Raw genomic sequence first — 57,671 nt, forward strand, 5'->3', positions numbered from 1 at the left:
ACAAACTTAAAGAGCCGGATGCGTAAATTGCGCACGTAAAGGTTCTGTAAGGAGCAGTGGTTGGAAACAACCACTGTTTACTTGATGGCTTCAAACGCATTTGTAAGAGCAAGAATTGACGAAAAACTTAAAAATCGAGCTGCTGCGGTTTTAGCAGAGATGGGTCTTACTGTTTCTGATTTGGTTCGTATTGTATTGACCAAAGTGGCAAATGAAAAAGCTTTACCATTTGAAATGCGACTGCCAAATAAACTAACCGCAGAAACTTTAGCTAAAAGCGAGTGTGGTGAAAATGTGCATAAGGCTAAAGATGCTGAAGATCTCTTCAATCAACTTGATATCTAATGCGCACGCCAAGCTATTCAGGTCACCCACTACTCTGCATTACCGCTATCAATATAATTTAAGATAATTTAGTAGAAACTGCATTAGGGTATTAATTATTAAGCATCCTAATTTTATCTCTAAGTTCACAGTATCTTAACCAAAGATCTTGAGCTTCAAGATTTATATCATCTCTATTTTTTGCTAGCTGCTCAATGTTATGCCTCTTTATTAATACTTTTGCAATGTTGCATCTTCTTATCGCAGTGTCATAGTTAAACATAGCGCAATCAGATAATCCATAATTAATTAGCCAAAGTTCCTTGGCAATGGTCGTCGTGCAGAAGTCTGACGGTGTAAAACCATGATCCGTCATTATCTCATTCTCATTGTTGCTTTTGGCTTGCGCCTGTTTGAGCCGGTATCGAGCCTGCGAAGCTGCGTGGTTGCGACGACCGATATGGGTATTTTGATAATCAGCGCGGTAACGCCGTTTAGCTTTAATCCTATGCTGCTTGCTGCACTCGTTGTCGGGACAGTAGTAATTGCCATGGTCGCAACACCGACAGATCACAACTCGTTTGCTACAGTGCGCGCAAAAGAAAACTCTATAGCTATCGCATGTTTTTGACAAACCACACCGCACAGGGACTGGACTAATACAGTGGTGAGTTACATCTGCCGAGGTCAACTTCTCGTGAATTAAGTATTGGTTAATTTCACCAAATACGACATTGACGCTGTATCAGTGCAACTAACGGAAGCGAAAAATTACCAGCAATTTCAAGCTATTGTACATTTTATTATAAATTCTCTTGTGTATTTGCAATTCATCTATTAATCTAGATGAATAGATGAATACAGTTACTCTATCTCAGTCTTTCGTAAATCGCATCGAGGCACTTGCTGATACGACGCGACTGCGTATTTTGCGCATTCTTGATAAACATGAGCTTGGGGTAACAGAACTTTGCGATATTTTACAAATAGCCCAATCGACCCTAAGCCATCATCTTAAACAGCTTGCTGAAAATGGTTTTGTGTTAAGTCGGCGTCAAGCAACCTCAAACCTCTATCGCCTAAATAATACTGGTCTTGATGAAACTGCGGCCAAGTTATGGGAGTTAGCCCGTTTAGAAGCTGTAAGTTGGCCAAGTGCCAATCAAGATGATTTACGTCTTAGGCATCATTTAGAAAAACAAAGTGATAGTCGTCGTTCATTTTTTGCAGAAACTGCACATCAATGGGATGCGCTACGTTCTGAACTTTTTGGCGATAGTTTTACCAATAATGCCATGCTCGCATTATTACCCCATGATTGGGTGATAGCTGATTTGGGCTGTGGTACTGGTCTTATTGCTTCGCTGCTTGCACCTAATGTTCGACAAGTTATCGGCATTGATGAATCGCCAGATATGTTAGCAGCAGCCCGACAACGTGTTGCTGCATTTGACAATGTTATACTTAAGCAAGGCGCACTTGAAGCATTGCCGCTGCAATTAGCAAGTTGTGACGCTGCGCTTTTGGTTTTAGCTTTGAGTTATGTGCCAGACACTCATGCTGTGCTAGGCGAATTAGCTCGCGTAGTGCGACCAGGTGGGCGAGTTGTTATTGTCGATTTAATAGAACACGAGCGCGAAGACTTTCGCCAAAAAATGGGGCAGCAATGTCTAGGATTTGCCATCAATGATATTAAAACAATGCTTAATAACGTTGGTTTTGCTAAAGTTGATGCACGCACATTAGCACCACAAGCAAATACTAAAGGACCAGCGCTATTTTTAGCTACCGCACAACGCACAACTAGTGGACAAAAAATTGCAAATAGCATCGTATCCGCCCCTACTTTCGTGAATACAGGTGCAGCTAAACTAGCAAACGAAATTAATAAACAAACAAATTTAGTTTCTCGCTTTCGCGTGAATGACGATGAGAGCAATGATTATCAAAACCAACAACGGAGTATTACACCAATGCCGCAAATAAAAAAATTCTCAGAATCACAAAAAGGTCTTGAATATAAAGTTGCTGATTTATCACTGGCATCTTGGGGTCGTAAAGAAATTAAGTTAGCTGAGCAAGAGATGCCTGGCCTTATGGCCATACGCGAGCGTTACGCAAAAGAGCAACCACTCAAAGGTCAACGCATTACTGGCTCGCTCCATATGACCATTCAAACTGCGGTGCTCATTGAAACATTAAAAGCATTGGGTGCTGATATACGCTGGGCTTCCTGTAACATTTTTTCAACTCAAGATCATGCCGCAGCCGCAGCGGTGGTGGGACCGCAAGGCACCATCGAAAAACCTTGCGGTGTACCAGTCTTCGCCTTCAAAGGTGAAACCCTCGAAGATTATTGGGAGTGCACCGAACGCGCTCTTAACTTTGGCAGCGGCCAAGGACCAACCCAAATTGTTGATGATGGTGGTGACGCCACTTTACTAATTCACAAAGGTTTAGCTTTTGAGAAAGCTGGTCGTGTACCTGAACCAACTGCAAATGATAGTGAAGAATTCTCGGTAGTATTGCGTTTGCTAGCAGGCTTGCTAAAGCAAGACTCTAAACGCTGGCAAAAAGTTGCGAGTGAATGCCATGGGGTTACCGAAGAAACTACTACCGGTGTGCATCGTCTTTATGAAATGCAAAATAATGGCACGCTGCTTTTTCCTGCGATCAATGTTAATGATAGCGTTACTAAAAGCAAATTCGATAATCTTTATGGCTGCCGCCATTCACTAGTTGATGGTATTATGCGCGCCAGCGACGTAATGCTTGCCGGTAAAATTGCGGTAGTTTGTGGCTACGGTGATGTGGGTAAAGGTTGTTGTCAATCTCTGCGTGGGCAAGGTGCTCGCGTTATTGTTACTGAGATTGACCCTATCTGTGCCTTACAAGCTGCAATGGAGGGTTACCAAGTGCAAACGCTTGATGATGTTGTAGCAATAGCTGATATATTCATTACCGCCACTGGCAATTGCGATGTAATTACTGCTGCTCACATGTCGTGTATGCGCGATGGCGCTATTGTTGGTAATATCGGCCACTTTGATAACGAAATTGATATGGCTGGGCTTAAAAAGGTGTCAGGTATAAAACACACCAACATTAAACCCCAGTATGATAAATGGACTTTTACTGATGGTCATAGTGTGCTGATTCTTGCCGAGGGGCGTTTGCTTAATCTTGGGTGCGCTACTGGTCATCCGTCATTTGTGATGTCGAATAGTTTTACTAACCAAGCCTTAGCGCAAATCGAACTTGCTACCAAAAGCAGTGCTTACGAAAATAAAGTTTATACCCTGCCAAAACATTTAGATGAAATGGTTGCGCGTTTTCACTTAGAAAAAATTGGCGTCAAATTAACAAAGCTCAATGAAAAGCAAGCTGCTTATATTGGCGTTAGTGTTACAGGGCCATTTAAGCCAGAGCATTATCGATATTAAATGCACCTACTTTGTCATATAAAGCATTTGCTTTAAAAAAATATAAAGATACTTTTTTACCCAGCAATTGCATTTTTATTAAAGTTCTGTCGACAACTCGCGATGATCTATATATATGATCGATTTCGTTATCTTGCTATCCCTTACAACTAGCGGATTAGTATCATGGGACATGGCTTAACTTGGTTAAAATTACTACCTGGTTATCAACAAATTGAAGCTTATCTTACTGCTCAAGCAAGCAAAGTGGGGCAAGGCCAGGGTTTCTTGTTTGGTAACGTCATTTCAATTCAACACGTTATAGCTGCATTACTTGTAGTAATAGTATTGCTTATTGTAGGCTTACGTGCCCGGGCTGACTTAGCTAGCCGAGAAGATCAAGGGCTGATCCCTAGTCCTCGTATTTCGGTGCTAAATTTTATCGAATATGCGCTTGAGTCTTTATACGGGCAAATGCGCCAAATCATGGGCGGTGATGCTAAACGCTATTTCCCGGTAGTGGCTGCATTTGCGTTATTCATCTTCTTTTCAAATCTATTAGGATTAGTGCCAGGATTTGAACCGCCAACCAACAATTGGAATACTACCTTTGCTTGTAGCTTTTTTGTATTTCTTTACTACAACTGGCATGGTCTGCGCGCTTATGGTCTTCATCATATTGCTCATATGGCAAACCCCATTGGCACATGGTGGGGTTGGTTTTTAATGCCGCTACTGTTCCCAATAGAAATTATTAGCCACATTGCTCGTCCTGGTTCATTAGCCATTCGTCTTTCTGCTAATATGGTTGGTGATCATGCGGTGATTACGGCATTTTTGGGGTTAGTGCCAATATTAATACCACTGCCCTTTATGGTCTTAGGTTTAATTGTTTGTACTGTACAAACTCTAGTGTTTGTTTTGTTAACCACTATTTATATTGCTTTAGCTACGGCTGACAGTCATGAGCATGAAAAGGCTTAAAGCTTAAAGCCGCAAAGTTAAACTTTATTATGTGTTTATTGGTTATAGTCGCCAAAAATTAATTGATGTTGCTAGGTGCAAAGGTGAGAAGGTTTTGAGAAGGAGAGAGGCGCACTAAAGTGGGATCAGGCAGCTATAACTCTTAATTAAAAAAGGAGTTAGTCGTGATAAAGAAACTTGTTAAACTTTTTGCAAGCATTAGTGCTTTTGTTGCAGTAGCCCTTGCTGCTGCCTCTACATTTGCACAAGAAGCTGCTGCTGCAAGCAGCAGTAATGTTGGCACTGGCACTGGTATGCTCGCCATCGCTGTAGCAGTTGGTATTGGAATTGCTGCTTTTGGTGGGGCTTTTGGCCAAGGTCGCACCGCTGCTGCTGCCTTAGAAGGCATCGCGCGCAATCCTAATGCCTCTGATAAAGTCTTCGTACCTATGATTCTAGCATTAGCCTTTATCGAATCCTTGGTACTGTTTACTTGGGTATTAATGCTGCTAATGCAATTAAAAATATAATTTTTCACGTTTGTGGCGTTGACATAAGCAGGCGAGCAGGCGTATCGCTCGCTATTTATAGCTTATAAGGTATAAATACTATGACGCCACGCCCACCATCGAATTTTGCTTCTTTATTTGAAACAATTATCGAAGATATACGCATCCACTTAGCTGCTTCGGTTGATAAAAGTTTGACAGATTTCTCACGACGCCTAACCCGTCTTGAACGACGATTTGCGCAATTAGATGTTTCTAAACCTTTAACAAACACACCTATTGCAAATACAACTCGTACCTGTTCTTTATGTGAACGCTCGTCAATGGCGCGTGGTTTATGTTCAGCGCACTATCAACAGTGGCGTTATCGGCAGCGTAAAAGTAAAAATATACAAAAAGAAAGCTTGGCTACTGCAAAACGTTATGTATTTACATCGCCATTAAAAACGAACAATAAGCAAACTCCTGCTAATGAATATGTAACGGCAGCATTTGAAAATAACGCTGTTCATGTTGATACGACTTTACCCACTAACGATTGTAAATAATGCCCGGTATAACTTGCAGTATTTTTTGCTACTGCTTCTGGTGTGCCAGTGGCCACAATAGTACCGCCGCCATTTCCTCCTTCAGGGCCAAGGTCAATAATATGATCTGCTGATTTAATAATATCTAAATTGTGCTCAATCACCAACACGGTATTGCCAAGATCAACTAAGGTGTTTAGTACATTTAGTAGATTTTCAACGTCGCCAAAATGTAACCCGGTAGTAGGTTCATCAAGAATATAAAATGTTCGTCCAGTTGCACGGCGCGATAACTCACGTGATAGTTTCACGCGCTGGGCTTCGCCACCTGATAATGTAGTCGCACTTTGACCAAGTTTAATGTACCCCAACCCAACATCTTTTAAAGTTTCGAGTTTGCGCTTAATTACAGGAATGGCTGCTAAAAAATCTAAGGCTTCATCAACAGTCATCTCCAGAATATCTGCGATGTTGGCCCCGCGATATTTAATTTCTAAGGTTTCACGATTATAACGTCGGCCATTACAATGCTCACAAGTGACATAGACATCTGCTAAAAAGTGCATTTCAATTTTTATAACGCCATCACCTTCGCAGGCTTCACAACGGCCGCCTTTAACATTAAATGAGTAACGGCCAGCACCATATCCACGTGCACGACTTTCGGGTAAATTGGCAAATAGATCGCGCAATAACGAAAAAAGGCCAGTATAAGTGGCCGGATTTGAACGTGGAGTACGACCGATTGCGCTCTGATCAATATCAATGATCTTATCAATATATTTTTGCCCTTCAATTTTATCAAAAGGAGCTGCGTCTAAACCAGCTCCTTCACCAAAAGCATGCATTAAGGCAACCGCAAGCGTGTCATTAATTAATGTACTTTTTCCGCTGCCAGAAACACCAGTAACACATACTAATTTACCTAATGGAATTTCAACATCAATACCTTGTAAGTTATTACCACGAGCGTTGCGCAACCCTAATGAAAGCCCATTACCTTCACGACGCTTTTGCGGAACATCAATTTGCCTCTGCCCTGAAAGAAATGCACCGGTTAGCGACTTGGGATTAGCACAAATTTCTTCGGGCCTACCTGCAGCAACTATTTCACCGCCATGCACTCCTGCGCCCGGTCCCATATCAATGAGATAATCGGCGGCGCGAATAGTATGTTCATCATGTTCAACTACAACCACGGTGTTACCAAGATCACGCAAATGTAATAAGCTTTGTAGCAAACGCGCGTTATCACGTTGATGTAAACCAATAGATGGTTCATCAAGCGCATAAATTACCCCACGTAAAGCACTACCAATTTGGGTTGCCAACCTTATGCGTTGTGCTTCACCGCCAGATAGGGTAGCTGCGCCGCGATCAAGTGATAAATATGCCAGCCCTACATTAATTAAAAAATTAAGACGTGAATCAATTTCGCGCAATATTGGCAAAGCAATTGTTTGTTCACGTTTTGTAAGTTTAAGTTCTGCAAAAAATACCCGAGTGGCATCAATACTTTTTGCACATACTTCATGTACTGATGCACCGCCGATGGTAATGGCTAAAGCCTCAGGTTTAAGGCGCATACCAGAACAAAGGCTGCATGGTTTTTGCGCCATAAAATCTTCTACTCGCTTGCGTATTTCTTCGCTTTTGGTCTCACGCATGCGCCGCGAAAGCTCAGGAATTATGCCAGAAAATTTACGCTTGGCAGTTACACGATGACGTTCGCTAATATATTTAAACTCAAACTCTTGTTCTCCACTACCATAAAGAATGACATCACGAAAACGCTTATTTAGTTTTTTCCATGGTGTATCAAGCGATTGTTTATATTCAGTTGCTATGGTTTTAAACATGTTAGAAAACCATGGCCCACCAAAACCAAGAGAAGCTTCAAATGGAGCGATGGCCCCCTGCTTAATAGACTTTTCAGGATCAGGAATTATACGTTCAAGATCAAAATCAAGGGCCCGCCCTAAACCATCACAATTTGGACATGCACCAAAGGGACTATTAAAAGAAAATAAACGTGGCTCAATATCAGGATAAGAAATACCGCAATCTTCACATGCAAAATGTTCTGAAAATAATAGTTCTTGTTGATTATTGTTGTTTACTTTTTTCTCGTCATTCCCGTATTTGTATTTTTCGTCACTCCCGCCTTTTGTTCCCCCGTCATTCCCGCGAACGCGAGAATCCATAGCATTTTGCACTAAAGCAATTGCATTACCATTAGCGCGCTTAAGGGCAAGTTCAATTGCATCAGTTAACCTAGTCTTAATTTCTGGCTTAACAATTAAACGGTCAATGACTAATTCAAGAGAATGCTTTTTATTTTTATCAAGAGTAATCTCTTCGGTGAGATCGATAATTTCTCCATCAAGACGCATCCGCACAAAACCATCTTTACGAAAACTATCTAGCTCACGTTTAAACTCGCCTTTTTTACCTTTAATAACCGGTGCTAAAATTTGTACGCGTGTCCCCAAAGGCAACGCTAATATTGCATCGGTAATTTGTTGTACGGTTTGTGCTTCAATAGTTTTACCACATTGATAACAATGCGGCTTACCAATACGAGCGAATAATAAACGCAAATAATCATATATTTCTGTAAGCGTGCCTACGGTTGAACGTGGATTACGACCAGTAGTTTTTTGCTCAATAGCAATAGCTGGTGACAGACCATCAATATGCTCAACATCAGGCTTTTTGTTTTGCTGTAAAAACTGGCGTGCATAAGTAGACAATGATTCAACATAACGACGTTGCCCTTCGGCGTATAGCGTATCAAAAGCTAAAGAGCTTTTACCACTTCCCGATAAACCGGTTATTACTACCAATTTATCTCGTGGAATAACTACATCAATATTTTTTAAATTATGCTCACGCGCACCACGAATCAGAATTTCGTTCATGCTAAATCATCCGAAGTTATACAAATGTTCAGTATGGGCAAACCAATAAAACTAATAAAAAAATTTTGCAAGGGGTAAAAGTAACTATTTTTGCTATATGAATAAGTCAGCTACTTTTGCGTTTTAATTGTCTTTATTATAATAGATAATCCAATGATACAAACACCATCATCAAATGATATTCGTCTGCCAGCAACGCTTTGATAGTTTTCGTAAAGCATTAGCTCACCTGCAAGAAGCATTGCAAAATGGTGCTGCTACACTTAATCAACTTGAAAAAGAAGGGGCAGCACAACGTTTTGAATTCACTTTTGAACTTGCGTGGAAAACCCTGAAAGATTTTTTAGAATTTAATGGGGTAAAATTGGCATCGGTAACACCAAAAAGTGTCATTAAGGCTGCTTTCGCCGCTAGGATTATTAAGGATGGTCAGATTTGGATAGATATGCTGCTACAAAGAAATGCTTTATCGCACAAAAATGATGGTAACGCATTAAGTAATGGTTTAGAAATAATTTCTACTCAATATCTTGGTGAACTTAGCAGATTTGCAGATGATTTACTAAAACAAGGTACTTAAATGACCAAACAGTGCCAGACACCACTAACCTACCAATATTATTAGCTATTTTATACTATTAAGACTACGCAGCATCATCTGCTCATGTTAATATTAATAATTACTGCTGCTTATTTTTATTATTTCTGGTATTATTCGCGGCTCTTCTTTGGAGGATTTATTCAAAATGAGTAGTAAGCTGCAAGTTGGAGTGCTGGGTGCGACCGGCATGGTTGGTCAACGTTTTATTTCATTATTAGCCGAGCATCCTTGGTTTAATATAAAAATCGTAGCCGCAAGCCCTCGTTCTGCTGGACGTATCTATAGTGAAGCAGTTGGTGAGCGCTGGGCGCAAAATTCACCGATTCCCGCTAACATTGCTTCACTTATTGTTTACGACGCTGCACAAGTTGCAGAAATTGCAAGCAACGTCGACTTGGTTTTTTGTGCGGTTGATATGCCCAAAGCCGATACCGCTCGTCTTGAAGAAGACTATGCTCGTCATGAAACTCCGGTGATTTCAAATAACTCCGCACATCGAAATGCCGCTGATGTACCAATGATGGTGCCAGAGGTTAATTGGCAACACGCTGAGGTTATTAATATTCAACGGCGTCGTCTTGGCGTAAAGCGCGGGTTTATTGCTGCTAAACCCAATTGTTCTATTCAAAGTTATGTTCCAGCACTGCATCCGCTAATGTCCTTTGGTATCGACAAAGTCGTAGTCAGCACTTATCAAGCCATAAGTGGTGCAGGCAAAACCTTTGCCGCTTGGCCAGAGATGGTTGACAACGTCATCCCCTTCATCAAGGGCGAAGAAGAAAAAAGTGAGCAAGAACCGCTTAAAATTTGGGGGCAAATTGGTGCAAGCGGTATTATCAATGCGACCCAACCTGTGATCTCAGCGCAATGTATTCGCGTACCAGTAAGTGATGGTCATATGGCCACGGTGTTTGTACAGTTTAAGCAAAAACCAAACAAAGAAGAAATTATTAAGTGTTGGCGAGAATTTGTCGGCAAACCACAGCAACTTCAATTGCCCTCAGCTCCAGTGCCATTTTTAACTTATTTTGAAGATAATGCACGACCACAAACCAAACTTGACCGTGACAACGGCAATGGTATGGGTGTCACCATTGGTCGCCTGCGTGATGATGCTATATTCACCTATCGCTTTGTTTGCTTGTCACACAATACTTTGCGTGGTGCGGCTGGTGGCGCGGTATTAACCGCTGAGTTGTTAAAGGCTCAAGGTTATTTAGAAGCAAAGTAACGGTGTCATACACCACTAATTAGCTATAATTATTAACTTTTATGGATTTACTGAGCTTTTTGCCGTAGCATCATGTGATATCTCCGCACCGTTTCCTATAAACCGGCATCTAAACAAGTAGATTGTTTTAAAATTTAAATATTAACGCTTGTAAGTGATGACGGAGATGACTTTGTTACAAAAAGCATACCCCACTAAAGCCAAAGTAAAACCAGCTTTAATAGCTTTCTTTGATACTAAACCATACGATGAAGTTGCCTTTAGTAAACATCTGCCTAAAAATTTTCAACTGCATTTTCTTGAATCTCGTCTCGGACCTAAGACCGCCAAGTTAGCTGATGGTCACTCTATAGTTTGTGCTTTTGTTAACGACGACTTATCAGCACCTGTATTAAAGCAGTTAAAAGAGCGTGGTGTTGAGCTCATTGCTTTACGCTGTGCAGGTTACAACAACATTGATATTAAAACCGCCGCCAAACTTGGTATCTCGGTAGTACGAGTTCCGGCTTATTCGCCTCATGCTGTTGCTGAACATGCCGTAGCTTTAATCTTGACGCTCAATCGCAAAACTCATCGAGCCTTTAATCGCGTGCGCGAAGGTAATTTTAGCTTAAGTGGTCTGGTGGGTTTTGATTTACATGGTCGTACGATTGGTATTGTCGGCCTTGGTAAAATTGGGCACAGTTTAGCAAAAATAATGCATGGCTTTGGCATGCAAATATTAGCATATGATACTTTCCATGATGAGGGTTTCGCTAATCAATATAATCTTAAATATGTAGAACTCGATGAATTATTACGTAAATCTGACATAATTAGTTTGCATACCCCGCTATTACCTGAAACCTATCATATGATTAATAACGAACGTATTAGCATAATGAAACGTGGTATTATTATTATTAATACTAGCCGCGGTGGCTTAGTTGATACTAGAGCTTTAATTAAAGGACTAAAAAGTGGGCAAATCGGTGCCGCGGGTTTAGATGTATATGAAGAAGAAAGCGCCTACTTTTTTGAAGATCGCTCTGCTGAACTCATTACTGATGATACGCTGGCACGTTTGATGACTTTTCATAATGTTCTAATAACCAGTCATCAAGCTTTTTTAACCGTTGAAGCCCTCGATAATATTGCGCAAACTACCTTAGCGAATATCGATGAATATTATCGTGGTCTTAGAGGTAAACAACTAACTAATGCTGTGTCTAATTAGGGGGTGTCTCTAACTATTCAGCACCGGTAATAGTCCTTCATTATTTGCTAATTGCTGTTGGTGATTGCTAATCATCTGATTTAGTTCTTCGCTAGGCAATGAATGGCGCTCACGAATTTCAATCGCCTGCACTCGTCCGGTATCGACATCTTTTGCAGATACACTGACTATACCATCATAAGAAATATTAAAGGTTACTTCTATTTGTACTTCACCACGCGGAGCCGGACGAATTTCGGTTAACATAAACTCACCTAAAACTTGGTTATCAGTCATACTGCGGCTATCGCCCTGAAAAACTACAATGCGAACTACCTCTTGATTATCGCTAACTGTGGTAAATAATTTTTGCGCTACTGTTGGTATCACCGTATCTTTGGGAATGATGGTTTCAGCAATGCCACTTAACGACATTATCCCAAGATTATGTGGGGTAACATCCCTTAATACTGTTTTTGGCGTATTTTGGGTCTTGGTAACTTCTTCAGATAACAAATCGCCTTGAATAGCGGCACCAACTGCTACAACTAAATCTGGATGCACGCCAAAAGACGGATCCTTGCTAAACACTTCACGTACCCGACGTGAAATAAGGGGCATCCGTGTCATACCGCCAACCAGTATAATCTCATCAATATCTGATGGACGTAAACGTGCAGCCCGCAACGTATCAAGAAAAAACATTATCGTTCGTTCTATTAAATCCGCCACCATTTTTTCGAGGAAGGAACGCTCAAGCAAATAATCGACATGAATTGGTAGTTCACCTTTTTGTGCTAAAAAAGGCAGGGTTACTTTGGTGCTGCCTCGCTCGCTTAATTCAAGTTTAGCTTGTTCGGCAGCTTCCCATAAGCGTTGCATAGCATTGCGGTCATCAGACAATGATATGCCATGCTCAGACTCGATACGAGACAACAACCAATCGACAATGCGTTTATCGAAATCACGTCCACCTAAAAATGGATCACCAGCAGTTGCACGAACATCAATATTAGGAGGAGCTAATTCAAGTACCGAAACGTCAAAAGTACCTCCTCCTAAATCATAGACTACAATTCGTCGCTTCTGCCCATGCTGCAGCGCACCATAGGCAAGCGCAGCCGCAGTTGGCTCATTAATAATTCGAATTACATCAAGGCCCGCAATGTAACCAGCATCGCGTGTTGCTTGACGTTGATAATCGTTAAAATACGCGGGTACTGTGATCACTGCTTTTTCGATTCTCGTATTAAAATGAGTTTCGGCAATACGTTTAAGCTCGGCTAAAATTAAAGCGCTTATTTCAGCGACAGCAATAACTTTGTCACGGATTAAAATGCGTACATCACCATTGGGCCCTTCAACGCAACGATAATTAGCAGCATTGATAGCTTGCTGCGTCTGAGGATCTTTAAACGAAAGCCCCATTAAACGCTTTACCGCTACAATAGTATTTTCTGCATTTAAAACCGACTGGCGTTTAGCATTACAGCCCACCAGATGCCGACCATCAGCAGTGAATGCCACCACCGATGGCATAACATAACGTTCGCCATCACAAGGCACTACTAATGGTGCTCCATTATCAATTACAGCGACACACGAATTGGTAGTACCCAAATCGATGCCAAGAACTCGAGTCATTAATATTTAAGCTACCATGTAGTAATACGAATGCGAAAAATTCTTGCAATTCCAAGAGAGCAAATCAATAACGCGGCTTGTCATCCTCAACAATTATTTTGTAAAAACCCCAAATATTTACAGTTGTAGCATTTATGATAAATTGCACCATTGATGCCATTCATTTAAACTCCTACTCACTATGACAAACGAACATCACACCGAACTTTCTTTAGAATCTCGTCATTGGTTGCTAGCTTGGGCGCGACAAAATATTAGCGCCTTGCTCAACAATAAAGCTCCACCAGATGTAAAACCGTTAAACGCCGAAGTTACGCAACCTCGCGCTTGTTTTGTAAGTTTACACACTAAAGCAGGGGCACTGCGCGGTTGCATTGGCACTTTTGATGATTCGCCTCCTTTGTTTAAAAACATTGCTGAAATGGCAATTGCGGCCGCGACCCATGATTATCGTTTTTTACCGCTAAAAGCTGATGAACTAGATGATTGCGTTATTGAAATTTCTGCCTTAACTCCGAGAGTGCCTATCGCCCCTGAAAATGTAATTATTGGCGAGCATGGTCTATGGATTCAACGGGGTTCACGCTCAGGGGTTCTTTTGCCCCAAGTGCCCGTTAGTCAAGGTTGGGATCGTGAGACTTTTTTAGCACATACTTGCATTAAAGCTGGTTTGCCACAATCAGCATGGCAGCAGCCAGATACTATTCTTCAATCTTTTCGTGCTGAGGTATTTAGTGAAGCATAATATTCGACGTCTATTTAAACTGCTGATTAAAGCAATTATTACAATCGGTGTATTTGTAATTTTATTACGGCATGAAATTGTAACTGCTGATGGAATTAAGCAACCGATTTGGCAGGCATTGCTAGAGCAACTAGATAAAGTTGACATAAAAAGCATGTTGCCTTTTTTATTGGCAGCAATCTTCATCAAATCTATTGGCATTTTTTCATCAATGAAACGTTGGCAATTGCTGCTGCGCGGACAAGGTATTCGTTTTAATTTATGGCATATAATCGGCTCGTTTTTAGTGGGTCGCTTTCTGGGTACTTTTTTGCCCTCGACTATTGGTCTTGATGGCTACAAACTTTATGATGCCGCACGCTTTTCAGGTAAAACCGCTGAGCCTACCGCCGCTACTGCGGTTGAAAAAATAATGGGTCTCGTGGGCATTTTGTTAACTTTTACCGTTGCCCTACCTTTTGGTTACCATGTGCTTGAAGAGCACGCCATCATAGTGGCTTTAATTACGGTGCCAGTCACTTTTGCTCTGATAATTTTATTATTACTCTTTTTATTTAATCCCGAGCCGGTTACTCGTATTTTTCGCTTTTTTTCACCACGTCGTGGCAAAATCGCCGATTTCATTGATCGGGTTAGTCGTGCCGCATCTGCCTATAAGGGACGCAAAAAAATATTTCTCTCGATTATTGGCCTATCTTTCTTAGTGCATTTTTGTACCGCGACAATGTACTATTTTACCGCTTTGGCAATCGGCGTCACTAAAGCCGATTTTTGGCAAATAACTTTTGCTTCATCAATTCAAATTGTCGCCACGGTATTAAGTCCATTCACTATCGCCGGAGAAGGTGTGCGTGAAGTTGTACAAGCACTGCTGCTAGCAAAAAGTATCGGGGTTAGTGCTTCAGTACTTTCGGGTGCTTTAGGCTTTTGGGCAGCAGAAGCGCTTACGCTTTTTGGCGCAATCTTCTTATGGACACGGCGTGAAAGCTATCGACCGCGAGTTTGTGAAATTGATAATAATGCTTAGCCTGGATAAAAAAAGCAGTAAGTTTGGCACCTGGATGGAGCAGCGCGCAGATCCAGGTGCCAAACTTTTTAAAGCGCCTTTTCGCGCTAAACAACCGCTTAGCGAGCTGATACTTTGATCAGTCGTGGCGGCAGCTTCTCCCCTTCCCCGTGATTTTCTTCGTCAGCAGCTTTGAACACAAAGCGATATATAGGTTGAGATTCAACTTGATCTACATTGCCTGCTTGCGCTTCAAGGCCAAAGTCCCATCCTTCAAGTTTATAACCTTTGGCATTCTCTAGTTGTTTCATGGCCTCTTCATAGGCGCGCTCATATGGTTTAACCTCTAAGCGTTCACCCTTCATGCTCTTTTCATCAAGTTTACGCCATACTTTTGCGACATTGATGAGTTTGCCATCGTTAGCAAGCTGGACATTGATCTTGCCACCTTCACCGAGAAAACGTACTTGTTTGTCATCAACATTTATTACGCGCTCAAAAGTCACGATAACGTTTTTCTGTATGCTTTCAGATTTTTCTTGTCGGCCATCGCGTGGTATGCGATCGATCATCATACGTTGAACCTGCGGTTCATCCATATCTGCTTCAAGCAGGCCAAGCTCACTAAGTTGCCGATAGGCAAGTTCTTTGTAATCTTCTTCAGATAATTGAGCGGATACTTCTTCGTTAATACGTTCATTGCTCACGTAAGTAGCGCCTGTGCGCGTATTGAAAGCAATACGCGGATGACCATCAACTTGCTCTTTAGACACTAACCAAAGGCCTTCTTGAATGAGTTCTTCACGGAATGGCGGCGGATCAGGTAAGATAAACTTAATTTTGGGCATTTTTTCTAAAATTATAATAATCGGCGGCCATTTTGGCGCTGTGGTAGCAAACTTTGAAAGGTACTGAATATGAAAATACTTGCCAGAGGGGTTAGCGGCATTAGTAAAGGTCGTATCATAAAGTGGGGTAGTAAATGTAAAGAAACCACCAGTGGTAATACACAATGGTACAACTATCGAGTCATAGCCTGAACCGTGCAACCCAAAAATAAACGAATCAGCTACATCATAGTGCTTGTTATTGTAGTTGTCCCATATACGGTTGGTTTGGTCTTCGTGACAGTAGGCACTGGTTGAAGAACCACAGGCCATACGTAAATTTGATGATAAAGCTGGGCCCCAACGTTCAAATACATTACGCATCGCCTCTGAGTCAGCAGAGCCGTCAAAATCTTGTGGGCAGCTATAATCCCATCCACCACCTGGACAAACGCGTGGACCATGCGCGAACACTTCACACGAGCACTGCCAATAGTAACGCGAGATTCCCCAGTTGCCACAATTACCAAGCATCATGTCCTTTTGATGACCAAAATCACCAAGAGTTGACCATGATTCAGGATCACCGTGACCCGCATAGAAAAACAACATCGAGCGATCGATACCATCAGTGCCATCAGCATCCATGCCACCAGCAGTCACTGTACTATCGTTATAGTACTTGCTGGTTTGCAATTTACCAACATGAATATGACTGCGTGTCCATGTTGCGGGCACATGGTTTGGCGCGGTTGGATTTGACGCCATGTCAACGCCATAGAGAAATTCATTGGCAGTATCGATGTGCCAATCGGTGTTACCGTGGGCAGCCTTAACTGAATTAAGCGGTGGCGTGCACAAAAACCACTTTAATATGTTAGGGTCGATAGCAATCTCTGCTTGGGTTATGGCATTTGGTTTTTCTGCCACTTTAGCAAGCGTAACAGTTGATGCTTTTGCTTGCGCTTGCTCCTGTGCGGTCGCAGCTTTCGCCAAACCACATAAGGACAAGCATAAAACGATTACAGATGTTAAATGTCGCTTCATTACCAGTCTCCTGTTGAAATCTACCGTGTGTTACAGACGGTCACTTGGTCACGCATTAAACCATGACAAGCTTTTTGCCATTTTGCGCGTCTTTTGAGGGTATTCGTTGTTAACGGTTGTGATCTGACATTTTAGAGTTAAAAAAAATGCTGCGTTAGAAATAAAAACTAACGCAGCATTTTTGCGCCAAACTATTCAACCGCAATGACAACTGAATCCTGCGCGACATTACCTGATGAGTCGCTAGCCGATACCGTAATTCTATGACTACCTGATGGTAAATCAGCGTAGTTTACTAACGCACCATAACCAAGAATTTTACCACTCTCATCGTTCCATTGAATTTGCTTTTCAGAGAATTCTTTATCTTCAGCATCTTCAACACTTGCTTGAAGAATAACGTTGGCCCCACGTTTGTAAATATTACGTTGTTGCGGTTTTAAAATACGAACGTTGGGTGGCAAATTGCGTTCAAGACGCAAGCCTTTGACTTCTGTAGTGGTGCTATTTAAACCATCAGATACTACTACTTGTAGTATTCCGTCACTCGTTCCGGGTAGATTTTCAGTAGAAAAACGCAATTCTGATGATTGTTGATCGACCGCTACTGGGATGAAAGTTTCGCCTCCATCTGGACTAAAACGAATGATCGCATTTAAAGCATCTCGGTCACCATCTTCGGCTTTCCATGCCACTACCACTTCTTTTTTTAAAGCACTGCCTTCAACAGGCTGTTCGACGCGCACTGATGGGCGACTACGAGTTCGCTTGATTACACCTTGCAATTTACCTTCAATATATACTTCAACCGCGCTTGCTTCAGCTATTGCTGGTGTCGTTACCGAGAAACCACGAATCGGTTCACCTTGGCGTGAATCTAAATCTGCATAAGTATTAAACGCAGTGGTGTAAAGCTCTTTGCCATTAGCATCGAGAACGCGTAAGAATGAATCGCCTTCTTTTAATGGTATGGGTTCTTGCATTAACGAAACTAATTCATAGACTGGTTGCATCATCCATTTTTGCTCGAAAATGATGCCACGAAACACATAAGCTTTATATTGTTTTAATATCACAGGTATACAACTGCTGGTATCGTTAGTATAAACGTCTTTATACCTGCTACTTTGTATCCAAGCTTGGTTAGTATAAAGACCTGGCACCATAATGTCATAAAGCGAAGTGGGTTTAACGTTGCCAAGACCTAGGCGATCTAGGGTATCCCAGCCAGTTTCATCAATCTTGTTAGAAACATGATAGTAGCCCAAGTTATGACCGAACTCGTGGGCAAAAGTACGTTGATGTCTAGAAGTCTCGGTATTGCCAAAAGCTACATGGCCATTTATGTAAGAAAGACCATTACCGTAAAACGGATTACCACGCAGCCAGCCATATAAATAACTTGGGGTTGGACTCATTGCCACCCGTGCCGCCTCAAGGCTATTTAAAAGACTGGTACCACTGGTATCAACGTTTTGCGTCCAAGTAAGTGAGCTACCTGCAACCCGATAACGACCACTGGCGCCAGGAGTATATTCAGTAAATGGATAGATACCCCAAACAAATGCATCACCAACACCTTGAGAAATCAAGTTAGGATCTGGTGTACCTTTCTCTGCAGGATCAGCACTAGCATACTGATAATTAATGGGCATGCCTACAATACTAGGAGCACTACGGCAAGCAAACGAAGCCTCTTTAGTATAATCATTGTTGCTCTCGTTGTATTCTGAGATTGTATTAAAAGGATCTACCGTCGCTTCAAAACGTAGCCCTACACTAAATATAGTTGTCGGTGGTACGAAGGTGAAATTTAAAGTATGATTTTCTTGATTACGATCAATGGTTTTTGGCGCAGTTATTGGACCATTATCTGATAACATATCGTAAAGTAAAGTCGTACCACGATAAACCCGCAAGCGACCTTGCACATTTTTTACCGATGACCCCAGAAGAAGACTACTAACATGCACGAACATTCTCACGGTTGTGGTTCGTCCTGCAACCAAAGCAACACTATCATCAGCTTTCTGGGTACTTTGGGTAACTTCGAGTCGATCAATTGAAAGATCTGTAAAGCTTATAGGAATTAGGATTGCTTCTTTACCGATCGCCGCTGCCGCTACCACCTTAGTATTTGCGGCGGTCACCGCCTTTTGGGCTAAAACTGCTGTTGGTAAATAGCCGATGGCCGCAGCCAACAGCGCAAAACTACGGCTCCACTTGGTAATTTTCATGTTACCATCCTTGTTTTTTTAGTTTTAAAGGTAAATGTTTCCAATGTCGTGCTTGCAATCACGACCTTAAAACTCACAAGCGCTTGGCTTGGTATTCGTTGTTAGCCTGGTCTATCTAACATGCAAATTGTAAGCTAATTGTTGCTTTTTTTAAGATATCATAGGGCATATTACCTAAATTTCCTTGCTATCTATTGCACTTGACGCACGCATTGCGTTATTGGCTAGACATTGAATTTTTTTTTCTTATTTTTCGTACAAGAAAAGTGAAGTGAAATATTTCAACCGTCATCAATATTCAGTCTAAGCTGTAAATATACCTGTACAAGCAATAACTACATATTAATGCATTAGTTAAAAACGCATCGGGATTTAAACCTCATGGCAAGTGATATTTCACATAAGCTATTAGAACAAGCACTGAGTGGCCAGCCAAATGCGGTGCGCTCTCTAATTGAATATTTAGCTCCGGTAGTAAAATCACGTATTGTACGTACGCTGACGGCCAGTGCTGGCGCAACAGCAGGTCGCGATTTGCAGCAAGAAGTTTTAGATCTCACCCAAGAAGTTTTCGCCCAACTATTCATTAATGAAGGCAAAATTTTACATTCATGGGACCCTGAACGAGGATTATCACTGCGCAACTTCGTAGGTATGGTAGCGCAACGGCATGTCTTGAGTGTTTTGCGCAGTCGCAAACGCAATCCCTTTACCGACGAACCGATTGCTGATTGCGATCCCATAAAAAACGAAATAACTGACGGTAATAGCGACTTTGAAGAAATTATGGCATCCCGTGATTTACTCCGTGAATTAGTTCGCCGCTTAGCCACGCTCTTAAGTCCACTAGGTTTGTTGGCTTTTGAGTTAATAATTGTTCGAGATTGTTCAGTATCAGAAGTTCAAGATGCTACCGGTTTGAGCCCAGCTGCCATTTATATGTGGCGTTCACGTTTGGTACGCTTTGCACGTCAGATAGCTGAGAAAATTATGTTAGAACAGGGATCGTCGCAACGAACTTCTCAACAGGAGCATGCGCCCACATGAGTAAAAAACCAGAAAAAATTCTCGGGGCGCTACGCCAGGCTTACACGGACATGGAAGAAGAACGTGACGCAATTTTAGCATCGCTTTGGCAACGCCAAGAGATGCCTACTGATGCAGAACTTAAAGAATTAGGTCTGCAAAATCACCCTTCTTTCTCTAAAGACGAATTGTTAAAATCCCTACGACCGATTGATGAAACGACATTAGCCAAACTTACAGAGTCAGCATTAGCTGTACTGCCAAATAAAAACTTAAACACACCATTGCTTAATGATTGCATCCCTAATCAAGATAATGCTTCAGGATTAATCACCAAGTTTTTCAAGTTAATACAATCTGCTTTTAAACAACCGCGATTTGCTTTTGCTATTGGCTCTTTCGCGGTAGCCGCGGCTTGCTCAATTTTATTATTAGTCATGCTGTTAAACTCAAATTCATTACCATTATATTCTCTGGAGATATCTAAAGGTGATCAAATAATGCGCGGTGTATCTGCGCACACAGACAGCGCAGAAAGTGCGGTGCCTAAAGTGAGCCCGGGATCATTGCTACAAGTATTCGTGCGTCCCGAAAATGCAGTTAATGAATCGGTTGCAGCATATAGTTACCTGCTTTCACGCTCTAAACCAACTTTACGAGCTTGGCCCGCAGAAGTATTAGCTAATAGCAAAGGAACTATACGTTTACAGTATAAAGTAAGCCAAGATACAGCTCCTGGAGAGTACGAACTTATTGTTGCCGTAACTTCAGATCCAAAAAACTTGCGGATATCAGAAATCGAGCACCTAATTTCTACAACCGCAGACAATCGCGATGCCCAGCAAAACCTTCGTATCTTAAGAGCACCTATAGAAATAGTGACTAAATAGGGATTGTCCCTAATAAAAACGGCAATGTTATGGCACTTTTTTATGTAAATAACACTAAAGCCGCAAATTGGCGACAACGTGCATTGCCACTTATGTTGATGGTCAAGTGGCAATCTCTTATTTTGGGGCTCTTGTTAGTTTGCGATTGCAATCAATCCACTACCACTTTCCTACCTCTTATAGTGCAATACGATGGTTGTGATGAGGTGTTGGTGGGTCCAACATGTATTTTGTCAGCTTCAGGTGATTTACGTTTATGGGTGGCGCTACCTCAGTCAGCTCAAATAAAAATTTATGCTGATAATAATAAGCAAAATTTTAAAGATCTAGTTATTGCCAACGGGCGTGTCTTAACATTTACAGTCAATATATCAACAAAACACCTCACCGTTAAAGCAAATAATGACCAACAACAATATAGTTGGTCACTTTCACTAATGCCGCCTAGACCACCGCCCACACTGCTGGCTAATGCTAAGCAGCTACGTGATACCGGCAAGCTTGATATGGCAATTAAATTACTAACTGAAAATGTGCCAGCGCTACCAATAAATGAGAAAGGGGCGGGATGGGCAGCCCTTGCCCGTCTTGAGCGTCTTGTGGGCAAACCTGAACAAGCCATAGCTGATTTCGAATCAGCGCAGCGCTATCATCGCCAAACTGCAAAGCTTCTATCTGAGGTCGATGATGCAACAGCTATGGCATATGTGTTGATATATTCGGGTTTGCATCTTAAACGAGCGCGCCAGGTGCTAACCTCGGTATCAAAACTACTTCCTAATAATTTAAAGGCTGCTTATCTAGTAGCTTTCTATCAAGGAGTGCTTGCCAGTCATACCGCCGATTTTCGCAGCGCCTTATCAGCTTTCGCAAGTGCTTCGTCTTATGCCGAAAAAATGGGCAATACTTTAAACCAGCATTTTGCTGATCAAATGCGTGCCAGTACGCTTTTAGGCATGGGGCAACCACGCGAAGCACTAAAGATACTTGGAGCATTGCTACAGGATGCCTCTTTAAACAACCCCTGCGAGCGTTATCATTTACTTGAGAATTGTGCTTGGGCTTTAATACTAGCGCGTGAAGCCGGAGACAATCCTGCAAACTGGAACGAAATAGCATTCAAAGACCCGCAACCACTCTTGCATGAAGCGCTTACTGGTGGTTGCAACGAATATCCCGAATGGGAAGGAAATACATTCATTAACCTGGCGCTAACTTCTATTCATTTAGGTAACCTTCAACAAGCTCAGCAGTATCTCAATGATGCGCGTGAACACTTGCCACGCCATAGTAGTCTTCCTGCACTTTGGGGTCTGGATATTGAAGCACGATTAGCGCTTTTAGAAAAACGACCACGTGATGCGCTTAAAATATATAGCAAACTCACCACCCAAGCGCAGGTACAGGCACTTGCTGAGGTAAAATGGCGCAGTCTCATTGGTCAAGCTCAAGCCTACACTGCCTTAAGTCGCCTTACTTTGGCTCATGCTGCGTATAGTAACGCCGAACAACTAGTATATGAAAGCAGCTTAAACGTACCGTTATATGAAGGCCGCGACACTTTTTTAGCTAAACGTCTACGAGCTACTCAGCAACATGTCGAATTGCTTCTAAAAATGGGTGACTTTAAACAAGCGCTGCAAATAGTACGCCAAAACCGAGTGCAGTTGTTGGCAGGAGTGCAATGGCAAGATCAAATTGAACGTCTCGATCAAAACAAACGACGTCTTTGGGATGACGCTATTGCAACTTACCATAGTGAAAGAAGACGCTTTGAAGAAGTCGCGACGAATTTGGCGATGGCGCCACGCAACGAAATTGCACCACTAAAAGCAGCCTATGCCGCACAAGAAATACGTGTACGTTCTGCTTTAGACATTGCTTTAGCTTTAGTGCCTATCAGTGGACTACGCACTCCACCAATATTAACAGATTTGCAAAAGCGTCCGGCTTCTGAACTTACTCTTGTATACTATCGTCTACCTACTAGCTGGATTGGCTTTGCTGTGGGACACGGGGTGTTTAAAGTACAACATCTTGGCTTATTACCTGATGACGACAAAAAACAACAAACCAGTAGTATCAACGATACTAGTGCACAACGCCAAGCACTCGCTCATGTTCTCTTAGAACCATTTCGTCATGAACTAAAAGTCGCAAAACGACTACACATTATTGCATCATCAGATCTTGAACGCTTTGCCCTGCACGCCTTACCATTAGATGGCAAACCATTAGAAGAAATACTGCCGGTTGCGTATGTTGTTGATGCTGCTCCAATTCACCATCCAAAATCTTCAACCGTAGCTGAGAAATCTACTGCGATTTCAACAACTGTTAGCTGGCATTCATTGGTAGTAGCAGACACTACCGGCGATTTACCGCAAGCTCGTTATGAAGGCCAACAAGTTGCCGCAGCGCTCGCCACTAAAAGCCGAGTACGCATGCTAATGCAAAGAGAAGCTACATTTAATCATGTCAGTAATGGACTTAATGAAGCCATGCTATTTCATTTTGCTGGGCATTCAGATTATATTCAAAACGGATTCAGTAGCTCTCTAAGGTTAGCTGATGGTGCACAACTTCGAGCTGGCGATATTCTTGCTCTTAAACGAGTACCACTGGTCATTGTACTCTCGGCCTGTGAAAGTGCCAGAGTTCCTGTGAGTGAAGTGAGCACCATTGGTCTTGCGCAAGCATTTATTATTGCTGGTGCACGTGTAGTTATCGCTTCTAGTCGACCAGTAAACGATGCCTTCGCTGCTTACTTCGGTGAAAAACTATATGAATTACTTTTAACCAAATTAAATGAACCAATGATATTTAATATAGTTGTTGAAAATATTTTACCTAAGGCATTGCGTTTAGCGCGTGAACGATTTCCAAGTGCAGATTGGTCAGGATATCGAGTTCTTGTCCCTTAAAAATCTTTTAGCTTTGTTAGGAGGGTGTTATTATGTACACTGAGCAACTTTTAAATACTTCTTGTCTTCTTAAAAAAAGTCTATTGGCGTTTGCTATCTTGTTATTAGCCATTGGCTGTGGTGAGCAATCACTTGCTAATAATACTGAAACTGAAGCAAACAACACTGAGATGATTTCAGATGTTGCAAGTTCTGCTTTGTCTGCATCGATCATTAATAAGTCTTTTGTAAGCGCTAAAATTTTATTTCCACCACCAATATCTACTGCGGTCGCGCCACCACTTGATGCTCGCGGCGCTGGTATGTACTGGCGTTTTATTGCCATAAAAAGCGACCCAGATGTTTCGTGTCCGAATGTCAGTGGATTACGTGTTCGTCCATTGTTCACCACACGTGACAAGGCACAAGAGATAGATATACCTCCGGGACTAAGACAATATTGTCTATACGAAGATCCCTCTGTAGCACACCGGCTTGGGGCAAGACAGCTACCACCACAGCTTGAAGAATTATTAAAAGGAGGTTTCTTTACCTCTGTGTCTCAAGATCAAGCAGCGCTGGCGACTTTGGGTGATCCCCTTGATGACATTATGATCGAGCCATTCAGCAAGGCTTTTGACCAACAAACCGGTAAAATGCCGTTTTTACCAACCATTACTGCTCGAGTCAGACCTGTGCGTTTAGCTCTTATTGATACTACCCCGACAAAAGAACCTACGGTAGCTATTGAAAATATCACAGGTTTTTCACTACATGGTTATAGTCTAGCGAATATGATCAAAAGACTAACTTGCCATAAAGAAAATTGTACTACCGTAATGACTAGCCAGTTGGGTACGCAATTACGTTATACTAATACTGGCAAACTCATTGAAGACGAGGTTAATGGTGGTAGTTTCGGTTCGATTGCCTTTCTAGCAGAAGCAATAAGGCATGAAGTACAAAGATGGGATTCAATACCTGAAAAAAACCGACCACGTTTAGTGATTAATCTTTCACTTGGTTGGTTATCACTTTACGGTGGTAATGAACTTACAAAAGAACCAGCGGCTGATGTTAAAAATCAAATCGGATTGTTAGCCCCTGATGTTAGAGCAGTGTACAGTGCGCTTGTCGATGCCCGCTGTCGTGGTGCAGTCGTTATTGCAGCGGCTGGTAATACTAGCGGAGGTCAAACTCTTACTAAAGGACCAATTTTACCCGCTGCTTGGGAAAGTGTATCAGTACCTGATGCACATGAATGCGAAGAGCTACTTGGCGGCGAACACCAAGGTATATCAGAGCGAGCAAATATTGGAAGAATTCCCTTGGTATATGCTGCTGGTGGTATCGATACCATGGGTCTTGATTTAGCAATCTCACGTCCCCAAAGTCGACCACGTTTAGTAGCTTATGCTGATCATGCTACTGTTCCGGTTATTAAAGGTGCAACACCAATTAAACCACTAACCGGCACTAGCGTTGCCTCTGCCGTTATTGCGGCCACTACCAGCACTGTTTGGTATTACCAATCAGGGCTCGCCGGTTATGAGATAATTGAGACTATTTATAAAGCTGGTGACTTTATTGGTATCGACGCCGAATTTGGTCTTGAGTCACCATTGCTTCCAGCAAAACGTATTTCTGTCTGCCAAGCTGCTACGGCAGCCTGTGCTTCTGGGGGTGGGGCATGTCCGCCAGTGTCTACCTGGCCAGAATGCGGACTCTGGGAGAAAAAACCGATTGCTTTGGATGCCCTAGATTTTACCGCATTTAACACCACGGCAACATCGACTACTGGTACATTTAATGTATCTTACACAGATCCTGTTTGCGGCAGTTCTAAACTATATAATTATACCACCGGTAAAGCATTAAATCCTTGCCCTGATAGCCAATACTATAATGCAAGCGCACAACCTTGGGTTGATACACAACCAGGCAGTACACCGTGCCCAAATTGTCTTGCCCGACGTAGCTTTAATCTTTTAAACCTAAGCTTAGATTCATCTTATACAACTATGAGCAGCCCAAGTATAGAAGTAGTAACCGCGGGTACTAGCACTTATTATAGCCTGGCTGATTTTACCGGTGCTGCAACGGTAAATGTGCTCTTACCTAGCGGCTCTTTGAGTACTGCAGATTCGGTAACTTTAAATGGGTTGATGGGCTCTCAGAGTATAACTAGCGCTCTCTATATTGCCGAATAATTCATTCAAACTGAGTGTCGGGCCTATTACTACCTAAAAATTTAGTAATAGGCCCATTATGACAATTGATTTTTATATAGATGCACCAAAAACTAGTTGCACATAGTGACCAAGTGTATAAGCACTTATTTGTCGCAACGCAGCATTTATATTATCTGCCGATTATCTGGATCTTAAAAAACTGCTCAAAATCAATCAAACTCATGCGATCTTGCAATACTGAAGGCAATTTGTGCACCACTTGCGTCATTAATATATTTTGTGATATTAATATTTTTTTTAATGGATTATATGATTGACAAAATAGTAATAAATTGTCGTTATATTACAAGCGAATATAAAGCATACTGGTACTTTAAAACCGGTACGAGTTAATAAGAAAGAAGAATGATATGGCTTCTGTTCAAAGTTCTAGTAGCGCACATGATGCTATTTTTAGGCAAATGGGTGTATATAACTTTGCATTTCCATCGACACCTCCGGGATTGGCAAAAACAAAAGATTCAACAGATCACCCTTATCCGTGGTCTACTGATTACATCGCAATCGATCTAAACAACCTTCCATCATATGAGAATGAATACATACAGGCAATTTATTCAACTTTAATAAATAATAAATACAATAAATATGCAAAGTTTGAAGATATCGTCACTACCACAGAAGCGCGTAATGCTATCATAACTAATGCTAAGAAGGCCCCAGATATTGAAATCGTACTCACTTGCTGCCAAAGCTATTCGCTCTTATGGAATAACAGCCTCGCTATCTTTCTCTGCGGGAAACTATCAGAAGATGTCTTACCCGGCACTGGTGCGATAAATAACAATAGAGTTGCTGCATCCTTTATAGCTTGGGCTGATGTTGAGTTATGGTGGCGTCACTGGGCCAGTTATAATAAAAATAATGATGGTCAAGTGCCAGATTGGAAAGAGAAGTATCAAGAAACTTGGGCTGAGAAGCTAGAAGAAATTCCTGATTTTTGGCAAGATGTACTCGACGCTGAAGATAATTCAGATGAAGAAGTGAAACGTTTTGATAAATTAAAAAAAGCCAGCGAGTTGTTTGGGTCTCTTATAATGGCCCTGGTAGAATACCCTGAATCAGAAGAACTTTTAAGTGCCCTAGATGCCTTTTGCAAAAAGCAAAGTTACGCGGTTAGGTATGGTGTTAATTTAGCAGAAGAAGAGACCAAAGAAGACAATATTAAAGTAATGGAAGATATTCGCGCGGCTTGTAAAATTGAAAACAAGCAAGAACGCCTAGATGCCCTGAGCCGCATCGCTTTTCATACCAATGCTAATTTCGATATCACAGACCTTTGTGAAGAAATGGAGACGAAATTAGGGGAATTAGATGATATTAGGAAAGAAGAAGATGTAACAGCGCAACGTCATGCTAAAGAGTACATCAACCCTGCGATTGTGAAAAAACTCAGCATTCAAGAATCTAGCGCTTCGGTAGGAGTATGTTTAAGCTCCAGAAATTTTGAAGGGCGAAATACCACAACGTCTAAAAACGTAAATTTCTATAATGCATTAGGCCGCCGCCAATCCATCAACGATCACCGAAATGCTTCTAATATATTCATCAAAGTTGAAAATCCTAGATTCAAGCACAACACCAAGACAACTCATTAAGAAAAATTAGCGCTAAAACGCTATATCACGGCGAGGTATATCTCTTTAGCCTATATCTTTGCACTAAATCTCTTCTTTGTTCCTCGGGCAGCGAAAAGAGGTAGGCTCTAAAACCGGGGCACCACCCTGCATGCCACCGCCAAAACCTTCCCAGCAGCGATTGAGGTCGGGCTTCATATTTTGCTCTGAACTTGCAACTCTCGCATCCCATTTCTGGCATAGGCATATCTCCTTAAAAAAATATTAGCACTCGTTCTACTAGATTTTTACCCTAATGTTACCTACGATGTTACCATAAATTGTGCTTGGCTTAAGGCTCTATAGATTGATATCTTCTTAATCATCTCACTCATTTATATGGATAACTAGCATGATATATAAATCTATTATATTTATATTTATTATACTTATATCCCCTTTTACAATAGCAGCGCCACTGCAACCAACAACAAAGCAAGATAATCCAACAGGTGCCAAAATTACTCGTGAAGGTTCTGCTAGACGACTCTTGCTTCGCAGGTTAGGCAAAGGTTGGAAAATCTCGGTACGCACCGCAAGTTGTGCAAGTGTTTGTACTTCTGGAGTTATTTTTTCAGGTGAAAATCAAAAAATGCGCATTCCTAAAGCCGAAATTAACCCATTAAGCAATGCTAATTTCGCACATTTTACTTATTGCTTATGCCCATTTGCTCTTGCAAAGCCTAATCAAATGGCGCAACCGGCTTATCCTGAACTAAATTTAGAAAGTGAAACTGTACGCGCCTATGGTTATGCAGATATTCCCGAAACGCCCCAAGGTAAAAAAGTACTTAGTATACTTCATGAAGAGTTAGGCCTAAGGTGGGGCGCTGCTAATTCAGTTGGCCTGCATTGTCGCATCGAAATACAGGCAAATAAAGTACACCGAAAAAAATCAATACCACTAAAGCTATTTATACATAATATCAGCGATAAATCTGTAAATGTGGTTGATACGATTAATCAACCCAATGGTGCGGGCTTTACAATTAGCCTGGAAGACCACGAAATTGATGCAACTTATGCCGCAAGTGCTGCAAAGTATATACTACTAGAATCAGGTCAAACTTATAGTCGTGAAATCGCTATAGCCAAATATGAGCCACAACCACCGGATGATAGCAAGTATGGCAAAGCTAAAAAGTTTGAAATTTATACAACTTACTCAACACAACCCAAATTATCAAACGGTGACTTGCCCAATGATGTTATTTCTTGCCCACCAATATCTTTTATTCTACGCTGATATATACTTAGTACATATTTTTAAAATAAACGCTGTCATCTCCTGTCCTGTTTAGGGAAAGCAAAGCGGTGTGAAATGACAGGCTTTATTATTTCGCCTTTTTTATAAATTCACGTTTAAAATATTCTCTTTTTATCCGAGGATCTATCTTTAACGCTTTCTTATAAAGCATAGCAAATTATTATATTTTAATAGAAATTTATTGCGATAGAGAAGAGATGGCTCGATTTCCATGGGTGATGATGCTGACTTTTCTGCGGTTGGTGGTGGTGGTTTCTTGATAAAAATTGGATGCGAATAAACCCCATTAAAAAACTTTGCAATCATCCCGTTTCTATCAACTTTATTTGCCATTTTAATATCCTGCAATTGCAATTTCAGTTTTAAGCTTAGCTTAATTTTCGGCAAATAAACGAACGAGTTGCTTAAAAAAACACCAGCGGCAGCGCTCGATACTAATAGCGCTATCACTTTGTAGTAGCAAGCCACTCATCAACCAGCGCTTTGGGTCAATGACTGAACATACGAACACAAATTTTATGCTTCAGTGTCATCAACATCACCAAAGAATAATTCTTCCATATGCCCGCGTAAAACTGCTTGACCATAAGGTTCAGCCGGATTTATTTGGTAATTGGCTTAACTGATGGCAAAAGCACAACTTCGATACGTCGATTTTTATGCCTACCTGCTGCAGTACGATTGCTTGCTGATGGACGATATTCAGAAAAACCCGCGGCAACTAAACGGCGTCCTGGCACTTTGATTTCATCTTGCAAAAACCGTACAACATTGGTCGCACGTGCAGTTGATAAATCCCAATTACTAGCAAAAAGTTTATGCAGTTTTGGTGATATCGGAATATTGTCAGTATGACCACCAACTTGAATAATTTTATCTTTAATTTTTAAAAAGGTTTCTCCAACCTTTTTAAGAACCGCTTTACCTTTAGAATTTAACTCAGCCTCACCAGAATCAAATAAAATTTGGTCACTAACATCGACTACTAATTCACCGGCGCGTTGATTAATGAGTACTTCGCCCTTTTTTATTTCTTCTTGTAATTTTTGCGAAAGCTCATCTTGAGTTTTGCTCAACTCCGCAAGGACTTGGTCTTTTTTATCGACGGCATTTTGCAGTGAAGCGGCAGCGGTTTTTAATTCATTAATTTGCTCAGCTAATTTTGTATTTTCACTTCGAGCAATTACCAGATCATCAGCCTGCTGTTTAATTTGCTCAGCTAAAGGCAAGTAATAGAAAAATATAAAAGCACCGGCACCAATCAGTAATAAAATCGTTATTAGCCATGGTACCGGGTTTGATTTACGACGAATTTTATAAGTCGGTATTTCAGCAGATGATAAATCACCCATATCAAACTGCTGGCGTTGTGGCTCAGGTGATATCTCTGATGGCAATGAATCTGGGGGTGATTCACTCGTATTAGGCACCGAGATTGGTGCTGGGGCATTTTGACCTTCAGGAGCACTTGACATTACTGTCGGATCCCATGCTTCGCGACTTTTATAATCAGCCATACGCACCTCCACAAATAACGGTCGTTTTTATCTAAAAGCTTGTCTACCAAAGTCTAGCTCGAATTTGAGATTAAATCTTAAATTAAAATAAAAAACAAACCCGCGGTCACCAAAGCTATTACTGAAAGCACCACAATTAACCGTAACATTGATTTAGTGCCTGCATTTTGTGGTACACGACCAATTAGTCGCTCGGCTTCTTGTACTATCTGTCTGGTGCTAGGAGGACGTTTGCGACGATTACTTTTCTCTGCATTTTTAGAACGTAGAGCTTCACCTGTTTGAATCAAATGTTCGGTAGAATCTTTATGTTTGCTTGGGCACATTATTAGTCTCCCAATTTACTTTTAATTTAGAGCTTTTTTAAAGTTCGTTGATATAAATCTATAGTAGCTAAAGCTTCATTTGTAAAACTACGCTCATTAAGTACATACTGTCTAGCATCCTCAATACGTTTACTTCTTTGGGGATCTTGCAACGCTGCTAAAATACCCTGCTTAATCACATCAGGATCTCGCGATATAATAGGATAACCTCTTTTTTTAGTAACCAACTCACCAATCGCACCACTTGCAACCGCAACTACTGCAACCTGAGCAGCCATTGCCTCTAAAATAGCTCTGGCACTAGCATCATTACCTGGTTGCGCTAAAAAACACACATCTGCACATTGATATGCATTTTCAAGTTCTTGACCTTTTAAATAGCCGGCAAACCGTACCCAGGGCTGCATTTGCAACTTAGCAATATGTTGATGCAAATCTGCTTCACCTTCGCCACGACCAACAAATAATACAACCGGTCGTTGCTCTGCTGCTATCAACGCCAACGCCGATACCAACTCTTTTTGACCGCGCTTTGCAATAAGTGCCACATGCGCAACTACTGCCGTATTATCAGGTATTAAAAAATGTTGGCGTAATTCTGCACGTTTTGCTGCTGATGAATGTGGCCATTTAATTGCATTAAAACCACTTGGAATTACCGCAACTTTGTTTGCATCCACTGAAAACTGCTTAATAAGCTTCTCGCGATGAATGTCAGCGCGAGTAATCCACGCTGCAGCTCGCCTATGCAAAAAAGCTTGGCCGAAGCGCTTATGCAATGAACGTTCAGCATGAATCGTTCGCACACAAGCAAGAGAGTGCAAACTTGATAGGGCTAAAGCAGCGAGCAGATGATCATGTGAAAGATGCACATGTACAATATCAAGAGAACCTTGTTTGGCACTTTTACGTAAGGTGTAAAAATCTCGCCAAAATTCTAAAAAATTTGATTTTGCTGACAAAGTAAAGTGCCACGGAGCTTGTAGATTTGCCACGGCTAATTTTGGTGCGGCTGGTTCTTCAAAATCATTAAAAGCTCCGCGTTTGCTATCGTAGGCCAAATAAACCTCATGTCCGAGATCACGCTGCGCCAAAGCCAAGCCAACCGTAGGAGGCAATGGACCTGAGTAAAGCGAATAACTTACTAAATGCAGAATACGCACGTTTTTTACTACCTTCCTAATCCCTTCATGTAGCGCTACAATCCCCTCCCATGCGTTATCAAATATTTACCATTTTCTTGGTTATCACTATCACCGCTACAAATGCTATCTTGGCGGCGCCAAGGCCAAAACCCGGCGGTTTATCGGGGTTTACTTCTGGCAGCTTAGGAAAAATTGATCCTAAAGCCGCGGCACTTGAAGTACAGATACTTAAAGCTATCAATCAAGCTCGTCAAAAGGCGCAACAACAAAACTTGTCTCTTGATGAGCAATTACGTCAATTTATTCGCAATGAAGCTGAAATTGCGGCCACTGACGGTGTTGATATCAATGCTGCAATAGTACGTTTTAAGCTAAAAGGTTTAGCAACCGATTATTATCGTTTGCAATATGGATTTGGAACTAAAGCTTCTCTTATTGTTGAACAATTACTTGCGCAAGCACAAAGCAAAGAGATTTTACTTGGTGATTTCACGCGTGTTGGGATCGGTGCTTTTTGGGTGCCTATAGATAAACCTACCTTTCAAGTGGCATTAATATTTGTACTTGACCCCGATCCTCATGATGGCCAGCCAGGTTTATCACCTTCGCAAACTGATCCTATTGTTGCCCAAGCGCAAGAAACAATTCGTAGCTGTTATGATGCTGCTTTAGAAGACATGCCCGATCTTAAAGGTGATCTGCTTTTACAGATTGTGATTGGCCCTCAGGGTACCGTTATCAACAGCAAAATGCTTAAAAGCCTTGGTAATCGAGGTTTTGATGCCTGTGCCCTGGCGGTAGTTAATCGGTTAAAATTTCCTGTCCCATATAAAAATAAATCTGTCACTTTAAATCAACCAATGCATTTTACTCCCTCTGTTGGCTATGAAAAGGTTGGTAAACTCACTAATTCACAAATTAATGGTAGTTTTGCCATTGCCAATAATGATTTTCGAGCCTGTTACGATCGTCGTTTAAAAGAAAAGCCCGATCTCGCTGGTTTTATAATTGTAAAACTCAATATTGAAGCTGATGGCTCAGTAGCTAAAGCTAATGTTGAAGAAGATACGCTTGCTGATGCCGAATTCACTGCTTGTTTGTTAAAACGTATTGAAACATTACATTTTCCAAGGCCAGAATTTAAAGCGGGGTTAGAGATATCTTACCGTTTAGATTTTCGCCCATAACGCGTTGCGTTATCTATTATTTAACAGCTTATCACAAATTTATTACAAACCATACAAAACTATTATCATTATAAGCAGATAAATATTTGCCGTTTACCTCAATTTGACTTAAGAATTTTGATCCCATGGATGAGATGAGGGAACGCATAGTCGCCGCTGCCAAAAGACAGCGAAATCGTTGTACTGAATTTACGCGCGAGCTAATCTCGATTGCGTCACATAGCAGGCAAGAAGAAGCCATAGCCATGCATGTACGCCGCGAGATGCTAAAGCTTGGCTATCACGACGCTGATGTTGATCGTTTTGGCAATGTCGTTGGTCGTATCGGAGATGGTCGTACTCGTATTATTTACGATGCCCATCTTGATACTCCTGGTATTGGCGATCGTAGCTCTTGGCGTTTTGATCCATATTCCGGCGATATGAAAGCTGGCAAAATTTATGGTCATGGCGCTGCCAACAACAAAGGTGGTCTTGCTGCTATCGTTTGCGCAGGTGGTATCATTCGCGATCTTGATCTCGCCAATGACTGCACAATTTATGTCATTGGCTCAATTCAATCTGAAGAATGCGAAGGTTTAGCCTATAAAGCTTTATTTGATGTTGAAAAGCTTTATCCACACTTTGTCGTTCTTTCAATGCCAACTGGCATGCGCATATGTCGTGGGCAACGCGGACGCGCTGAAATACAAGTGACAATGCGCGGTCAACCTGTACATGCCTCAATGCCTGAAAAAGGTTTTAATGCCATCTATGGCATGAGTAAAATCATTGATGGTGTGCAAAAGCTCAATCAAAGCTTACCTTCTGATCCTTTCTTAGGAAAAGCTACGGTGGCTGTTACTCATATTGAATGCGATTCTACTGGGGCTAATATGCTGCCAGAATCATGTCGCATTATTATTGATCGGCGTATGCTACCTAACGATCAAGTTAAACGAGTAATTATGCAAATTAAAGAACTTGCTCGTGGCTCTCGGGCTAAGGTTGAGATTGCTGCATACGACAAACCAAGCTATCGTGGTTTGCGCTTACCTATGGAAAAATATTTCCCCACTTGGGTACTGCCAGAAAATCATCCTCTTATTGATGCTGCCGAAGGTGCATATAAGAGTGTTTTCAAGAAAAAACCTCTGATCGATCGTTGGACCATGTCTACCGCAGGGGTTTATACCATGGGTATTGCTAAAGTACCTACCATTGGATTTGGCCCTTCTGAAGAAAGCTTTTCAGGCCCAATTAACGACCATGTACGTATAGATGATTTAGAAAAATGTATGTCTTTTTATGCCACGCTACCGGGTTATCTACCAGATACCGAGCCTATTAAAATTCCACGACGAAGACGATAAATTTTAATCGAAAATTTGGCTTATTCGTGCCGACAACTATATTATATAGATTGTGACTAATTTCTTTTTATATTTTTTAACTTGGTATTTTGCCGCCACCCCGGTGACCAATCAAAATGTCACGACTTTGGCAGCTAATAATGCACGTAATAATAAGTCAACCAACTTTTTAGTAGTATTGGATGCTGGTCACGGCGGCAATCAAAGTGGTGCCCGTGGTGTATGCGGCGCTTATGAAAAAGATGTAGTTTTAAACATAGTTTTAGAACTTAACAAATTACTAATGGCAAGTGGACGAGTTCGTACTAAACTGACACGTAATAAAGATATAAGACTAAGCCTTGAAGAACGTGTGCAAATAGCCAATCATGAAAAGGCTAATTTGTTTATTTCGGTGCATGCTAATGCTGCTCCAGGTGTTACTTCACATGGAGTAGAAACTTTTTTTGTATCACAGCGCGCTTCTGATAAACGCATTGCAAAATTAGCCCTTATTGAAAATGAAGGTAGGCGTGACTTCACAACTGCTGAAAACACCTTAGGGCTTATTCTCGATAGCTTGCGTCTGCATGCAGCACATACTGAAAGTCAACGTTTTGCCGCGTTAGTGCAACAAAGTGTCTGTTCACGCCTTAAACAACCTAATCGTGGCGTACTTCAAGCCCCTTTTTATGTTTTACGATTTGTAAATATGGCTTCAGTATTAGTTGAAGTTGGCTTTTTAAGTAATCCTAGCGAATGCCTTCGCCTAAATACGCCCAACTATCAACGCAAAATTGCTCAAGCATTAGCTGCTGCTATTTTAACTCATGTTTTCACAACTGAAGACACTAAATTAGCATCGATAATGACAAAAAATGACTCCCAAAAGTAAGTACTCAAAAATTTTTTTATTTCTCTTAATCACTTGTTAATTCCATCACCATAGGCTAAAGCAGCACCATGTAGGAAAGAGACTTACAGGTCTTTTATGGAGTATGTAAAAAATGCATCTATCCGTCCTAGAGGCGGCGCACGTATTAAAAATCCCTGAAAACCATGTCTATCGCCTAATCGAAGAGGGACAGCTTCCGTGCTACTGGGTAAATGATCAAGCACGGCTGAATCGTACTGAGTTGCTTGAATGGGCCACGGCTCGTCGTATGTTTATATCTACCGAACTTTTTAACGATAGTGATAAACAAACCCAACAACTACCAATGTTAACTGATGCCCTCATGCTTGGTGGTATTCACTACCAAATAACCGGTAGCGATCGTGAATCTGTCTTACACTCAGTAGTATCCATCTTACAATTACCTGAAGATGTTGATCGTGAAATGTTGTTACAAATTCTTCTTGCTCGCGAATCCGCAGGATCAACCGCTGTTGGCGACGGTATCGCCATACCGCATGTACGCCAACCCATAGCTGTCAATGGTGATGGTTTAACTTCAATGGCTCTATGTTTTTTGGCCTCACCAATACAGATGGGAAACAAACCCGTCGAAAAAGTGCATACATTATTCGTCATGGTCACGCCCAATGTTCGACGTCACTTGCAACTATTAGCACGTTTAGCCACAGCTTTACGTGATGAACAATTTAAAGCTTGTGTGCTTGCCCGCCATGACCCACAATCCATCTTGCAACATACCCGCCGTCTCGATGCGATAATTACATCTTAATTACAAACTTTTTCCAAACTAAGGATACACGCATGCTCGAGAACCTAGTCATTGGTAGCATTTTGCTAACTGCCATCAGCGGTATTCCTGGGTTATTTTTTAACAAACAAAACACCATAGGCGAGCGTCTTGCAAATGCCTTAATTATCTTTGGCTCATTATTAGGCATTAGTGCCGCAGTGTTAGTATTTTTTCCGGTATCGTTTGATAATAGTTTTAATATATCTTGGCCTTGGCTTACTCATTGCAGTGCTGTTTGGCTGCACCTCGATGCTCTCACCGCAATTTTTCTTCTGCCCATATGTTTAATCGCTGCACTGGGATCAATATATGCCCGTAGTTATTGGCCGCAACAACAGCACCTGCGTGACGGTCGTAGACTGCAACTTTTTTATGGTTTGCTTTGTGCCGCGCTTATTCTCATAGTTTGTGCACGTAACACTATTGTCTTCTTGGCCGCTTGGGAAATTATGGCGTTAACCGCTTTTATGGCCTTAACCTCCCAAGATGATAAACAAGTCGTACGTGAAGCTGGTTACGTTTTTTTAGTTGCTGCTCGTTTGAGTACCCTTTGCCTTTTTGCAATGTTCACACTCTTATTCGTGGCGAGCGGCCAACTTGCATTTGCCGCACCAATAGACAGCAGCAATCAAGCTATTGCTAATACCATCTTTTTGCTGGGCGTCGCTGGCTTTGGCCTCAAAGCCGGGATAATACCGCTACATGTTTGGTTACCTGAAGCCCATGCTCGTGCCCCTAGTCATTTGTCAGCATTATTTTCAGGGGTTTTAATTAAAGTTGGTATTTACGGGTTAGTACGCCTTGGTTCACTTTTTGCGCACCCGCCAATTTGGTGGGGTGCGCTTTTACTTGCTTTAGGAATGATTTCGGGTGTGCTTGGCGTTGCCTTTGCTATTGGTCAACACGACCTCAAACGTTTGCTTGCTTATCATAGCATTGAAAATATTGGCATCATTTGCATGGGTCTTGGTTTAGCCTTTATCGGGCGTTCGCTTGATTCTCCGGTGCTTCTCGTTCTTGGTATTGCTGGCGCATTATTACATGTTTTAAACCACAGTATGTTTAAAGCGCTGCTTTTTTTTGCTGCAGGTTCAGTGCTTCATCGTACTGGCACACGCAATATGGATCAACTCGGTGGGCTAACTCGACGTATGCCCTATACTGCAATTGCTTTTATCATCGGAGCTATAGCAATTTGTGGCTTACCACCACTAAACGGCTTAGTTAGCGAATTTTTAATCTATCTTGGCCTATTTCGTACTGTTGCATCACCGGCAACAACACTTTGGGCAGTTGGTGCCTGTGGAGCGCCCATTTTAGCACTAATTGGTGCTTTAGCGCTTGCTTGTTTTGTTAAAGCTTTTGGTACAGTATTTCTCGGAGAAGCACGCTCAAAATCTGCGCTTAATGCGCATGAAGCCGATAAAATCATGCTTTGGCCTATGGCAATCTTAGCTATAGGATGTATTTTTGTTGGTTTATTTCCACCGCTTATGGCCCCAATATTCAATGTAACCGCTACAATTTTTGCACCTGAATTAAAACATTCTATACCTGATTTAGCTGCACTTGCACCTCTCTCATGGCTACAGCTATTAGCCGTAATATTATGGGTTTTACTCGTAGGTGCTTTTATCACGCTGCGCCTTTTCACTCGTACCAAACAGACAATAGCCACCTCGACTAATAACCCAGCCATTGCTTCACTCTTGACTACTGTACCTACCTGGGATTGCGGCTATGCGGCACCAAGTGCGCGTATGCAGTATACCAGTTCATCATTAGCAAAAACTATCGTAGGCTTTTTTAAATGGGCTTTATGGCCAAAAGAACATTTACCTCATGTTCATGGCGTTTTTGCACGTCCGAGTTCATTTCATAGCGATATCCCTGATACTATTTTAATACGTTTTATTACGCCAACACTGCGTCGTCTGGCTCGCTGTTCTCGACATTTACGATGGATTCAGTCAGGAAGTTCGCAAGCATATATACTTGGTATATTAATAGCACTTATCGTTTTTGCTTGCATAGCATTGATTAGGCATTAAGCCCGAGGACATTGTCGTGACTCTTATTAATATTGCCATTCACACAACGCTTATATTGAGTATGCCTTTGCTATTGCTTGGTGTCATTGGTAAAACCAAGGCGGCTTTTGCTGGCTGCAACGGACCACCCCTCTGGCAACCCTACTTCGATGTAATCAAACTTTTACGCAAAGATTCTATATTTAGTAATTCCACTACCTGGGTCTTTCGTGCTGGTCCGGTGGTAAGCTTAGTTACGGCGCTGCTAGCATTGTCATTGGTACCACTTGGCGGCCATCCTGCCCTTATTTCTTTTGCCGGAGATTTTGTACTCTTCGCCTATCTTTTAGGCTTAGGTCGTTTTTTTACCATCGCTGCTGCCCTTGATACCGGCTCAGCCTTTGAAGGTATGGGCTCTGCACGTGAAGCCGCTTTTTCTTGTCTGACTGAACCCGCACTATTCTTAGGACTTGTGGTCTTAGTACGCATCTCTTCATCACTATCATTGTCGCACATGCTTGGCAGTTATTTAAATAATGCCTGGCATCAATATGGAGCTTCGTTAGTGCTAGTGGTAGTCAGCCTGTTTATTATTCTGTTAGCTGAAAACTCGCGTATTCCGTTTGATGACCCTAATACACATTTAGAATTAACTATGATTCATGAGGTCATGGTACTTGATCACAGTGGCCCCGCGCTTGGCTTCATCCAATATGGTGCGGCATTAAAGCTTTTTGTAATGGCAGCAATAATCGTACGCCTAATTATACCCTTTAATACAGGTATATTTAGTAGCTGGGGTATTTTCATTGTCAGCATGATAGGACTTGCAATTGGTATCGGTGTTATCGAATCAATAATGGCCCGGCTACGTCTCACTCAAGTCCCCATATTATTAATTGCCGCATGTCTGTTATCTGCATTCGGTATTATCTTAATGGCAAGGTAAAACTATAAATGAATAGCATGGTCGATGCTCTAATCGTTGTTGTGCTTCTGCTTAATTTTTTTCTGCTTGGCACTAGCCGTTTGCGTGCTGTTATCAACGCTTCGGCAGCTCAAGGTGTCTTGTTGGGCATACTTATGTTTTTTATGCACGTAGACTTTGGTATTAAAGCCGTGCTTATCATAGCCGCTACGATTATTCTTAAAGGTGTGTTTATTCCTAGTATGTTAGTACGAGCTATGCGTGATGCTGCTATTCGTCGTGAAATCGAGCCGATTATTGGTTTTTTACCATCATTATTGTTAGGTGCTCTTGGTACCGGTGCTTCACTATTATTTGCTAAAACCCTGCCACTAGCACCACAACATGAAGGCTCGCTTTTAGTACCTGCATCGCTAGCTACTGTATTCACGGGTTTTATAATTCTTACCACACGTCGCAAAGCCATCAGTCAAACTGTGGGCTATCTTGTACTTGAAAATGGTATTTTCATTATGGGCTTAACCCTTATCTTGGCTATGCCTTTTATGATTGAGATGGGTGTTTTGCTCGACCTCTTTGTCTGTATCTTCATTATGGGCATCATCATAAACCACATTAATCGTGAATTTTCATCGTTAGATACAGCGCGCCTAAGCACGCTTAAGGAGTAAAAAATGCTGTTGGCGCTTATCATCGCACCTTTGAGCTTCGCTGTAATTACATTCTTTATACCGCATCAACGTTTACGCGCTATTATGCTACCAATTGGTGGTAGCGCGCATCTTATTTTGGTGACAATTACATTAATATCTCCGCAAATTGCCAAACCCTCACCTTGGCTTGCCATTGATCCCCTCAACCGTTTAGTTTTAGGTTTATTAAGTTTTTTATTTTTTATCTGTTCGCTATACACTCCCGGCTATTTGCGCCTACGCGCTAATCGGCCCAATCGCGTTTTTTGTAGTGCTTTATTCGCCTTTTTGGCCACTATGAGCTTAGCAGTTTTGGCGCAACATTTAGGATTAATGTGGGTAGCAATCGAAGCCTGTACTTTAAGTCTAGCACCTCTAATATATTTTAATCATAATCCGCGTTCTATTGAAGCTACCTGGAAATATTTACTTATAGGCTCTGTTGGTATTGCATTAGCTTTGCTCGGTTCATTTTTTCTATCTTATGCTGCCCTTGCTACCGGCAAACCTGTGTCGCTTTTCTTTAACGAGCTAGTAAGCGATGGTGTTCACTTATCACGCCCATGGTTGCGTGCCGCCTTTATTCTCTTATTCGTTGGCTATGGTACTAAAATGGGTTTGGCGCCTATGCACTCCTGGAAACCTGATGCTTATGGTGAAGCACCCGGTTTAGTAGGTGCCTTGTTAGCTGGTGGCCTAACCAGTTGTGCGTTTTTAGCTGTACTTAGGTTTTTTCGCATTTGCCTAGCCGCTGGCGAAACTGCCTTTGCACAACAAATCATGATCATAAGCGGCCTTGCCTCAATGGCGATTGCCGGTATCTTTATGATTGGACAGCGTGACTTCAAACGCTTGCTTGCCTATTCGAGTGTCGAACATATGGGTATTTTGGTATTGGGTGTTGGTATCGGAGGGCTTGCAACCTTTGGCTCGTTATTACACTTGATTAACAACGGGCTTACTAAAGCAGTGCTCTTTCTAGCTGCAGGCAATATCCATCGCGCTTATCAAAGCAAGCTTGTCAATGAAGTAAGTGGTGCTATGCGTCGCTTACCTATAAGCGGCGCTTTATTATTAGCAGGTTTTTTTGCTATTACCGGCTCTCCGCCTTTTGGTCCTTTTATTAGTGAACTTACTATATTACGAGCCGCAATTGCCAATAATCAGATCCTCATCACCGTTCTCTTCTTGCTGTTTCTTCTGGTGGTGTTTATGGGTATGGGCACCCAAATACTCGCAGTCGTACAAGGCGAACCATCAAGAGCGGCTACTAATACCAATATAAAAGACCATTTCTTAACTGTAGCACCAATAATTATTTGTTGTGCTTTGGTGTTATTACTTGGAATTTATCTACCTACACCACTAGTTAATGCATTACAGGTAGCTGCGAATTTTCTTGAGAAAACCCTATGATCACGAGTTCATTCTTATCATTACATAACGCGCGTGCAGTACCTTTAGCGCATATACCACTTTTAACGTTACTAGAGTTACAGCAAGCTATAGTAACGGCAGCAAATCGCAATCGCCGTGTTGTTTGTCTTTTTACCACTTATATTGATAATACTCTTGAACTCTGGGTAATACTTGCATCTGATATCGATGGTATTCTCGAAGTGGCGCGAGCCCCTTTAAGCGATGATGGGTTTGCTTCTATTGCTACCCAATGTCCTGAAATACAATTATTCGAACGTGAAATTGCCGAACAGTATGGGCTTAATATTATAGGACATCCCTTACCAAAACCGGTACGCTTTCATACCTCATGGCGTGAAGGTCATGTAGCTTGGGGGCATACAACCTCTGCGAACATCGGAGTTATGGACTACTACCAGGTTGACGGCCATGAAGTCCACGAGGTAGCTGTCGGACCGGTTCATGCTGGCGTAATTGAACCTGGACATTTTCGTTTTCAATGTCATGGTGAACAAGTATTTCACCTAGAAATTTCATTAGGCTACCAACATCGTGGTATTGAGCAAGCTCTACTGCAAGGGCCAAATCTGCGCTCTATTCATTATATGGAAACCTTAGCTGGTGATACATCCATCGGTCATACTAACGCTTATTGCCAGGCGGTAGAAAGTTTAAGCGGGTCTAGTATTTCAGCACGTGCCCATGTCTTACGGGCGATTGCACTTGAGCTTGAACGCTTAGCAAACCATACCGGTGACCTTGGTGCTTTAGCTCATGATGTTGGCTATTTACCAACAGCATCATATTGTGGTCGTTTGCGTGGTGACTTTTTAAACCTAACTGCATTACTATGTGGTAGTCGTTTTGGGCGTGGTATAGTACGACCAGGTGGTGTTACTTTTGATCTTGAACCCATCCGCGCTGTTGAATTTATAACTCGTCTTGATGCTATTTACCGTGATGTAAAAGAAGCCGTGCGACTGTTATGGACTACCACCTCAGTACAAGCACGCTTTGAAGATACCGGTCGCTTAAGTACAGACTTAGCTCGTAATCTTGGTTTAGTAGGCTTAGCTGCACGCGCTTGTGGCCTGCAACGTGACGTACGTAAAAATCACCCCGCTGGTATTTATCAATTTGTACACATACCAATATCAACTTGGCATAGTGGCGATGTTTTTGCACGTGCCTTTCTACGTTGGCTTGAAATTGAACGTGCCGTAAAATTTATTCGTGATCAAGTCCATGAACTTCCGCATGGCGACATCCAAATCACACCTGCGCCTTTGCAATCTAAGCATCTTTGCGTTTCACTGGTTGAAGGTTGGCGAGGCGAAATTTGCCACGTAGCTATTACTGATGGCCATGGACGCTTTAGCGCTTATAAAGTTGTAGACCCTTCTTTTCATAATTGGATTGGTCTAGCTATGGCGCTGCGCAATCAACCTATCTCTGATTTTCCGTTATGTAATAAAAGCTTTAACCTCTCATACTGCGGGCACGACCTGTAAAAAAAAAATCTAAGGAGCCTTAAACCAATGCTTAATGTTTTGTTAACCCGCTTACGCCAAGGTCATCGTACTGCATCCTATCCTAAAAGCGAACCTATATTGCCTGATCGCTTTCGTGGCCTGCTGCAAATTGATGCTAATAAATGTCTGACGCTACGAAACCCACAAAAGCAAAACGATTGTGTTAAGTGTGCAACCATCTGCCCTACTAATGCAATCAGAGTTATTGCAGAACAAGGACCGCAGATAGATCTTGGCAAATGTATTTTCTGTGGTGATTGCGTTCATGCTTGCCCCACCCAAGCTGTCACTCATAGCTCTATTTACCCTATGTCTACACGGCAACGTAGCGATCTCAATATATCACATAACAAAACTTTAGCTTTAGCAAAGCCACTGGCACATGAATTACGCCGTATATTTAAGAGATCTTTGCACTTACGCCAAGTCAGCGCCGGTGGTTGTAATGCCTGTGAATCTGACATTAACGTGCTTAGCACCTTAACCTTTGACCTTGGGCGTTTTGGCATTAAAATGGTAGCCTCGCCTCGTCATGCCGATGGCTTAATCATTACAGGCCCGGTCACCGAAAATATGAAACTAGCTCTTGAAAAAACTTATGCCGCCGTAGCTAACCCAAAAATAGTAATCGCCGTTGGCGCCTGCGCTATCTCAGGTGGCTTATTTGCAGGCCACACTCAAACTCATAACGGAATCGATAATCTATTACCAGTAGATTTATATATTCCGGGTTGTCCGCCACATCCATACACCATTCTCGATGGTTTGCTACGCTTGCTTGGACGTCTGCCAAAACAATAGATTTGTTATGTTAGTTTAACTAGCGTTTTTTAGCGTAGATTATTTTATATTAAATTTACGGACAGCAACCAGTTGAATATTTGTTACTGCATTTACTACAAGTCTTTTGACATCCATCTTCTAAAGTACACTGTTTACAATCAACCGATGCATATGAACATTCGATTGCGTTTGCGGTACCAATCAATTTTTTGCACGTCGCACCATAAGCAGGTTTGCGCCAATCGCCGACTTTTACCGAGCATCCGCAAGAACCAAAAGATTCCCATTCACCGTTGTTACAAATCTCAATGATAGTGCTTCCTGTTGCATAGCATTTATAGGATCCAGCTGGTGCTGAACCACAAGATTTACCATGTGCCGAAACGTTATTACCATCAATACTATCGTCTTCTTCATCACCACATGACACAATGGCTAGCGCTAATATTGCGAAAACAATAAGATTAAAACTGAACCAATTTTTTTTAACCCACATATTTATTTCTCCTAAGTGCTAACCGCTTATTGCTTAGTTGTCGGCAAAATACAACAAACCAAACAATAATTTTATTTTGATTACAGATAAATTTGGTTTGCTGATAACACTACCCCCACATTTAGCTAGTTCTAACTAGGGCATACTTTTTGAAAATAAAAAACTCTTTTATTTCAATATAGTAATCTCGCTTGGCATCATTTAGCTTGGCTTGGGTTTTTCTTTTTACCCTGCTATTATCCATTTTATTTTAGGAGTTAGCACCATGAAATCACATCGCCAAGAGTTGACATTCAACACCCCCCATCGTCGCGATTACATTAATATCACTTCAAAAGTACAAGCAGCACTTGCTGAGAGCGGGATTCGCGAGGGTCTCTGCCTAGTTAATGCCATGCACATAACTGCTAGCGTTTATATTAATGATGATGAGCCCGGCCTGATAAAAGACTATGACGACTGGCTTGAAGAGCTGGCGCCCCATGAGCCTATTGAGCATTACCGGCACAATGGCGCTGAAGACAATGGTGATGCTCACCTTAAAAGACAAATTATGGGACGCGAAGTAGTAATCGCTGTAACCAATGGCGAGCTTGATTTTGGCCCGTGGGAACAAATTTTTTATGCCGAGTTCGACGGGCGGCGCAAAAAACGCGTGCTGATAAAAATAATTGGCGAATAAAAAAATTAAGCTACGTTTGCTTTAACCCACTTTATTATTTCATCAACATAGGCGAAAGCCAAACCAACAACTGTATCAGCCGCACCATAGTAAATCGCCATTCTGCCAGTAGGACCGTCAACTATGGCTGCACACGGAAATACTACATTGGGTACATCACCAACACATTCATATATTGTTTGCGGTGACATAAGATATGGTGCGGCGCGATAGCGCACAATCCATGGATTCTCAAGATCAAGTAAGGCTGCCCCCATGCTATAAATAAATCCATTACATGAAGTCAGCACCCCATGAAATATAAGCAACCATCCTTCATTGGTTTCAATCGGTATTGGACCGGCACCAACCTTAGTATGACACCAGCGATGCGTGGTGCCCATAACATGACGATGCTCACCCCAATGAATCATATCTATGCTATGTGATAAAAATATATCACCAAAAGATGTGTGACTATCATCGCTTGGGCGACTTAGCATAACGTATTTACCATTGATTTTGCGTGGAAACAGCACGCCATTGCGATTAAATGGCAAAAATGAATTTTCTAATTGATGAAAAGTTTCAAAATTAAAAGTATAGGCTATACCAATGGTTGGCCCATGATATCCATTACACCAAGTTAAATAATAGCGGTCTTCAATCCATACAAGTCGCGGATCATAACGATAAATAAATTCAGCAATTTCCGGCTTGGCCCCAACAAACTCAATTGGTTTTTCATTAATTGACCACTTAATACCATCAGCACTTTCGCCATAATGCAGATTCATTATTCTTTGTTGGTCATCGACCCGAAAAATACCAACGAATTTTCCATCGTGGGCAATAACTGCACTATTAAAGACGCTATTAGCCCCACTAAAAGGCGCGCGTGGTACTATCGGATTGCCAGAATAACGCCAAATTACATCGTTGTTTTCGGCGGATCTTTCTTGCCAGGGAATATTAGTAACTGCTGCGGTATTTATTGTAAGTGGCATGTCGCATGCCATAGCATATAACTCATTAAAAATAAGCTTATGTTATGTATTTTTTAATTCTCTGAATACTTACACCTCATGTTCAAGTAAAAACTGCTCCATAGTTACACCACTAATATTGCCAGCAGTAAATTTATCTTTATTTATAACCAGCAACTGAGCGTGTGGAAAGGTTTGTACAAACCAACTAAATTCAAATGCACTAGCTTGACCATGTTTAACCTCAATGAACTTTTTAGAGTTAATAACAAAATCAAGTTCATGCTTTTTAGTTTGCCAAAATGGCAAATGTTCGGGAACATCATCTCCACGCACTGCAGCACGACTCCATAATTCTTGTGCAACTAGCCATTCAAAATATTTGCCTAATATTTCATGTGGCATATTCGCAAAAGCTTTCACCGTATTAGGTGCATTAGCACTAAAGGCGATAGCCGCAAGCAAATTAACAAAAGGAAATTTTGCTGGACGACGAGACTGCACCACATTTCGCGAGGCATCCCAGGAACCTGATATACCCACAATCATTAGATCTGCCAATAATTCAAGATAACCAGCAGCAACCGTATTGTTAGCTAATCCGGCTTCACGCGCAATTTTTGCCTGACCTATAGGAGTAGTAGCAAAACGCATTAATGTTTGCATTAAAGTTATTAAAGTTGCTCGTTGTCTACCACTAGCAGCACACTCACCAAAAACCCAATCACGAATTGTAGCAGTAACATAAGTTGGCAAATGCTTCTCGTTAACTAATGCTATTGCTGCCATGGGACAGCCACCAGTTAACATGTAACCGAACAATGTATACTCTTTTAATTCATCACCCATTACCCGTTTAAATTCTTTATAAGGTACTGGAGTAAACAAATACTGAGTTCGTTTTAAACGACCTTTACGTCCTGGCAATCTCTCAGCTCCACGACGCAAATCAGTAGCTTTTGAGCCGGTTGTTACTAATAAAACATTTTTTAATTCACCAGCATCGAACAATCGCTTAACGGCTTTTTCCCAGTTATCTATTGCGGTGATCTCATCTATGAATATGCGTCGTACCGTAGCATCGCGATGAAACAAATTATTTAGAATATGTAATTCATTAGTTAAAACATCAGCATCAGCAATCCAATCACCATTTAAATAAAACGTCGATGCAGAACCATATTCTCTGGCACTTAGGTAAGCTTGCTGCTCAAGCCATGTGCTTTTACCATACTGGCGCGGTCCTCTGATTTGAATCAAACCTGATTGAGTTGGTAACTCTGGTAATCCAAAATCAAAATGAAAAATTACTGGCGCTGTATTTAACTCATCAAGATGCGGAAATAGCCCTGATTGGTCTATATTTCCATTGATTAATAGACTATTTATTTCTCTAACGTTCATAACGTTAATTAATTTAACGTTATAAACGTTAATTGTCAAATTTGTCTATTTTTTTAGTCAGTTGACTTCGTTTGGCATCACAATCGCAGCACCACAATCAGCACCACAATCAATCAACCACAATCAATTGACATAATATTATTACATGATATCATGTAATTATGTCCGATAAAACAATCGTTACCATTCGTGGGCAAACATCTATTCCAGCTCGGTTGCGGCGCGAATATCGCATTGAGCCTGGTACCGAATTAGTATGGGAAGCAGCTGGTGAACATGAATGGCGTGTGTATATCGAACGTAAAACAGAGGTCCTACCAAATCCTACAGGCATGCTTGGTTTTGCACGCCAATTTCGCAAAACACGCTCTACAGAACAATGGATGCGCGAACTTCGAGAAGGCGAGTGATAATGCTAGTAGTCGATACTTGTGTAATAATTGATATTGCTGATGCTGACCCGACATATGGCACATTATCAGCGCAGTGCTTAGAAGCGCATCTTAATCAAGGGTTAACAATTTCACCTATTTCTTATGTAGAACTTGCTCCCGTTTTTGACAATTCTACTCGCCTTTTGGATGAATTTCTTGATGGTGTTGGTATAGAAAAAAATGAGCAATTTTCCATCGCTGACCGATATGTCGCTTTTAACGCATGGGCTCGCCATATCATTGCCAAACGAACCAAAGTTACACATAAACGCCCAGTAGCCGATGCTCTAATCGGTGCTTTAGCAATACGCCTTGACGGTATCATTACTCGCAATGGTAATGACTTTCGTTCATTTTATCCCAAACTTTTGGTTATCGATCCAAGTCATTGACTTTTTATAAGTTAACGGTTTTTCAAGACCAATACCACTAAGTGTAAAATATTTTAGAAAAAATTACCCTCCTAATGCTTGAAATATCTACTTTCTGCCCTTTATTCCGAGCACGAACAGTTGCGCTATTAGGCCATCTTGCGCTAGCGCAAGTTGCACAAAAATTAATCATGAGGATCAAATGAGCGAGCAAAAACATACATTTACTGCCGAAGTGCAAGAACTATTGCATCTTATGGTTCATTCTCTTTATTCTAATAAAGACATTTTTTTACGTGAGCTGATTTCAAACAGCTCTGATGCTCTTGATAAACTGCGACTTTTAGGCATAACTCAAAAAGAGTTATTACCCAATGACGAGCTGCATATTCGTCTCGAACTTAATAAAGATAATAAAACCTTAACCATACACGACAATGGTATTGGTATGAGCCGCGATGATCTTATTAAAGAAATCGGTACCATTGCTCACTCAGGTACACAAAGTTTTCTTGCCACAATGAAGGAGCGGGCCCAAAACCAAACTGATAATGCAAATGCAGCGCCTGATCTCATTGGTCAATTTGGTGTTGGTTTTTATTCAACCTTTATGGTCGCCAAAAAGGTCACCATAATTACCCGACGGGCTGGCGAGGATACTGCCACCAAATGGGAGTCTACCGGCGACGGCACTTATACAATTGACGATGCTCAAAAATCCGAAACTGGCACTATTATTACCTTAGCGCTTAAAGACGTTGACGAAGAAGATGGGCTGAAAGATTATACTGACCCCTGGGTAATTAAAGATATTGTTAAGAAGCATTCAGATTTTGTCAGTTATCCGATTCGTATGATGGTTGAGCATCAAGAACCGGTGCTCGATGATAAAGGAAAAATCGTAGAAAATACGGTACCCAAGATTATCAAAAAAGACGAAGTCCTAAATTCCATGAAAGCAATTTGGACACGTCCGCGCAGCGAAGTTAAAGACGAAGAATATAAAGAATTCTACCACCATATTACTCATGATTATGGTGATCCGCTTGAGATTATTACCGCAAATATGGAGGGTAATTTCTCAGCCCGTCTCTTACTGTTTATCCCGCCTAAAGCACCATTTGACCTCTATTATCGTGATAAAATCAGCAAAGGCGTGCAACTATATGTCAAACGGGTTTTCATACTTGATGATTGGAAGGCCCTGTTGCCTGAATGGCTGCGCTTTGTCAAAGGTGTTATTGACTCTGAAGATTTGTCGTTAAATGTATCGCGTGAAATCCTCCAACAAGACCGTCAAATTCAAGCCATAAAAAAATTCGCGGTGAAAAAAGTTCTTGATGCGATTGAAAACATCAAGAGCAAACGACCTGATGATATGAAAAAATTATGGCAAGAATTTGGCCCAGTGCTTAAAGAAGGGCTAACTCTTGGTGATAAATCAGGTGAGCGTATTTTAGAGTTTATGCTTTGTCAGTCGACCAATAGTAATGAGCCGACCTTTTTAAACGATTACGTAGAACGTATGCCAGAAAAGCAAGAAGGTATTTATTATCTTGCTGGTTCTTCATTAGATGTACTCAAAGGTTCACCACACCTTGAAGCTTTTAAAGCTAAGAGTCTTGAGGTGTTATTATTTACGGATCCCATCGATCAATTCTGGTTGCAAAGCCATCTTGCCTATAAAGATAAAAAGTTCATCCCGATTGATAAGGGCGCTATCGATCTTGAAGCAGATGCCGACAAAGAAGTCGCTGATAAAACTAAAAAAGAAATGGATGAAGCACATTACAAAGATCTGTTGCAATGCTTACGCTCGCATCTTCAAGATGATATTAAAGAAGTGCGACTTTCAGGTCGCTTAACCGATAGTGCTGCTTGTTTGGTTGGTGATACGCATGATCTTACCCCACAAATGGAAGAAATCATGCAACGACTTGGGCAACAAATTCCGAAAACTAAGCGTATTTTAGAGTTAAATCGCAATCATCCCTTTATTGAAAAACTGCATGCTATTCATGCAACAGACCCCAAAGCAAACGATCTCGAGATTTATGCCAAGTTGCTATATGGCCAAGCCGTACTAGCTGAGGGTGGCAAACTTGCAAATCCAGGTGCCTATAGCCGCTTAATTATGGATGTGGCAACTAAAGCTGCTGCTAACTAAAAGTTATATTTAGTTTGTAAAAACGAACGGTTAATGCTTGACTTGCCGCATCCCAAGCGAGATCTATAAACCGCGCTATCTGTTATAGCAACTGGTGTCTTTATATAGTTAAACATTTGCTATATGAGTCACATCTGCAGCGCATGAAAACCTGATTATCGGCCACATAGGGTGTTGCCGATGCGGGGTGCAGCTTTAAAGTAGCTAGGGGGTGTCCCTAAATTGTTGGACCGAAAAATTCACGAAAGCCGCGTAAACGATGGCCGCGCGCTTAAGCAAAATCATGCAAAAGGCTTGCTTATAGCAAGTCGCAGGCAGGATTTTTGCGGGCACGCGGTCGTAAGTAGCGGATTTCGTGAAGATCGACTGGAGACATTTAGGGACACCCCCAATTATTCCTGGCGGAGAGAAACATGATTAAGTTGTCGCTAAAGTTGTTGCTGCGTGGCGTTATAGTCATCGGATTTGCTGCTTGTACGGGCTCAACTGCTGAAATCGCTAAAGAAATGGTTGACGCTATAAATACTAAAAATTCCGAGGCTGCCACAGCATTGCTTGCGCCTGAAGCAATGAGCGCTCTGACGCCAGTTGTAGAAGAACTTATAGCACAAAACTCAAAGCTTGAATTGGTAGGTGATTATACAGTGAAAAGTCGTCACGCAAACGCCCAGTACAAAGTGACTAATGATGAACTTATCAAGCTTGGTATCACTGCGGTAGAAGCCACTCTTGAAACTGTAGTTATCAACAAAAAACTAACCGATTTTAGATTAGTATATACTGCTGAAACACAAGCAAAAATTACTGAAGCTGAATTAAAAGATACCATTAAAATCATCGACGATTTTGAAAATGCTATAAATGAAAAAAATATTGATGCTGCACTTGCTCTGTTAAGTCCTGAAGCGAAAATAATTAGCTTGGATAACACGCAACTTAGTAATCAAGAAGAAATTAAAGCCTATTTAACCCAATTAGCCGCGCAAAATTTTAAAATTGAAAAAGCTGAAAAGAAAATTGAAGATGACAAATTCGTGTGGCAAAGCAAAGTGCAGACCGCTGATTGGACAAAAGCAAAACTTGAACCTCTTGATGTTACTGGGCAAGCCACTATTATTGACAGCAAAATTATAAGTTATGGCATTGCCCTTACTGAAGAAGCGCTAAACAAATTGCAACAAGCTGCTGCTGCAGCTCAAGCCACAGAAGCAAAAGATAGCAAAAAGAGTAAAAAACACTAAAGAAATCTAGCTCACCTATTTGATTGAGTTATTCTATTGATTATATTAGAGGGTTAAGCACTTGCATACCATCAAAGCGACTAAAATCACGGTCGCAAGTGCATAAAATGGCGCCATGTTCTATGGCAAGCGCGGCTAAATGAGCATCTGGTATGAGATTACCGTTGGCTTGACCATCTTGTATAAGCTTTTTAAAAATTTGCCAATGGCGATTAGTCGGATGCAAATAATCAACCATTGGCCTCGCAAACCAACTCTCAACATGTTTAGCAGCATCAGCAATTAAAAAAGGCTTGTGCAATAAGCGGGGATGAGTACTTATTCGTAAAAAAGCTAATACAGTTGACCATGCTAAACGTATTTGTCGGTCATTTGATAAACAATCTTCCCACCAATGACACGCTACTTTATGAAAAGGCGAAATGCTATCATACACGTATAAAATAATATTAGCATCTACTAAATACATTATTACCGCTCAGCCATTTCTAATAATTCACCAATGTTGTCGTAAGATAATCCATCACGTAATCCTAGAGGTCGTGCTTGTACTTTAAAGCGCGGTAATGCTTTAAATGATTTTTTGCAAGTTAATCCATCACGTAACGTCTCATTAACTACTAGCTTGAATGATTTGCCACTTAGGCGACGACGCTCATCGAGCTTGGTGGCAATATCTTCATCGATGGTTAAAGTTGTGCGCATATCATGATGCTATCAAATAGACATCATGATGTCTAGTCCTCAACTTTTCGATTTCGCAACTGATAAAATACCATAAAATGACACAAGTTATATTTTGGCTATTGGTAAGCTTTAATCCCCTTAAAAATAATACCTACCTCCAATGCCGCCCATTAAAGATGGGCCTAATCGTGGTAATAAAATTATTGACGGTACCAAGTCTACATACGCCTCTACCCTAGGCTTAGGAAAAAAGGCAGTAAAAGTAACAGGTACACGAAATATGATCCCGGCATTATCATCATAACAATAACGTCGGTTAAACCGATCACGATAACAACCACCATCATGAATATAGCCAGCAGCGCCGCCCACCCCTGCAGTAAAATCAAAGCTAACTACTTGGGTACGCGCGTCAATATGTCCCATTTGATGCTGCCAATCAGCAATAAAAATTGGACCAGAAGCACCATAGTAGGTCCCGGTCCAACCTAAAACAGCTTGCACCGCATCAGTATTGTTAAACCAGTACCTGCCAGTAAACCCAAAAGCTGGGTCGCCAAAATAAAGCCCTAAACCAAATTTGCGCTCGGGTAATTGTGCATGGGCGACTGAAGAAACCACAAAGGTTAAAAATATAAATAATAAGCAAGGTTTTAAAGCTTTGTTCATGATCGTGCAATTTACTACAACCGGTAGCAATATTTCAAAAGAGTTTTTAGTTTGCTTTTTCAATAGATGGTCGCAAAAGTCGTAAACCCAACAACGCACAACCGCTAGCCAAAATAAAAACACCAAAAACAGCAACGTACTCTGAAATCATGGGTCCAATTCCATATAAAACCACTCCTGTTAAAAATAATATTCCTGAAATTTTTGAAAACTCTCGCGAACGTATTAGAGCAATTGAAAAAGTAACAACGCCAATTAACATTACAGCCAAAAACATATTCTGAAAAATTAGTATGCCCGTATCATTAAAATAAATTTTGCCACCAAAAAGGGGGTATAATAATTCATGCTTTGCTAACAGTGGAAATATAAGCAACGCCCAAGCGCTATTTGCTATCTGAAGTATATAAGCTAATGTTACAAAAACATACCCAATAAAGCCTAAAACACCTGAGCTACTATAAAATCGAGAATATATCGCAGCAAAACCAAAAACTAAAAAAAGTACAGCTAACAATGCTGTTAATTCTAACCAACAAAAATGAGGATTCAATATTAACGGAGTTATATCACTACCATGTGCAAAATTTGGTAATAATATAGTATGCAAAATCGACCAGGCTGCTAATAAAACTGCGCCAATAATAACCGCGAACCCACCAAGACGTTGGATTTTTTCTAATTTCATTGAGTTATTAGCTCCTTTTCTCAAACCAGTTGTGCTAATACAAAACACAACAATTTATATTACTATTGGGAAAAAGAATCAATGTCGCCTATTGAACCTCGTAATTTATCAAACAAATTTCTTTCTGTACAGCAATGGACGCAACTAACTATAGCCAATGCTGCTGCTACCCTGCAAAGTAACCTTAAAAATGGGATCAGCTCTAACCAAGCCAGTGAACGCCAAAAGCATTACGGCTTAAACACCTTGCAAGAAAAAGGCAACAAGTCGCCTTTGCGTGTAATATTAGATCAGTTCGCCAATACTTTAGTCATCGTTCTCATTATCGCCGCCGTGATTTCAGCCGTTGCTGGCAGTCTTAAAGATGCTATCGCCATTGTTGCCATTGTTACTCTCAATGCTGTACTTGGCTTCATTCAAGAAATTAGAGCCGAACGGGCCATAGCCGCGCTACGCCAGTTAGCTATACCTAAAACACGGGTGCGACGCGATGGTATTGTTGTTGAAATCTCTTCAAGCGAATTAGTCCCTGGTGATATTGTTTTGCTTGAAGCTGGTAATCTGGTGCCTGCAGACGGCCGAATAATTGAATCTGCCAGTATGCGTATTGCCGAAGCTATGCTTACCGGGGAGTCAGAACCTATTGAAAAACAAACTGAAACTATACCAGGCAAAAATGCCTTAGCGCTTGGTGATCAAGTCAATATGGCTTTTATGGGCACTAGCGTTACTTTTGGCCGAGGGCAAATATTAGTTACCGCAACAGGAATGAATACTGAACTTGGCAAGGTTGCTAATCTAATTCAAAATGTTGGACAAGTTATTACTCCGCTACAACATCGTCTCAATAGATTAGGGCGCATTTTAGCAATCGCGGCATTTTGTGTAGTTGCAGTTATTTTTATTTTCGGCTTACTGTTTGGTCACGATTGGAAATTGATGTTTATGACTGCAGTAAGTATGGCTGTTGCTGTAATACCCGAGGGTCTCCCAGCAGTTGTTACTATTGCTTTGGCACTTGGGGCTCAACGAATGTTACATCGAAATGCACTAATACGACGCTTACCTGCAGTTGAAACATTGGGTTCAGTTAGTGTTATATGTTCAGACAAAACTGGTACCCTTACTGAAAATCGTATGAAGGTAAGTGTGCTAGATCTCGCTGGGCATCGAATTGATATCTCTGAAGAACTAAAACATCGCCAGCCCATAACTATAGCCAATAAGAAAACCTCAACACTTATTAATGATGAACCATCTCTTGCCCTATTATTAATGAGTGGCAGCTTATGTAATGATGCTACGCTGCAAATTGATCGCGGCAGACCAGGCCATTATCGTGCTGTTGGTGATCCAACTGAAGGTGCCTTGGTTATAGCAGCAGCACATTTTAACTTACTTCGCGATCAACTTGATCTTGATTTCCCTCGTATCAATGAAGCGCCTTTTGACTCAGAACGTAAACGCATGAGCACCATGCATAGTATTGTTAATCCATCAGCTTGGTTTTCGACCAATACTCTAAATCATAACAGTAAGTTCGTAGTATTTACCAAAGGCGCCGTTGATAGTCTGCTTACTGTATGTTCTCATGTCTTATATGAAAACCAGGTGGTGCATTTAGATGATGCTTGGCGAAATAAAATTACTGCTACTAATAATGAACTTGCACGAGATGGTATACGAGTTCTTGGTATTGCATATCGATTAGCTGCAAATGAAGAATCCGATAAAAAGCTTACGGCAACGCAGCTTGAGCGCAATTTAATATTTATTGGTCTGGTTGGTATGCTCGACCCACCACGTAGCGAAGTAAAACAAGCTGTGGCTACTTGCCAAAGCGCTGGTATTCGCCCCGTAATGATAACTGGTGACCATCCCGTTACTGCGCGTCGTATTGCTGCTGATTTAAATATTTTAGGTACCGGACAAGTTATTACCGGCCCCGAATTATTAGGCATCTCACCGGCACAGCTTGATAAATTAGTAAATCAAGTATCGGTATATGCTCGTGTCGCTCCCGAACAAAAATTACGTATTGTAGAAGCTCTACAAAGACAGGGGCATGTTGTCGCTATGACTGGTGATGGCGTTAACGATGCTCCAGCTTTGCGCCGCGCCGATATTGGAGTAGCGATGGGTATTACTGGTACTGATGTCGCTAAAGAAGCCGCAGCAATGGTATTAGTTGATGATAACTTTGCCACTATAGTTGCCGCAGTTGAAGAAGGTCGTTCTATTAACGATAATATTCGTAGGTTTCTAAAATTCTCGCTTGCTGGCAATCTTGCCAAGCTATTATTAGTATTTGTTGGACCACTTTTAGGTATGCCCCTGCCTTTAACTCCATTTCAAATTCTTTGGCTTAACTTAGTCACTGATGGTGTACTAGGTTTAGGTATTGGGGTCGAACCCTCCGAACCTGATGTTATGCAACGTAAGCCACAAAAATCCTCCGAAGGTATTTTAGCTCATGGTTTAGGCATACAAATTATTTGGCAAGGTTTGCTAATGGGAATAGTTAGTATTGCTGTCGGTTGGTGGGCTTTTAGTACCAAACAACCACAATGGCAAACTCTCGTGCTCACCACCGTAGTTCTACTGCAAATATTTCAAGCACACGCTAGTCGTTCTTCGCAACAAAGTGTTTTTAAACAAAATCCATTTTCAAATAAGCCATTGTTAGGTGCAACTTTATTACTTATAATTTTACAAGCCGCAGTGATCTATATTTCACCTTTACATAATATCTTTGCCACTTTATCTATGTCCGCAAAACAAGTTGGCATTTCATTTCTTGCAGGACTAGTTGTGCTGATTGTAGTAGAAATATTTAAAAGTCTTATCAATTATAGAAAAATAAAGAAAAAATCTAATAATTTCCTGAATGCTGCTATTGAGTAATCGTTATATATTAAGCTAGTGTAACTCTGTAAATGAGGAGTCTTAATGCTGACTCAAGTATGGTTTAAAAACTACAAAGGTCTCCGTGATATTAAGCTTAATTTAGGCAGATTTAATGTCCTAGTCGGACCAAATGCTTGTGGTAAAACCTCTGTACTTGATGCCATTCGACAATTATCAATGGTTACATATAGGGATCCCTCTTTAGTATTTAATGGTTTATGGGATAAACGTGTTCTTTACAATCAAACTGCAAAGTCAAATACCATTTCTATTGGTGCTATCGGTGAAATGTTCAATAATGATATAAAATCAAACATAAAAGTTGAAGTTACTATTGATGTTGCCGCAAAACCACGTCCATTGCGTAAAGATGGCAATATAGATGGCCCTGATGGTGCTTTTAGTGTAGAAGCGGAGATTAATGATAAACCTCTAAATATCCCTAAAGGTCATCAAATTAATTGGGAATCTGCAGCTCATCCATTAGTCGAAGCTTTAAATTCTTCATATTTAAGACTTGATTATTTTAAACTTGCTGAACCAACATACTCAGATAGTATTATTCCTCAGTTAGAAGCTGGTGGTTTTGGTCTTGCTACAGTATTAAATAATATGCAAGCAAGTAACCCATCTGAATTTTCACAACTTATAGAAGATGTATGTTCAGTTGTACCTATAATAACATCAATTAGAACAACTAGAGTCCCTTTAAAAATAACCCGTCCACAAACTATTACTATTAATGGTCAAACTATAACTAATGAAATTAAAGAAGATGTAATCGGGCATCAAATATTACTCGATACTCAGTATGCCAAAAATATCCCTCCAAGTGGTATAAGCGAAGGTACTCTAATTGTACTTGGTATTCTTACTGAATTACATTCACAACCTTATGCAAAATTATTATTGCTTGATGATATTGAGCATGGCCTACATCCTAAAGCACAAAAAAATTTAATTGACCTATTACGGATTATACTTAATAAAAATTCTGATCTGCAAATAATCGCGACCTCTCATTCACCCTATCTTATAGACTCTCTTGAGCCTAGCGAAGTAATACTTTTTGATATTGGTGATGAAGGAGAAAGTATTGCTAAGCGTTTAATTGATCATCCAGATCATAAACATTGGCTTGAAACTATGACACCTGGTGAATTTTGGAGTTTTGCTGGTGAATCATGGGTAAAAGGTAAACAAGATAA

Annotated in this window: 49 protein-coding genes (1 of these 49 running past the window's edge); 34 read left to right on the forward strand and 15 right to left on the reverse strand. The window is 41.2% G+C overall.

Annotation, left to right across the window (positions count from 1 at the left end):
- The first annotated feature begins 84 nt into the window (after window positions 1–84).
- From JW841_17835 to JW841_17860, 6 genes are all read left to right on the forward strand, one after another.
- Window positions 85–345 (forward strand): type II toxin-antitoxin system RelB/DinJ family antitoxin, encoded by a 261-nt coding sequence (locus JW841_17835; GenBank protein MBN1962796.1) that lies wholly within the window; start codon window positions 85–87, stop codon window positions 343–345.
- 343 nt (window positions 346–688) lie between these two features.
- The gene (locus JW841_17840) at window positions 689–955 is read left to right on the forward strand and encodes a hypothetical protein (GenBank protein ID MBN1962797.1); all 267 of its coding nucleotides are present in this window, start codon (window positions 689–691) and stop codon (window positions 953–955) included.
- A 223-nt stretch (window positions 956–1,178) separates the two neighbouring features.
- Entirely contained in the window at window positions 1,179–3,767 is a 2,589-nt protein-coding gene (locus tag JW841_17845) for an adenosylhomocysteinase (protein MBN1962798.1), read from the forward strand.
- Window positions 3,768–3,932: 165 nt separating this feature from the next.
- On the forward strand, window positions 3,933–4,730 hold the full coding sequence (atpB, locus tag JW841_17850; protein MBN1962799.1) for a F0F1 ATP synthase subunit A: 798 nt from the start codon (window positions 3,933–3,935) through the stop codon (window positions 4,728–4,730).
- A gap of 167 nt (window positions 4,731–4,897) precedes the next feature.
- Complete coding sequence (locus JW841_17855; GenBank protein MBN1962800.1) at window positions 4,898–5,239, forward strand: ATP synthase F0 subunit C; 342 nt, start codon at window positions 4,898–4,900, stop codon at window positions 5,237–5,239.
- A gap of 80 nt (window positions 5,240–5,319) precedes the next feature.
- Window positions 5,320–5,766, forward strand: coding sequence for a hypothetical protein (locus tag JW841_17860; protein MBN1962801.1), 447 nt, complete (start codon window positions 5,320–5,322; stop codon window positions 5,764–5,766).
- On the opposite strand, the gene uvrA is transcribed toward JW841_17860, so the two are convergent.
- A complete protein-coding gene (gene uvrA, locus JW841_17865; protein MBN1962802.1) occupies window positions 5,727–8,666 on the reverse strand; it encodes an excinuclease ABC subunit UvrA in 2,940 nt (979 codons plus the stop codon). The genes JW841_17860 and uvrA overlap by 40 nt on opposite strands.
- 175 nt (window positions 8,667–8,841) lie before the next feature.
- On the opposite strand from uvrA, the gene JW841_17870 reads away from it, so the two are divergent.
- From JW841_17870 to JW841_17880, 3 genes are all read left to right on the forward strand, one after another.
- Window positions 8,842–9,246 (forward strand): nucleotidyltransferase substrate binding protein, encoded by a 405-nt coding sequence (locus JW841_17870; protein ID MBN1962803.1) that lies wholly within the window; start codon window positions 8,842–8,844, stop codon window positions 9,244–9,246.
- Window positions 9,247–9,412: 166 nt separating this feature from the next.
- Window positions 9,413–10,498, forward strand: a complete 1,086-nt coding sequence (gene asd, locus JW841_17875) for an aspartate-semialdehyde dehydrogenase (GenBank protein MBN1962804.1) — start codon at window positions 9,413–9,415, stop codon at window positions 10,496–10,498.
- A gap of 166 nt (window positions 10,499–10,664) precedes the next feature.
- Window positions 10,665–11,714, forward strand: coding sequence for a 2-hydroxyacid dehydrogenase (locus tag JW841_17880; protein MBN1962805.1), 1,050 nt, complete (start codon window positions 10,665–10,667; stop codon window positions 11,712–11,714).
- A gap of 9 nt (window positions 11,715–11,723) precedes the next feature.
- Here JW841_17880 and dnaK read toward each other — a convergent pair whose 3' ends face one another.
- Window positions 11,724–13,337 carry a molecular chaperone DnaK gene (gene dnaK, locus JW841_17885; GenBank protein MBN1962806.1) on the reverse strand — a complete coding sequence of 538 codons (1,614 nt, stop codon included), beginning with the start codon at window positions 13,335–13,337 and terminating at the stop codon, window positions 11,724–11,726.
- A 181-nt stretch (window positions 13,338–13,518) separates the two neighbouring features.
- On the opposite strand from dnaK, the gene amrA reads away from it, so the two are divergent.
- Both amrA and JW841_17895 read left to right on the forward strand, forming a co-directional pair.
- Window positions 13,519–14,082 carry an AmmeMemoRadiSam system protein A gene (gene amrA / locus JW841_17890; protein ID MBN1962807.1) on the forward strand — a complete coding sequence of 188 codons (564 nt, stop codon included), beginning with the start codon at window positions 13,519–13,521 and terminating at the stop codon, window positions 14,080–14,082.
- Window positions 14,072–15,109 carry a flippase-like domain-containing protein gene (locus JW841_17895; GenBank protein MBN1962808.1) on the forward strand — a complete coding sequence of 346 codons (1,038 nt, stop codon included), beginning with the start codon at window positions 14,072–14,074 and terminating at the stop codon, window positions 15,107–15,109. The genes amrA and JW841_17895 overlap by 11 nt, the downstream gene beginning before the upstream one ends.
- Before the next feature lie 98 nt (window positions 15,110–15,207).
- Here JW841_17895 and JW841_17900 read toward each other — a convergent pair whose 3' ends face one another.
- Window positions 15,208–16,962 (reverse strand): hypothetical protein, encoded by a 1,755-nt coding sequence (locus tag JW841_17900; GenBank protein ID MBN1962809.1) that lies wholly within the window; start codon window positions 16,960–16,962, stop codon window positions 15,208–15,210.
- Between the two features lie 191 nt (window positions 16,963–17,153).
- Entirely contained in the window at window positions 17,154–19,199 is a 2,046-nt protein-coding gene (locus JW841_17905) for a hypothetical protein (GenBank protein MBN1962810.1), read from the reverse strand.
- A 381-nt stretch (window positions 19,200–19,580) separates the two neighbouring features.
- Between JW841_17905 and JW841_17910 the strand changes: the two genes are divergently transcribed.
- The 6 genes from JW841_17910 (at window position 19,581) to JW841_17935 (ending at window position 29,132) form a co-directional block, all read left to right on the forward strand.
- Window positions 19,581–20,246 (forward strand): sigma-70 family RNA polymerase sigma factor, encoded by a 666-nt coding sequence (locus JW841_17910; GenBank protein ID MBN1962811.1) that lies wholly within the window; start codon window positions 19,581–19,583, stop codon window positions 20,244–20,246.
- On the forward strand, window positions 20,243–21,115 hold the full coding sequence (locus JW841_17915) for a hypothetical protein (protein MBN1962812.1): 873 nt from the start codon (window positions 20,243–20,245) through the stop codon (window positions 21,113–21,115). The genes JW841_17910 and JW841_17915 overlap by 4 nt, the downstream gene beginning before the upstream one ends.
- A gap of 29 nt (window positions 21,116–21,144) precedes the next feature.
- Window positions 21,145–24,039 carry a CHAT domain-containing protein gene (locus JW841_17920; protein ID MBN1962813.1) on the forward strand — a complete coding sequence of 965 codons (2,895 nt, stop codon included), beginning with the start codon at window positions 21,145–21,147 and terminating at the stop codon, window positions 24,037–24,039.
- Window positions 24,040–24,071: 32 nt separating this feature from the next.
- The gene (locus JW841_17925) at window positions 24,072–26,228 is read left to right on the forward strand and encodes a S8/S53 family peptidase (GenBank protein MBN1962814.1); all 2,157 of its coding nucleotides are present in this window, start codon (window positions 24,072–24,074) and stop codon (window positions 26,226–26,228) included.
- 392 nt (window positions 26,229–26,620) lie between these two features.
- Complete coding sequence (locus JW841_17930; GenBank protein ID MBN1962815.1) at window positions 26,621–27,868, forward strand: hypothetical protein; 1,248 nt, start codon at window positions 26,621–26,623, stop codon at window positions 27,866–27,868.
- Between the two features lie 370 nt (window positions 27,869–28,238).
- A complete protein-coding gene (locus JW841_17935) occupies window positions 28,239–29,132 on the forward strand; it encodes a hypothetical protein (protein ID MBN1962816.1) in 894 nt (297 codons plus the stop codon).
- A gap of 150 nt (window positions 29,133–29,282) precedes the next feature.
- Here JW841_17935 and JW841_17940 read toward each other — a convergent pair whose 3' ends face one another.
- The 4 genes from JW841_17940 to JW841_17955 all read right to left on the reverse strand — a co-directional run bounded on the left by JW841_17940 (window position 29,283) and on the right by JW841_17955 (window position 32,159).
- On the reverse strand, window positions 29,283–29,486 hold the full coding sequence (locus JW841_17940) for a hypothetical protein (GenBank protein ID MBN1962817.1): 204 nt from the start codon (window positions 29,484–29,486) through the stop codon (window positions 29,283–29,285).
- Between the two features lie 269 nt (window positions 29,487–29,755).
- On the reverse strand, window positions 29,756–30,670 hold the full coding sequence (locus JW841_17945; GenBank protein MBN1962818.1) for an OmpA family protein: 915 nt from the start codon (window positions 30,668–30,670) through the stop codon (window positions 29,756–29,758).
- A gap of 77 nt (window positions 30,671–30,747) precedes the next feature.
- Complete coding sequence (locus JW841_17950; protein ID MBN1962819.1) at window positions 30,748–30,996, reverse strand: hypothetical protein; 249 nt, start codon at window positions 30,994–30,996, stop codon at window positions 30,748–30,750.
- Window positions 30,997–31,022: 26 nt separating this feature from the next.
- On the reverse strand, window positions 31,023–32,159 hold the full coding sequence (locus JW841_17955) for a glycosyltransferase family 4 protein (GenBank protein MBN1962820.1): 1,137 nt from the start codon (window positions 32,157–32,159) through the stop codon (window positions 31,023–31,025).
- A 50-nt stretch (window positions 32,160–32,209) separates the two neighbouring features.
- On the opposite strand from JW841_17955, the gene JW841_17960 reads away from it, so the two are divergent.
- The 10 genes from JW841_17960 (at window position 32,210) to nuoB (ending at window position 43,770) form a co-directional block, all read left to right on the forward strand.
- Complete coding sequence (locus tag JW841_17960; protein MBN1962821.1) at window positions 32,210–33,328, forward strand: energy transducer TonB; 1,119 nt, start codon at window positions 32,210–32,212, stop codon at window positions 33,326–33,328.
- Between the two features lie 125 nt (window positions 33,329–33,453).
- A complete protein-coding gene (locus JW841_17965; GenBank protein MBN1962822.1) occupies window positions 33,454–34,680 on the forward strand; it encodes a YgeY family selenium metabolism-linked hydrolase in 1,227 nt (408 codons plus the stop codon).
- A gap of 52 nt (window positions 34,681–34,732) precedes the next feature.
- Window positions 34,733–35,554 (forward strand): N-acetylmuramoyl-L-alanine amidase, encoded by an 822-nt coding sequence (locus tag JW841_17970; protein MBN1962823.1) that lies wholly within the window; start codon window positions 34,733–34,735, stop codon window positions 35,552–35,554.
- Window positions 35,555–35,666: 112 nt separating this feature from the next.
- Window positions 35,667–36,347, forward strand: a complete 681-nt coding sequence (locus tag JW841_17975) for a PTS sugar transporter subunit IIA (GenBank protein MBN1962824.1) — start codon at window positions 35,667–35,669, stop codon at window positions 36,345–36,347.
- A 32-nt stretch (window positions 36,348–36,379) separates the two neighbouring features.
- Window positions 36,380–38,419: a hydrogenase gene (locus JW841_17980; GenBank protein ID MBN1962825.1), complete on the forward strand. Its 2,040-nt coding sequence runs from the start codon at window positions 36,380–36,382 to the stop codon at window positions 38,417–38,419.
- Window positions 38,420–38,480: 61 nt separating this feature from the next.
- The gene (locus JW841_17985) at window positions 38,481–39,347 is read left to right on the forward strand and encodes an NADH-quinone oxidoreductase subunit H (GenBank protein MBN1962826.1); all 867 of its coding nucleotides are present in this window, start codon (window positions 38,481–38,483) and stop codon (window positions 39,345–39,347) included.
- A gap of 8 nt (window positions 39,348–39,355) precedes the next feature.
- Window positions 39,356–39,997: a hydrogenase gene (locus JW841_17990; GenBank protein MBN1962827.1), complete on the forward strand. Its 642-nt coding sequence runs from the start codon at window positions 39,356–39,358 to the stop codon at window positions 39,995–39,997.
- A gap of 3 nt (window positions 39,998–40,000) precedes the next feature.
- Window positions 40,001–41,434: a hydrogenase gene (locus tag JW841_17995; GenBank protein ID MBN1962828.1), complete on the forward strand. Its 1,434-nt coding sequence runs from the start codon at window positions 40,001–40,003 to the stop codon at window positions 41,432–41,434.
- A complete protein-coding gene (locus JW841_18000) occupies window positions 41,431–42,948 on the forward strand; it encodes a hydrogenase (protein ID MBN1962829.1) in 1,518 nt (505 codons plus the stop codon). Before JW841_17995 ends, JW841_18000 begins: the two co-directional genes overlap by 4 nt.
- 27 nt (window positions 42,949–42,975) lie before the next feature.
- Entirely contained in the window at window positions 42,976–43,770 is a 795-nt protein-coding gene (gene nuoB / locus JW841_18005) for an NADH-quinone oxidoreductase subunit NuoB (GenBank protein ID MBN1962830.1), read from the forward strand.
- Window positions 43,771–43,825: 55 nt separating this feature from the next.
- Here the strand turns inward: nuoB and JW841_18010 are convergent, their stop codons facing one another.
- The gene (locus tag JW841_18010) at window positions 43,826–44,248 is read right to left on the reverse strand and encodes a hypothetical protein (protein ID MBN1962831.1); all 423 of its coding nucleotides are present in this window, start codon (window positions 44,246–44,248) and stop codon (window positions 43,826–43,828) included.
- A 265-nt stretch (window positions 44,249–44,513) separates the two neighbouring features.
- On the opposite strand from JW841_18010, the gene JW841_18015 reads away from it, so the two are divergent.
- The gene (locus JW841_18015) at window positions 44,514–44,930 is read left to right on the forward strand and encodes a YjbQ family protein (protein ID MBN1962832.1); all 417 of its coding nucleotides are present in this window, start codon (window positions 44,514–44,516) and stop codon (window positions 44,928–44,930) included.
- 5 nt (window positions 44,931–44,935) lie between these two features.
- Here JW841_18015 and JW841_18020 read toward each other — a convergent pair whose 3' ends face one another.
- The gene (locus JW841_18020; GenBank protein ID MBN1962833.1) at window positions 44,936–45,916 is read right to left on the reverse strand and encodes a glycoside hydrolase family 130 protein; all 981 of its coding nucleotides are present in this window, start codon (window positions 45,914–45,916) and stop codon (window positions 44,936–44,938) included.
- A gap of 69 nt (window positions 45,917–45,985) precedes the next feature.
- Window positions 45,986–47,299: an ATP-binding protein gene (locus JW841_18025; protein MBN1962834.1), complete on the reverse strand. Its 1,314-nt coding sequence runs from the start codon at window positions 47,297–47,299 to the stop codon at window positions 45,986–45,988.
- 161 nt (window positions 47,300–47,460) lie between these two features.
- Here JW841_18025 and JW841_18030 point away from each other — a divergent pair, with 161 nt between their 5' ends.
- The 4 genes from JW841_18030 to JW841_18045 all read left to right on the forward strand — a co-directional run bounded on the left by JW841_18030 (window position 47,461) and on the right by JW841_18045 (window position 51,512).
- Window positions 47,461–47,709, forward strand: a complete 249-nt coding sequence (locus JW841_18030) for a sporulation regulator (protein MBN1962835.1) — start codon at window positions 47,461–47,463, stop codon at window positions 47,707–47,709.
- A 2-nt stretch (window positions 47,710–47,711) separates the two neighbouring features.
- Window positions 47,712–48,125, forward strand: a complete 414-nt coding sequence (locus JW841_18035) for a PIN domain-containing protein (GenBank protein MBN1962836.1) — start codon at window positions 47,712–47,714, stop codon at window positions 48,123–48,125.
- 181 nt (window positions 48,126–48,306) lie between these two features.
- A complete protein-coding gene (htpG, locus tag JW841_18040; protein MBN1962837.1) occupies window positions 48,307–50,271 on the forward strand; it encodes a molecular chaperone HtpG in 1,965 nt (654 codons plus the stop codon).
- 413 nt (window positions 50,272–50,684) lie between these two features.
- Entirely contained in the window at window positions 50,685–51,512 is an 828-nt protein-coding gene (locus JW841_18045) for a nuclear transport factor 2 family protein (GenBank protein ID MBN1962838.1), read from the forward strand.
- A 40-nt stretch (window positions 51,513–51,552) separates the two neighbouring features.
- On the opposite strand, the gene JW841_18050 is transcribed toward JW841_18045, so the two are convergent.
- The 4 genes from JW841_18050 to JW841_18065 all read right to left on the reverse strand — a co-directional run bounded on the left by JW841_18050 (window position 51,553) and on the right by JW841_18065 (window position 53,556).
- Entirely contained in the window at window positions 51,553–51,981 is a 429-nt protein-coding gene (locus JW841_18050) for a PIN domain-containing protein (GenBank protein ID MBN1962839.1), read from the reverse strand.
- 2 nt (window positions 51,982–51,983) lie between these two features.
- Window positions 51,984–52,217, reverse strand: a complete 234-nt coding sequence (locus JW841_18055; GenBank protein ID MBN1962840.1) for a DUF2191 domain-containing protein — start codon at window positions 52,215–52,217, stop codon at window positions 51,984–51,986.
- Between the two features lie 120 nt (window positions 52,218–52,337).
- Window positions 52,338–52,868: a hypothetical protein gene (locus JW841_18060; GenBank protein ID MBN1962841.1), complete on the reverse strand. Its 531-nt coding sequence runs from the start codon at window positions 52,866–52,868 to the stop codon at window positions 52,338–52,340.
- Window positions 52,869–52,914: 46 nt separating this feature from the next.
- On the reverse strand, window positions 52,915–53,556 hold the full coding sequence (locus JW841_18065; GenBank protein ID MBN1962842.1) for a hypothetical protein: 642 nt from the start codon (window positions 53,554–53,556) through the stop codon (window positions 52,915–52,917).
- A gap of 81 nt (window positions 53,557–53,637) precedes the next feature.
- Between JW841_18065 and JW841_18070 the strand changes: the two genes are divergently transcribed.
- On the forward strand, window positions 53,638–56,460 hold the full coding sequence (locus JW841_18070; protein ID MBN1962843.1) for a cation-translocating P-type ATPase: 2,823 nt from the start codon (window positions 53,638–53,640) through the stop codon (window positions 56,458–56,460).
- Window positions 56,461–56,505: 45 nt separating this feature from the next.
- Window positions 56,506–57,671, forward strand: partial view of an AAA family ATPase gene (locus JW841_18075; GenBank protein MBN1962844.1) — the 5' portion only. It continues 10 nt past the right edge of the window; the window shows 1,166 of its 1,176 coding nt (coding positions 1–1,166); its start codon is at window positions 56,506–56,508; the stop codon falls past the right edge of the window.

The sequence above is a fragment of the Deltaproteobacteria bacterium genome (assembly GCA_016931625.1).
Taxonomy (GTDB): domain Bacteria; phylum Myxococcota; class XYA12-FULL-58-9; order XYA12-FULL-58-9; family JAFGEK01; genus JAFGEK01.

What these genes read in the sequence shown, in the direction of transcription:
- JW841_17835 (MBN1962796.1), top strand. Translation starts at nt 85, where the DNA reads ATGGCTTCAAACGCATTTGTAAGAGCAAGAATTGACGAAAAACTTAAA.
- JW841_17840 (MBN1962797.1), top strand. Translation starts at nt 689, where the DNA reads ATGATCCGTCATTATCTCATTCTCATTGTTGCTTTTGGCTTGCGCCTG.
- JW841_17845 (MBN1962798.1), top strand. Translation starts at nt 1,179, where the DNA reads ATGAATACAGTTACTCTATCTCAGTCTTTCGTAAATCGCATCGAGGCA.
- atpB (MBN1962799.1), top strand. Translation starts at nt 3,933, where the DNA reads ATGGGACATGGCTTAACTTGGTTAAAATTACTACCTGGTTATCAACAA.
- JW841_17860 (MBN1962801.1), top strand. Translation starts at nt 5,320, where the DNA reads ATGACGCCACGCCCACCATCGAATTTTGCTTCTTTATTTGAAACAATT.
- uvrA (MBN1962802.1), bottom strand. Translation starts at nt 8,666, where the DNA reads ATGAACGAAATTCTGATTCGTGGTGCGCGTGAGCATAATTTAAAAAAT.
- JW841_17870 (MBN1962803.1), top strand. Translation starts at nt 8,842, where the DNA reads ATGATATTCGTCTGCCAGCAACGCTTTGATAGTTTTCGTAAAGCATTA.
- asd (MBN1962804.1), top strand. Translation starts at nt 9,413, where the DNA reads ATGAGTAGTAAGCTGCAAGTTGGAGTGCTGGGTGCGACCGGCATGGTT.
- JW841_17880 (MBN1962805.1), top strand. Translation starts at nt 10,665, where the DNA reads ATGACTTTGTTACAAAAAGCATACCCCACTAAAGCCAAAGTAAAACCA.
- dnaK (MBN1962806.1), bottom strand. Translation starts at nt 13,337, where the DNA reads ATGACTCGAGTTCTTGGCATCGATTTGGGTACTACCAATTCGTGTGTC.
- amrA (MBN1962807.1), top strand. Translation starts at nt 13,519, where the DNA reads ATGACAAACGAACATCACACCGAACTTTCTTTAGAATCTCGTCATTGG.
- JW841_17900 (MBN1962809.1), bottom strand. Translation starts at nt 16,962, where the DNA reads ATGAAGCGACATTTAACATCTGTAATCGTTTTATGCTTGTCCTTATGT.
- JW841_17905 (MBN1962810.1), bottom strand. Translation starts at nt 19,199, where the DNA reads ATGAAAATTACCAAGTGGAGCCGTAGTTTTGCGCTGTTGGCTGCGGCC.
- JW841_17910 (MBN1962811.1), top strand. Translation starts at nt 19,581, where the DNA reads ATGGCAAGTGATATTTCACATAAGCTATTAGAACAAGCACTGAGTGGC.
- JW841_17915 (MBN1962812.1), top strand. Translation starts at nt 20,243, where the DNA reads ATGAGTAAAAAACCAGAAAAAATTCTCGGGGCGCTACGCCAGGCTTAC.
- JW841_17920 (MBN1962813.1), top strand. Translation starts at nt 21,145, where the DNA reads ATGGCACTTTTTTATGTAAATAACACTAAAGCCGCAAATTGGCGACAA.
- JW841_17925 (MBN1962814.1), top strand. Translation starts at nt 24,072, where the DNA reads ATGTACACTGAGCAACTTTTAAATACTTCTTGTCTTCTTAAAAAAAGT.
- JW841_17930 (MBN1962815.1), top strand. Translation starts at nt 26,621, where the DNA reads ATGGCTTCTGTTCAAAGTTCTAGTAGCGCACATGATGCTATTTTTAGG.
- JW841_17935 (MBN1962816.1), top strand. Translation starts at nt 28,239, where the DNA reads ATGATATATAAATCTATTATATTTATATTTATTATACTTATATCCCCT.
- JW841_17940 (MBN1962817.1), bottom strand. Translation starts at nt 29,486, where the DNA reads ATGGCAAATAAAGTTGATAGAAACGGGATGATTGCAAAGTTTTTTAAT.
- JW841_17945 (MBN1962818.1), bottom strand. Translation starts at nt 30,670, where the DNA reads ATGGCTGATTATAAAAGTCGCGAAGCATGGGATCCGACAGTAATGTCA.
- JW841_17950 (MBN1962819.1), bottom strand. Translation starts at nt 30,996, where the DNA reads ATGTGCCCAAGCAAACATAAAGATTCTACCGAACATTTGATTCAAACA.
- JW841_17960 (MBN1962821.1), top strand. Translation starts at nt 32,210, where the DNA reads ATGCGTTATCAAATATTTACCATTTTCTTGGTTATCACTATCACCGCT.
- JW841_17965 (MBN1962822.1), top strand. Translation starts at nt 33,454, where the DNA reads ATGGATGAGATGAGGGAACGCATAGTCGCCGCTGCCAAAAGACAGCGA.
- JW841_17975 (MBN1962824.1), top strand. Translation starts at nt 35,667, where the DNA reads ATGCATCTATCCGTCCTAGAGGCGGCGCACGTATTAAAAATCCCTGAA.
- JW841_17980 (MBN1962825.1), top strand. Translation starts at nt 36,380, where the DNA reads ATGCTCGAGAACCTAGTCATTGGTAGCATTTTGCTAACTGCCATCAGC.
- JW841_17985 (MBN1962826.1), top strand. Translation starts at nt 38,481, where the DNA reads ATGCCTTTGCTATTGCTTGGTGTCATTGGTAAAACCAAGGCGGCTTTT.
- JW841_17990 (MBN1962827.1), top strand. Translation starts at nt 39,356, where the DNA reads ATGAATAGCATGGTCGATGCTCTAATCGTTGTTGTGCTTCTGCTTAAT.
- JW841_17995 (MBN1962828.1), top strand. Translation starts at nt 40,001, where the DNA reads ATGCTGTTGGCGCTTATCATCGCACCTTTGAGCTTCGCTGTAATTACA.
- JW841_18000 (MBN1962829.1), top strand. Translation starts at nt 41,431, where the DNA reads ATGATCACGAGTTCATTCTTATCATTACATAACGCGCGTGCAGTACCT.
- nuoB (MBN1962830.1), top strand. Translation starts at nt 42,976, where the DNA reads ATGCTTAATGTTTTGTTAACCCGCTTACGCCAAGGTCATCGTACTGCA.
- JW841_18010 (MBN1962831.1), bottom strand. Translation starts at nt 44,248, where the DNA reads ATGTGGGTTAAAAAAAATTGGTTCAGTTTTAATCTTATTGTTTTCGCA.
- JW841_18015 (MBN1962832.1), top strand. Translation starts at nt 44,514, where the DNA reads ATGAAATCACATCGCCAAGAGTTGACATTCAACACCCCCCATCGTCGC.
- JW841_18020 (MBN1962833.1), bottom strand. Translation starts at nt 45,916, where the DNA reads ATGCCACTTACAATAAATACCGCAGCAGTTACTAATATTCCCTGGCAA.
- JW841_18025 (MBN1962834.1), bottom strand. Translation starts at nt 47,299, where the DNA reads ATGAACGTTAGAGAAATAAATAGTCTATTAATCAATGGAAATATAGAC.
- JW841_18030 (MBN1962835.1), top strand. Translation starts at nt 47,461, where the DNA reads ATGTCCGATAAAACAATCGTTACCATTCGTGGGCAAACATCTATTCCA.
- JW841_18035 (MBN1962836.1), top strand. Translation starts at nt 47,712, where the DNA reads ATGCTAGTAGTCGATACTTGTGTAATAATTGATATTGCTGATGCTGAC.
- htpG (MBN1962837.1), top strand. Translation starts at nt 48,307, where the DNA reads ATGAGCGAGCAAAAACATACATTTACTGCCGAAGTGCAAGAACTATTG.
- JW841_18045 (MBN1962838.1), top strand. Translation starts at nt 50,685, where the DNA reads ATGATTAAGTTGTCGCTAAAGTTGTTGCTGCGTGGCGTTATAGTCATC.
- JW841_18050 (MBN1962839.1), bottom strand. Translation starts at nt 51,981, where the DNA reads ATGTATTTAGTAGATGCTAATATTATTTTATACGTGTATGATAGCATT.
- JW841_18055 (MBN1962840.1), bottom strand. Translation starts at nt 52,217, where the DNA reads ATGCGCACAACTTTAACCATCGATGAAGATATTGCCACCAAGCTCGAT.
- JW841_18060 (MBN1962841.1), bottom strand. Translation starts at nt 52,868, where the DNA reads ATGAACAAAGCTTTAAAACCTTGCTTATTATTTATATTTTTAACCTTT.
- JW841_18065 (MBN1962842.1), bottom strand. Translation starts at nt 53,556, where the DNA reads ATGAAATTAGAAAAAATCCAACGTCTTGGTGGGTTCGCGGTTATTATT.
- JW841_18070 (MBN1962843.1), top strand. Translation starts at nt 53,638, where the DNA reads ATGTCGCCTATTGAACCTCGTAATTTATCAAACAAATTTCTTTCTGTA.